Origin of the sequence: Escherichia sp. MOD1-EC4550 (genome assembly GCF_963876935.1) — a bacterium.
GTDB classification, from domain to species: Bacteria; Pseudomonadota; Gammaproteobacteria; order Enterobacterales; family Enterobacteriaceae; genus Escherichia; species Escherichia coli_F.
Window position 1 is genome coordinate 1 of record NZ_CAWNSE010000053.1, and the last position, 57,671, is coordinate 57,671.

At 50.5% G+C, this 57,671-nt stretch carries 54 protein-coding genes and 1 pseudogene (1 of these 55 running past the window's edge); 24 read left to right on the plus strand and 31 right to left on the minus strand.

What is annotated here, in order from left to right:
* The 3 genes from AACU19_RS22045 to AACU19_RS22055 form a co-directional block, all read right to left on the minus strand.
* Window positions 1-1,717 (minus strand): ESPR-type extended signal peptide-containing protein (locus AACU19_RS22045; RefSeq protein ID WP_274540811.1); only part of this gene is annotated, 1,717 nt, incomplete at its 3' end.
* Window positions 1,718-1,760: 43 nt separating this feature from the next.
* Window positions 1,761-2,444: a DUF3251 domain-containing protein gene (locus AACU19_RS22050; RefSeq protein WP_105278540.1), complete on the minus strand. Its 684-nt coding sequence runs from the start codon at window positions 2,442-2,444 to the stop codon at window positions 1,761-1,763.
* A gap of 563 nt (window positions 2,445-3,007) precedes the next feature.
* Entirely contained in the window at window positions 3,008-3,370 is a 363-nt protein-coding gene (locus AACU19_RS22055) for a YibL family ribosome-associated protein (RefSeq protein ID WP_000665680.1), read from the minus strand.
* A 283-nt stretch (window positions 3,371-3,653) separates the two neighbouring features.
* Between AACU19_RS22055 and yibT the strand changes: the two genes are divergently transcribed.
* Window positions 3,654-3,863, plus strand: coding sequence for a protein YibT (gene yibT / locus AACU19_RS22060; RefSeq protein ID WP_000517099.1), 210 nt, complete (start codon window positions 3,654-3,656; stop codon window positions 3,861-3,863).
* Between the two features lie 10 nt (window positions 3,864-3,873).
* Here the strand turns inward: yibT and mtlR are convergent, their stop codons facing one another.
* The 3 genes from mtlR to mtlA all read right to left on the minus strand — a co-directional run bounded on the left by mtlR (window position 3,874) and on the right by mtlA (window position 7,752).
* Entirely contained in the window at window positions 3,874-4,461 is a 588-nt protein-coding gene (mtlR, locus tag AACU19_RS22065) for a mannitol operon repressor MtlR (protein ID WP_105278541.1), read from the minus strand.
* Entirely contained in the window at window positions 4,461-5,609 is a 1,149-nt protein-coding gene (mtlD, locus tag AACU19_RS22070) for a mannitol-1-phosphate 5-dehydrogenase (protein WP_105278542.1), read from the minus strand. Before mtlD ends, mtlR begins: the two co-directional genes overlap by 1 nt.
* Before the next feature lie 229 nt (window positions 5,610-5,838).
* Window positions 5,839-7,752, minus strand: coding sequence for a PTS mannitol transporter subunit IICBA (mtlA, locus tag AACU19_RS22075; RefSeq protein ID WP_039020884.1), 1,914 nt, complete (start codon window positions 7,750-7,752; stop codon window positions 5,839-5,841).
* A gap of 536 nt (window positions 7,753-8,288) precedes the next feature.
* Between mtlA and AACU19_RS22080 the strand changes: the two genes are divergently transcribed.
* The 7 genes from AACU19_RS22080 to aldB all read left to right on the plus strand — a co-directional run bounded on the left by AACU19_RS22080 (window position 8,289) and on the right by aldB (window position 16,879).
* Window positions 8,289-8,651 (plus strand): DUF3302 domain-containing protein, encoded by a 363-nt coding sequence (locus AACU19_RS22080; RefSeq protein WP_000479624.1) that lies wholly within the window; start codon window positions 8,289-8,291, stop codon window positions 8,649-8,651.
* Between the two features lie 2 nt (window positions 8,652-8,653).
* The gene (locus tag AACU19_RS22085) at window positions 8,654-9,790 is read left to right on the plus strand and encodes an HlyD family secretion protein (protein ID WP_000364934.1); all 1,137 of its coding nucleotides are present in this window, start codon (window positions 8,654-8,656) and stop codon (window positions 9,788-9,790) included.
* Between the two features lie 70 nt (window positions 9,791-9,860).
* The gene (locus tag AACU19_RS22090; protein ID WP_000779790.1) at window positions 9,861-10,469 is read left to right on the plus strand and encodes a glutathione S-transferase; all 609 of its coding nucleotides are present in this window, start codon (window positions 9,861-9,863) and stop codon (window positions 10,467-10,469) included.
* 97 nt (window positions 10,470-10,566) lie between these two features.
* Entirely contained in the window at window positions 10,567-11,958 is a 1,392-nt protein-coding gene (selA, locus tag AACU19_RS22095) for an L-seryl-tRNA(Sec) selenium transferase (protein WP_000206247.1), read from the plus strand.
* Complete coding sequence (gene selB / locus AACU19_RS22100) at window positions 11,955-13,799, plus strand: selenocysteine-specific translation elongation factor (RefSeq protein ID WP_105278543.1); 1,845 nt, start codon at window positions 11,955-11,957, stop codon at window positions 13,797-13,799. Before selA ends, selB begins: the two co-directional genes overlap by 4 nt.
* Before the next feature lie 189 nt (window positions 13,800-13,988).
* The gene (gene yiaY, locus AACU19_RS22105) at window positions 13,989-15,140 is read left to right on the plus strand and encodes an L-threonine dehydrogenase (RefSeq protein WP_105278544.1); all 1,152 of its coding nucleotides are present in this window, start codon (window positions 13,989-13,991) and stop codon (window positions 15,138-15,140) included.
* A gap of 200 nt (window positions 15,141-15,340) precedes the next feature.
* Window positions 15,341-16,879, plus strand: coding sequence for an aldehyde dehydrogenase AldB (gene aldB, locus AACU19_RS22110; protein ID WP_000183978.1), 1,539 nt, complete (start codon window positions 15,341-15,343; stop codon window positions 16,877-16,879).
* 249 nt (window positions 16,880-17,128) lie between these two features.
* On the opposite strand, the gene AACU19_RS22115 is transcribed toward aldB, so the two are convergent.
* Window positions 17,129-17,443 carry a hypothetical protein gene (locus AACU19_RS22115; RefSeq protein WP_123057642.1) on the minus strand — a complete coding sequence of 105 codons (315 nt, stop codon included), beginning with the start codon at window positions 17,441-17,443 and terminating at the stop codon, window positions 17,129-17,131.
* A 182-nt stretch (window positions 17,444-17,625) separates the two neighbouring features.
* Between AACU19_RS22115 and AACU19_RS22120 the strand changes: the two genes are divergently transcribed.
* Both AACU19_RS22120 and AACU19_RS22125 read left to right on the plus strand, forming a co-directional pair.
* Window positions 17,626-17,949 (plus strand): DUF3302 domain-containing protein, encoded by a 324-nt coding sequence (locus AACU19_RS22120; RefSeq protein WP_000478193.1) that lies wholly within the window; start codon window positions 17,626-17,628, stop codon window positions 17,947-17,949.
* Between the two features lie 5 nt (window positions 17,950-17,954).
* The gene (locus AACU19_RS22125; protein WP_000364885.1) at window positions 17,955-19,091 is read left to right on the plus strand and encodes an HlyD family secretion protein; all 1,137 of its coding nucleotides are present in this window, start codon (window positions 17,955-17,957) and stop codon (window positions 19,089-19,091) included.
* Here AACU19_RS22125 and AACU19_RS22130 read toward each other — a convergent pair.
* Window positions 19,088-20,062 carry a LysR family transcriptional regulator gene (locus AACU19_RS22130; protein ID WP_000164020.1) on the minus strand — a complete coding sequence of 325 codons (975 nt, stop codon included), beginning with the start codon at window positions 20,060-20,062 and terminating at the stop codon, window positions 19,088-19,090. The two genes, AACU19_RS22125 and AACU19_RS22130, sit on opposite strands and share 4 nt — an antisense overlap.
* 123 nt (window positions 20,063-20,185) lie before the next feature.
* Here AACU19_RS22130 and AACU19_RS22135 point away from each other — a divergent pair, with 123 nt between their 5' ends.
* Complete coding sequence (locus AACU19_RS22135; RefSeq protein WP_105278546.1) at window positions 20,186-20,926, plus strand: MipA/OmpV family protein; 741 nt, start codon at window positions 20,186-20,188, stop codon at window positions 20,924-20,926.
* Window positions 20,927-21,055: 129 nt separating this feature from the next.
* Here the strand turns inward: AACU19_RS22135 and AACU19_RS22140 are convergent, their stop codons facing one another.
* Together AACU19_RS22140 and AACU19_RS22145 are read right to left on the minus strand one after the other, a co-directional pair.
* Entirely contained in the window at window positions 21,056-23,026 is a 1,971-nt protein-coding gene (locus AACU19_RS22140; protein ID WP_105278547.1) for a glycoside hydrolase family 127 protein, read from the minus strand.
* 10 nt (window positions 23,027-23,036) lie between these two features.
* Entirely contained in the window at window positions 23,037-24,437 is a 1,401-nt protein-coding gene (locus AACU19_RS22145) for an MFS transporter (protein ID WP_088542256.1), read from the minus strand.
* 225 nt (window positions 24,438-24,662) lie between these two features.
* Between AACU19_RS22145 and AACU19_RS22150 the strand changes: the two genes are divergently transcribed.
* On the plus strand, window positions 24,663-25,478 hold the full coding sequence (locus tag AACU19_RS22150; protein WP_000891822.1) for a helix-turn-helix domain-containing protein: 816 nt from the start codon (window positions 24,663-24,665) through the stop codon (window positions 25,476-25,478).
* 31 nt (window positions 25,479-25,509) lie between these two features.
* Here AACU19_RS22150 and araD read toward each other — a convergent pair whose 3' ends face one another.
* From araD to yiaK, 9 genes and pseudogenes are all read right to left on the minus strand, one after another.
* Window positions 25,510-26,205 carry an L-ribulose-5-phosphate 4-epimerase gene (araD, locus tag AACU19_RS22155; RefSeq protein WP_000893136.1) on the minus strand — a complete coding sequence of 232 codons (696 nt, stop codon included), beginning with the start codon at window positions 26,203-26,205 and terminating at the stop codon, window positions 25,510-25,512.
* On the minus strand, window positions 26,199-27,059 hold the full coding sequence (locus AACU19_RS22160; protein ID WP_032185418.1) for an L-ribulose-5-phosphate 3-epimerase: 861 nt from the start codon (window positions 27,057-27,059) through the stop codon (window positions 26,199-26,201). Before AACU19_RS22160 ends, araD begins: the two co-directional genes overlap by 7 nt.
* Window positions 27,052-27,714, minus strand: coding sequence for a 3-keto-L-gulonate-6-phosphate decarboxylase UlaD (gene ulaD, locus AACU19_RS22165; RefSeq protein WP_105278548.1), 663 nt, complete (start codon window positions 27,712-27,714; stop codon window positions 27,052-27,054). Before ulaD ends, AACU19_RS22160 begins: the two co-directional genes overlap by 8 nt.
* Complete coding sequence (lyxK, locus tag AACU19_RS22170; protein ID WP_105278549.1) at window positions 27,711-29,207, minus strand: L-xylulokinase; 1,497 nt, start codon at window positions 29,205-29,207, stop codon at window positions 27,711-27,713. The genes ulaD and lyxK overlap by 4 nt, the downstream gene beginning before the upstream one ends.
* Before the next feature lie 3 nt (window positions 29,208-29,210).
* Window positions 29,211-30,196 (minus strand): annotated as a pseudogene (yiaO, locus tag AACU19_RS22175) (2,3-diketo-L-gulonate TRAP transporter substrate-binding protein YiaO).
* A 12-nt stretch (window positions 30,197-30,208) separates the two neighbouring features.
* Window positions 30,209-31,486, minus strand: a complete 1,278-nt coding sequence (yiaN, locus tag AACU19_RS22180; RefSeq protein ID WP_000279616.1) for a 2,3-diketo-L-gulonate TRAP transporter large permease YiaN — start codon at window positions 31,484-31,486, stop codon at window positions 30,209-30,211.
* A gap of 2 nt (window positions 31,487-31,488) precedes the next feature.
* Window positions 31,489-31,962: a 2,3-diketo-L-gulonate TRAP transporter small permease YiaM gene (gene yiaM / locus AACU19_RS22185; protein ID WP_000721660.1), complete on the minus strand. Its 474-nt coding sequence runs from the start codon at window positions 31,960-31,962 to the stop codon at window positions 31,489-31,491.
* 117 nt (window positions 31,963-32,079) lie between these two features.
* Window positions 32,080-32,547 (minus strand): YhcH/YjgK/YiaL family protein, encoded by a 468-nt coding sequence (locus tag AACU19_RS22190; RefSeq protein WP_000576064.1) that lies wholly within the window; start codon window positions 32,545-32,547, stop codon window positions 32,080-32,082.
* An 11-nt stretch (window positions 32,548-32,558) separates the two neighbouring features.
* The gene (gene yiaK, locus AACU19_RS22195; protein ID WP_105278550.1) at window positions 32,559-33,557 is read right to left on the minus strand and encodes a 3-dehydro-L-gulonate 2-dehydrogenase; all 999 of its coding nucleotides are present in this window, start codon (window positions 33,555-33,557) and stop codon (window positions 32,559-32,561) included.
* Window positions 33,558-33,757: 200 nt separating this feature from the next.
* On the opposite strand from yiaK, the gene yiaJ reads away from it, so the two are divergent.
* Entirely contained in the window at window positions 33,758-34,606 is an 849-nt protein-coding gene (gene yiaJ, locus AACU19_RS22200; RefSeq protein ID WP_105278551.1) for an IclR family transcriptional regulator YiaJ, read from the plus strand.
* A gap of 101 nt (window positions 34,607-34,707) precedes the next feature.
* Entirely contained in the window at window positions 34,708-35,181 is a 474-nt protein-coding gene (locus tag AACU19_RS22205; protein WP_001353579.1) for a 4Fe-4S binding protein, read from the plus strand.
* Window positions 35,182-35,332: 151 nt separating this feature from the next.
* Here the strand turns inward: AACU19_RS22205 and avtA are convergent, their stop codons facing one another.
* Together avtA and malS are read right to left on the minus strand one after the other, a co-directional pair.
* Window positions 35,333-36,586 (minus strand): valine--pyruvate transaminase, encoded by a 1,254-nt coding sequence (gene avtA / locus AACU19_RS22210; protein ID WP_000144350.1) that lies wholly within the window; start codon window positions 36,584-36,586, stop codon window positions 35,333-35,335.
* A gap of 177 nt (window positions 36,587-36,763) precedes the next feature.
* Window positions 36,764-38,794: an alpha-amylase gene (malS, locus tag AACU19_RS22215; RefSeq protein WP_105278552.1), complete on the minus strand. Its 2,031-nt coding sequence runs from the start codon at window positions 38,792-38,794 to the stop codon at window positions 36,764-36,766.
* A gap of 319 nt (window positions 38,795-39,113) precedes the next feature.
* Between malS and AACU19_RS22220 the strand changes: the two genes are divergently transcribed.
* A complete protein-coding gene (locus AACU19_RS22220; RefSeq protein ID WP_001364291.1) occupies window positions 39,114-39,938 on the plus strand; it encodes a protein bax in 825 nt (274 codons plus the stop codon).
* A gap of 107 nt (window positions 39,939-40,045) precedes the next feature.
* Here AACU19_RS22220 and xylR read toward each other — a convergent pair whose 3' ends face one another.
* The 4 genes from xylR to xylF form a co-directional block, all read right to left on the minus strand.
* Window positions 40,046-41,224: a D-xylose utilization transcriptional activator XylR gene (gene xylR, locus AACU19_RS22225; protein WP_000494495.1), complete on the minus strand. Its 1,179-nt coding sequence runs from the start codon at window positions 41,222-41,224 to the stop codon at window positions 40,046-40,048.
* A 77-nt stretch (window positions 41,225-41,301) separates the two neighbouring features.
* Window positions 41,302-42,483: a xylose ABC transporter permease XylH gene (xylH, locus tag AACU19_RS22230; protein ID WP_000045978.1), complete on the minus strand. Its 1,182-nt coding sequence runs from the start codon at window positions 42,481-42,483 to the stop codon at window positions 41,302-41,304.
* Complete coding sequence (gene xylG / locus AACU19_RS22235; protein ID WP_001146488.1) at window positions 42,461-44,002, minus strand: D-xylose ABC transporter ATP-binding protein; 1,542 nt, start codon at window positions 44,000-44,002, stop codon at window positions 42,461-42,463. Before xylG ends, xylH begins: the two co-directional genes overlap by 23 nt.
* Before the next feature lie 77 nt (window positions 44,003-44,079).
* On the minus strand, window positions 44,080-45,072 hold the full coding sequence (gene xylF, locus AACU19_RS22240) for a D-xylose ABC transporter substrate-binding protein (RefSeq protein WP_001296518.1): 993 nt from the start codon (window positions 45,070-45,072) through the stop codon (window positions 44,080-44,082).
* A gap of 365 nt (window positions 45,073-45,437) precedes the next feature.
* On the opposite strand from xylF, the gene xylA reads away from it, so the two are divergent.
* The 4 genes from xylA (at window position 45,438) to yiaA (ending at window position 49,278) form a co-directional block, all read left to right on the plus strand.
* The gene (gene xylA / locus AACU19_RS22245) at window positions 45,438-46,760 is read left to right on the plus strand and encodes a xylose isomerase (RefSeq protein WP_001149573.1); all 1,323 of its coding nucleotides are present in this window, start codon (window positions 45,438-45,440) and stop codon (window positions 46,758-46,760) included.
* Between the two features lie 71 nt (window positions 46,761-46,831).
* The gene (gene xylB / locus AACU19_RS22250; protein ID WP_032304020.1) at window positions 46,832-48,286 is read left to right on the plus strand and encodes a xylulokinase; all 1,455 of its coding nucleotides are present in this window, start codon (window positions 46,832-46,834) and stop codon (window positions 48,284-48,286) included.
* 167 nt (window positions 48,287-48,453) lie between these two features.
* Window positions 48,454-48,795, plus strand: a complete 342-nt coding sequence (yiaB, locus tag AACU19_RS22255; RefSeq protein WP_105278553.1) for an inner membrane protein YiaB — start codon at window positions 48,454-48,456, stop codon at window positions 48,793-48,795.
* Between the two features lie 45 nt (window positions 48,796-48,840).
* On the plus strand, window positions 48,841-49,278 hold the full coding sequence (yiaA, locus tag AACU19_RS22260; RefSeq protein WP_001296808.1) for an inner membrane protein YiaA: 438 nt from the start codon (window positions 48,841-48,843) through the stop codon (window positions 49,276-49,278).
* Between the two features lie 41 nt (window positions 49,279-49,319).
* Here the strand turns inward: yiaA and wecH are convergent, their stop codons facing one another.
* Complete coding sequence (gene wecH / locus AACU19_RS22265; protein ID WP_105278554.1) at window positions 49,320-50,315, minus strand: O-acetyltransferase WecH; 996 nt, start codon at window positions 50,313-50,315, stop codon at window positions 49,320-49,322.
* Window positions 50,316-50,489: 174 nt separating this feature from the next.
* Between wecH and AACU19_RS22270 the strand changes: the two genes are divergently transcribed.
* From AACU19_RS22270 to hokA, 4 genes are all read left to right on the plus strand, one after another.
* Window positions 50,490-50,798, plus strand: coding sequence for a YsaB family lipoprotein (locus tag AACU19_RS22270; RefSeq protein WP_000980157.1), 309 nt, complete (start codon window positions 50,490-50,492; stop codon window positions 50,796-50,798).
* Window positions 50,799-50,892: 94 nt separating this feature from the next.
* Window positions 50,893-51,804 (plus strand): glycine--tRNA ligase subunit alpha, encoded by a 912-nt coding sequence (glyQ, locus tag AACU19_RS22275; protein WP_001168544.1) that lies wholly within the window; start codon window positions 50,893-50,895, stop codon window positions 51,802-51,804.
* A 9-nt stretch (window positions 51,805-51,813) separates the two neighbouring features.
* Window positions 51,814-53,883 (plus strand): glycine--tRNA ligase subunit beta, encoded by a 2,070-nt coding sequence (gene glyS / locus AACU19_RS22280; protein WP_001291786.1) that lies wholly within the window; start codon window positions 51,814-51,816, stop codon window positions 53,881-53,883.
* Between the two features lie 321 nt (window positions 53,884-54,204).
* Window positions 54,205-54,357, plus strand: a complete 153-nt coding sequence (gene hokA, locus AACU19_RS22285; RefSeq protein ID WP_001135731.1) for a type I toxin-antitoxin system toxin HokA — start codon at window positions 54,205-54,207, stop codon at window positions 54,355-54,357.
* On the opposite strand, the gene AACU19_RS22290 is transcribed toward hokA, so the two are convergent.
* The 3 genes from AACU19_RS22290 to AACU19_RS22300 all read right to left on the minus strand — a co-directional run bounded on the left by AACU19_RS22290 (window position 54,334) and on the right by AACU19_RS22300 (window position 55,329).
* Window positions 54,334-54,405 carry a hypothetical protein gene (locus AACU19_RS22290; RefSeq protein ID WP_213045172.1) on the minus strand — a complete coding sequence of 24 codons (72 nt, stop codon included), beginning with the start codon at window positions 54,403-54,405 and terminating at the stop codon, window positions 54,334-54,336. The genes hokA and AACU19_RS22290 overlap by 24 nt on opposite strands.
* Before the next feature lie 140 nt (window positions 54,406-54,545).
* The gene (gene cspE / locus AACU19_RS22295; RefSeq protein ID WP_000014594.1) at window positions 54,546-54,758 is read right to left on the minus strand and encodes a transcription antiterminator/RNA stability regulator CspE; all 213 of its coding nucleotides are present in this window, start codon (window positions 54,756-54,758) and stop codon (window positions 54,546-54,548) included.
* A gap of 280 nt (window positions 54,759-55,038) precedes the next feature.
* Window positions 55,039-55,329: an HTH-type transcriptional regulator gene (locus tag AACU19_RS22300; RefSeq protein WP_000455798.1), complete on the minus strand. Its 291-nt coding sequence runs from the start codon at window positions 55,327-55,329 to the stop codon at window positions 55,039-55,041.
* A 433-nt stretch (window positions 55,330-55,762) separates the two neighbouring features.
* On the opposite strand from AACU19_RS22300, the gene AACU19_RS22305 reads away from it, so the two are divergent.
* The gene (locus tag AACU19_RS22305) at window positions 55,763-56,473 is read left to right on the plus strand and encodes a DUF3053 domain-containing protein (protein WP_000190516.1); all 711 of its coding nucleotides are present in this window, start codon (window positions 55,763-55,765) and stop codon (window positions 56,471-56,473) included.
* A 48-nt stretch (window positions 56,474-56,521) separates the two neighbouring features.
* On the opposite strand, the gene ghrB is transcribed toward AACU19_RS22305, so the two are convergent.
* Both ghrB and AACU19_RS22315 read right to left on the minus strand, forming a co-directional pair.
* On the minus strand, window positions 56,522-57,496 hold the full coding sequence (ghrB, locus tag AACU19_RS22310; protein WP_105278555.1) for a glyoxylate/hydroxypyruvate reductase GhrB: 975 nt from the start codon (window positions 57,494-57,496) through the stop codon (window positions 56,522-56,524).
* Between the two features lie 103 nt (window positions 57,497-57,599).
* Window positions 57,600-57,671, minus strand: partial view of an OmpA family lipoprotein gene (locus AACU19_RS22315; protein ID WP_000747625.1) — the final stretch only. The gene runs 588 nt beyond the window's last position; the window shows 72 of its 660 coding nt (coding positions 589-660); the start codon falls outside the window, past its right edge; its stop codon occupies window positions 57,600-57,602.

Consider the following 57,671-nt stretch of genomic DNA (forward strand, 5'->3'; position numbering starts at 1 on the left):
CGTGAGTGCCGTGTGCAGCGGTGAATGCGCCTGCGGCGTCGTCCCATTTCAGGGCGTCTTCACCGAGGTTAGTCACCGTATCAGTCAGGTTAGTGATATTGGTGGTGTTAGTCGCCACGTTATCGTTAGTGGTTTTCAGCTGAGAACCGTTAACGGCGTCGGTGCTGGTGTCAGAGAGTTCGCCAGCGGTGACATTGGTGATTTTGTTGGTGGCGTTAGTGCCGTGTGCAGCGGTGAATGCGCCTGCGGCATCGTCCCATTTCAGGGCGTCTTCACTAAGGTCAGTCACCGTATCAGTCAGGTTAGTGATATTAGTGGTGTTGCCAGCCACTTCGCTCGTCAGGTTAGTGATATTGGTGGTGTTTGCCGCCACATCGTCCTTGGTCGCTTTCAGCTGAGAACCGTTAACGGCGTCGGTGCTGGTGGCTGAAAGGTCGCCAGCGGTGACGTTAGTGATTTTGCTAGTGGCATCTGTACCATGTGCCGCACTATATCCCTTTTTAAGGGAGTCCCATTGTATCGTATTCGTGTTTAGATCCGCTAAGGCGTCGCCAACATTGCCATAAATACCATTTTTCAGTCTGTAATTTGGGGAAGTCACTACGCCCTGTGAATTGACGGTCGCTCCTCCACCAAGATTATCTGCTACTGACTTACTGATAGCATAAAGCTGTGATCCATTGATGGCATCAGTACTGTTATTGTCGATATCACCTTTTGCCATATTGACAATTTTTCGCTGGGCTGTTGTGTTACCCACGGAGACAGTATCCGCTTCAGTCGCGACAGAACCAGCCCCCAGAGCAATTGAATTTTTACCTTGAGCAGTGGCCTGAGCACCAATTGCAATGCCATTTTCTAAACCGGCATAACTGCCTTGTCCAAGAGCAATGGCATTTGCCCCACCGGTAATACTCCCATTTCCCAGTGCGATTGCATTTACGCCGTCAGCTTTATTACCTTGACCGATGGCAATGGCGCCCGCAGCGATTGCCTGGCTTTGATTACCCAGAGCAATCGTGTTATCGATATTAGCAATACTCCCGTAGCCCAACGCGATACTGTTAAGCCCATTTGCCTCCGCTTTAGTACCCACTGCCGTCGCATTTTCAGCGGCTTCGGTCTCAGCGCCAATCGCAACCGCGTTAGCGGCGCTGGCGACGGATAGTCTCCCGAATGCAAGGGCATTCGCAGCACTTGCTACCGTATCCTTGCCCAACGCCATGGCGCCTTCACCGCTAGCTTGAGCAGAGTTCCCCAGGGCAACGGTAAAATCGCTGGTGGCTTTAGCTGCACTGCCGATTGCGATAGCTCGGCTACCCGTTGATACCGTTGATTGCCCTAAGCCAACCGATCTTTCTCCTGATGAGTTACTTGAGAAGCCAATTGCAGTACTGCCCACCCCGGCGGTCGAACCTATCCCTACCGCAACACTTCCTGTATTCGCTGTTCCTGAACCCTTTGGCTCTGATGATGCGACAGCACCTTTACCAATGGCAATCCAGTCATTACTGAGTGGCGTTGCCTCTGCGCTTTTGCCACCGTCAAGTGAAACCGAAGCATTGGCCCCAACTGGTGAGAGTAACCCTCCCGCAACCAGCGCAGAAATTAACAGCTTACTGCGTCCGGACTTCTTTCCGCGGCTCTTGGCCGTTTCACTGGCAACGCTATAGCTGCCCGTCGCCGGATTCCAGATAACTTTAAATATTTTGTTCATTATTGATGCTCTCTATTCCTTGATATAAGCGCAGAAGCTGCATTTATTTTTTGTTTTTTCGCTGCCGATTTTCAGCAGGTTGAACAGTATCGAACTGAATATTGGCCATATTGATGGATAATTTCAGATACTTCAGGTTATTAGGTGAAACGCCTTTCAATGTCAGATTAATGTCTTGCCATTGACCAGGCATTAATTGCAGGGTGGAGTTCATGGTGGTGTTGAACAGTAATTGCTGCCATTTTGCCAGCGCTTTGGCATCGGTGGGTCTTTCATTGCCCCATGTAGCTTGAAAGCCAATATTTGATACGGGAACGCTTAATAGGTTGACCAGCGAAATACGAATAACGCTGCCATTTTCAACCGCATCAATAGCCAGCACCCGGCCAGCCAAACCAACCGAGCCATTGTTTAAAATGAAGTATTTTGTTTGTGCTGGGTTAAATTCGGTGAAGACAAATTCGTCCTGTTTGTCTTTAACCGCCTTTACTACACCTGCCAGCACTTTAGTGGTGTTTGCAATATTAATTTGTTGATTTTCAATAAATTCTATCTTTCTTTTATATTGTTCTTGTTGTTTTTCAAGAATCTCTATTTTACTTTTTTGCAATTCTTGCTGTTTGGCGAGATCGTCGATCAGATTCGCTTTCTCAATATAGTCACACCCAGTCAATACCCAGAGTGGCAATGTTATAAACATGCTTAATAGTGCTTTTTTGATGCTCATAGGGTGAATTCCTTTTCATGATCCCGATACGTTAACTGTTACGGCGTAATCATCCTTTTTATGAATGATTCGAGTGGAAAATATACGTTATATAAATTTATAAGAGACTTTTTCTATTAATTGTTGTATTAATTGGTAGTGCGAATATGACATTAAATGTCAGACAATTTCAGATTGTAGCCAATAATATTAATCGCGCGGATTTTAATGATCGGTGTCAATCAATGTCAAATGTTTCACCGGATGAAAACACCGACCAGGAGAAATGTTAATATTCAGCATGGTGATGTTTTCTTGGGAAGTGTGTGATGCTGAGCGATTAATATAAATAATTAATGCCTGTTACAGGCATTAATATGTATTAATTCATTGTTATCGCTTATATATCACTTTTTTATTCCATACCATAATTTCAGAATTTAGCCTGTAATATGCGCTTCAAAGAGCCGGTGAGATGGAAGCAATAGTGATAAGAATGTTAAAGATATCCGATATCTGGTATCAGGCTCCTGCATGTGCCAGCAGGAGCGAGTAAATCGTGAGAGGCTAGGCGAGATAGAAGCTTAAAATGCGGTCTTAGAGAATCCGGTCATCTCTTGCAGGCCCATTTCGCGGCCCAGCGCGGTCATCGGATGCACAACTACCAGTCCGCGAACACTTTTCTTCAGCTTGCCCATATCAGCCTGCTCTTTTTTAGTAATCGCGCGCTGGAAGGGCATTTTCATCAGTTTTTGCGCTTCTTTACTGAGTTTCTGGCTGTGAACTTCACGCAGGCGAGCAATTTCGGCTTCCAGCGTGGCTTTTTCTTTTTCCAGTTCGGCATATTTATCTGCGGCTTCAACCAGTGACAGGTCAGCCTGCTGATGGCGGATAGCGTCCAGGCGATCGCTGAGACGTTTGATTTCGTTTTTTTCGACTTCTTTCATGTGATGACTTCTGATAGAGATAAATTTATAGCCTCTAGTATGCGCGACCAGGTGCTTTGTTCACAACAGATGGCATTGTAATAGTTCCAGATTGTAACCATTAATGTGTTTGAAAATCACCCAATCTATTGATTAGTTAGGAAATTTAAAGAAAAAAGATAGACAACAGAAGAGGATCATTATTGAGGATTGAGCACGTTTTCCTTAATGTCATTTATACCGGGATCTAAACTAAAATTGGCGGCCGCGCATTCCCGACGCGGGGTAATACGGAGATATCATCATGGGCAAATTAGGTGAAAACGTTCCGCTTCTTATCGATAAAGCTGTAGATTTCATGGCATCGAGCCAGGCGTTCCGGGAGTATCTGAAAAAACTTCCTCCCCGCAATGCGATTCCGTCCGGAATACCTGATGAAAGCGTGCCGTTATATCTACAACGTCTGGAGTATTATCGTCGGCTTTATCGGCCGAAACAGGTAGAGGAGAAGTAAGCGAAAGTACTTACTTTTGAAAGGCTTTTTTTAAGCTGATTTTGGAAATCAGCTCTGTCAGTGAAAGGACCATTGTTGATCGCACAGCCTGTTGGTAACGCTGAATTTGCATTGCATACAAACTGGAGTCTGCGGGTTCAAACTGTGGCGGCGGTGGTAACGCCGCCACACAGTGCAGCTCACCAAAGGGGCCAAGAATTTCGTCGTCGGTAAAGGCGTACTCATTGCCGTCGTGATTTAGTTCTTCACGCAATGCCATCAGCAGTTCCGCATCTTCGTATTCATGGCGGTTAATGACACCCAACCCGTAAATGAGTTTTAAACGCACAGAAAGATCGCCCAGCGGGCCATCGCCGTCGAGTAACGGTTCTACAGCATACTTCACCGCGTAATCGTCTTTGCGGAATACCTGAAGCACCAGAAGATTTACCGCCTCGGTCAAAAGCTCGACGGCGGTAATCAGAAAGCTTCGCACGGTTTTGCCAGCATTCAGACGCTCAAGCACACGGTTTTCAAAGGCCTGGGTTTGTTCCATTGTTGCCTGCATATCTGACAATCTGTTATTCGGGCGCAGGGATTCCTGCGCCTGGTCCACCATTATTGCATTGCTTTATAAGCGGTTACCGCCTCGGATACAACCTCGCTGTTAGCATCAAGGCCAGAAATCTGCGCCAGTGCGGCTTGCGGGCCTTTGTCAGCAATCAGTGCTGCCAGTTCCTGAGCCTGCGGATCATCTTCACTGCGGAAGTGCATTGCAGCGGCAATACCTTCAATCAGGTTTTTATGTGGCAGACCATATTCCAGCGTTCCGAGCAGTGGCTTGATCAGACGGTCGCCAGCACTCAGTTTACGCAGCGGCTGACGGCCTACGCGCTCTACATCGTCTTTCAGATACGGGTTTTCAAAACGACCAAGGATTTTCTGGATGTATGCCGCATGTTTGTCAGCATCAAAGCCGTAGCGCTTGATCAGTACTGCGCCACTTTCTTCCATCGCCCCTTTTACTACCGCGCGGATTTTCGCGTCGAGAATTGCGTCACGAATGGTCTGATGACCTGCCAGTTTTCCGAGGTACGCGGTTATAGCATGACCTGTATTCAGGGTGAAGAGTTTACGCTCAACAAATGCCATCAGGTTGTCGGTTAACTCCATGCCTGGGATGTTCGGCAGTGCACCTTTGAACTGAGTTTTATCGACAATCCATTCGCTGAAGGTTTCGACTGTCACTTCCAGCGGATCGTTCGTTGCCGAAGCGGAAGGCGGTACGATGCGGTCAACGGCAGAGTCCACAAAGCCAACATGTTCTTCGACCCACGCTTTGGCCTCTTCAGGAAGAGCGTTCATCACATGGCCTTTCAGTTGCGTGGTGCCGCGTACCATGTTTTCACAGGCGATAATGTTCAGTGGGGATTCATTACCTTGTTCTTTACGTTTCACCAGCCCTTTGGCGATTGCCGGAGCAATACGTTCCAGCACAACCGGGCCCACGGCGGTGGTGACTAAATCAACCTGAGCAATCAGATCAACGACATCATCACCAATGCTGCTGACGGCATTAACACCGGAAACGGTATCTACCTGCTCGGTTTCACCGACTACATGAACCTGATAGCTATGACGGGCATTCAGGGCATCAAGTACCACCTGATTGACATCGGCAAACGTCAGTTGGATACCTGCGTCTGCCAGCAGTTTACCGATAAAGCCACGACCGATATTACCTGCGCCAAAATGTAATGCTTTCATAGTATTAACCTTCATCAATGTTTTTACCCGAGAGGGCTGGGGTGAGGCTTTTCCCTCACCCAAACCCTCTCCATGTGGAGAGGAGCCGCGCCGGATGCGGCGCAAACGCCTTATCCGGCCTACAAGAACGTGCAAATTCAACAAATTGTGCTTTGTTTTGTAGGCCTGATAAGCGTAGCGCATCAGGCAATTAGCCCCACCGTCTCCATGTGGAGAGAGTGGGGTTGGATTACTTACGACCTGCCAGCAGTTCCAGTACTTCATCTACGCTGGTGGTGTGCGCCAGACGCTCGATGACGGACTCATCATCCAGTGCGTTGGTCAGGCTGGTGATAACCTGAATGTGCTCGTTGTTACGGGCAGCAATACCAATCACCAGACGGGCAATGTCATCTTCTTCTTCACCGAAGCGCACGCCTTCCGGGTACTGGCAGAACACCACGCCCGTTTTCAGTACGCGATCTTTCGCTTCAACCGTACCGTGCGGTACCGCGATAGACTCACCCAGATAAGTCGGGGTCAGTTTTTCACGATCCAGCATCGCCTGAACGTATTCCGGCTCAACGTAACCGCCTTTCACCAGCTGCTCGCCAGCAAAACGAATCGCTTCTTCTTTGGTGGCCGCTTTGCGACCGAGGAAGATGTTCTCCGCGCCTAGCTTGAACAGATTAGCACTGGAATCGTCAAAGCTGTCTTTCAGGCTGTCTTTTACTTTCTCTTCGTTTGCAGTGTGGCGCTGGGCAGCAACCAGACGTTCGGTCAGGCTGGTGTACAGGCCACTGTCGAGGAAGTTGGTCAGCGAAATATGCTGTGCCTGCGGAACCTGACGCATAGCGCGTTCGGTCAGGTCACGGTGAGTGATGACGAGGTCCACATCTGGCGGCAGGTTGTTGATCGCGCTGTTAGTAACAGAAATCTGCGACAGACCTGCATCCTGAATTTTCTTACGCAGCACACCTGCGCCCATCGCACTGGAACCCATACCGGCATCACAGGCAACGATGATTTTACGGACGTGGCTCAGGTCGTTAGTCACATCGCCCGCAGACAGCGGAGACGCACCTTTAGACTCAGCTTTCATGTCCTGCATACGACGCGTTGCTGCTTCAATATCATCTTCATCTTTCACTTTGCTGGTTTTCAGCAGAATGGCAGAGACAACGAAGGAGACTGCCATAGCCGCACACACACCCGCGATGTTAGCGAAGTAAGCACCTTTTGGTGTCATTGCCAGTACAGCAAGGATAGAACCCGGAGATGCCGGAGAAACCAGACCACCGCCCAGGATAGTCAGCGTGAACACGCCAGTCATACCGCCGAGGATAACGGCCAGAATCAGACGCGGATTCATCAGCACATACGGGAAGTAGATTTCGTGGATACCGCCCAGGAAGTGGATGATTGCCGCACCGCCCGCAGACTGTTTAGCGCTACCACGACCAAAGAACATGTACGCCAGCAGCACGCCCATACCCGGACCTGGGTTAGCTTCAATCAGGAAGAAGATGGATTTACCCAGTTCATGGGACTGCTGAATACCCAGCGGCGAGAAGATACCGTGGTTAATGGCGTTGTTGAGGAACAGGATTTTCGCCGGTTCAACAAAGATAGACGCCAGCGGCAGCATGTCATGGACAACCATGAAGTTAACGCCCGCAGCCAGCATTTTGGACAGGGCTTCAACAATCGGGCCAATGCCGAGGAACGCCAGAATAGCGAGGATCATCCCGATGATGCCTGCGGAGAAGTTATTCACCAGCATCTCAAAACCGGATTTGATCTTACCGTCTACCCAGCGGTCGAAGTGCTTAATGCACCAGCCGCCCAGCGGACCTGCAATCATAGAACCGAGGAACATCGGCATATCTGCGCCGACGATAACGCCCATTGTAGTGATGGCACCGACTACGCCGCCACGTTCGCCGCCTACCAGCTTACCACCGGTATAACCGATCAGCAGTGGCAGGAGATAAGTGATCATCGGCCCGACCAGCTTCGCCAGCGTTTCGTTCGGTAACCACCCTGTTGGAATAAATAACGCGGTGATGATACCCCACGCGATAAACGCGCCGATATTTGGCATCACCATGTTGCTGAGGAAACGACCAAAGCTTTGCACTTTGATCTTAATATCGGATGACATAAAAACACCCCTTCTTATGTTTGCTGTCGCGCAGGCTGGAAGCCCGAGGTTTTTTGTTAATGTGGCGGCAGAGGTAGCCGGACCTTGTTGATAGTGCGAAATCTGGCACTGAATCGGTTAACTGTCCAGTCGACGGCTTTTTGTGTGATATGAATCACATAAATATAGGGGGTAGAGAGGTAATTGACGTGATGTGCATCACAAAATACTTGTGTAAAAAAGCAACAAGACGGCGATTTTCGCTAAAAATGGCATTTAAATGTGAGTAATGTCACATTTTTGTTTTGTTAGTTTGTTGAATCTTTGTGATCTGAATCACAAGATATTTTCTTACGGCGTTCACCTGATGTGATCTGCAGCATGTTATGCCTTCGTCATAAAATCGTTATGTAACTAAGCAACTCATCACCTCTAAAAATTATTCTTTGGTGTTATGGCGAGAATCGCGAACCCGAATTATTGTCAAAATATCAGCCTGACTCCCTTCTGGCTGCCAGCCAAAAAACAACACCGATAAACGTGAATCCGAGGCAGATATGTTTCTAAACTATTTCGCGTTGGGAGTGCTGATCTTCGTCTTTCTGGTGATTTTTTATGGAATCATCGCGATACATGACATCCCTTATCTGATTGCCAAAAAGCGCAATCACCCCCATGCCGACGCTATTCATACGGCGGGCTGGGTGAGCCTGTTTACTCTGCATGTTATCTGGCCGTTCCTGTGGATCTGGGCGACGCTCTATCAACCGGAGCGTGGCTGGGGTATGCAGTCACATGTTGCGTCGCAGGAGAAAGCGACTGACCCGGAAATCGCCGCACTTTCTGACCGAATTTCCCGGCTGGAGCATCAACTCGCCGCCGAGAAAAAGACTGACTATTCCACGTTCCCGGAGATCTAAATATGGATCTATTGATTGTTTTAACTTACGTGGCGCTGGCATGGGCGGTCTTTAAAATCTTCCGTATTCCGGTGAATCAGTGGACGCTGGCGACGGCGGCGCTGGGAGGCGTTTTTCTGGTAAGCGGTTTGATTTTGTTGATGAACTACAACCACCCTTACACTTTTACCGCACAGAAAGCGGTGATTGCTATTCCCATCACGCCACAGGTGACGGGGATCGTGACTGAAGTCACTGACAAGAATAATCAGCTTATTCAGAAGGGCGAGGTGCTTTTTAAGCTCGACCCGGTACGTTATCAGGCGCGAGTCGACAGACTTCAGGCTGACCTGATGACGGCGACGCATAATATAAAGACACTGCGCGCGCAGCTCACTGAAGCGCAAGCCAATACCACCCAGGTTTCAGCGGAGCGTGACCGCTTGTTTAAAAATTATCAACGTTACCTGAAAGGCAGCCAGGCGGCGGTAAATCCGTTCTCAGAACGTGATATCGACGATGCGCGGCAGAATTTTCTCGCGCAGGATGCGCTGGTGAAAGGTTCGGTGGCGGAACAGGCGCAAATCCAGAGCCAGCTCGACAGTATGGTTAACGGCGAGCAGTCGCAGATTGTGAGCTTAAGAGCGCAACTTACTGAAGCAAAATATAACCTTGAGCAGACTGTCATTCGCGCACCAAGCAATGGCTACGTCACTCAGGTACTGATCCGCCCAGGCACATACGCAGCTGCCTTGCCGCTACGTCCGGTGATGGTTTTCATCCCTGAGCAAAAACGGCAAATTGTCGCCCAATTTCGGCAAAACTCGCTGTTACGTCTGAAACCCGGCGATGATGCGGAAGTGGTGTTTAACGCGCTACCTGGGCAGGTATTCCACGGCAAACTGACCAGCATCTTGCCGGTGGTGCCTGGTGGTTCGTATCAGGCGCAGGGGGTACTGCAATCATTAACCGTTGTACCCGGCACGGACGGTGTGCTGGGAACCATCGAACTGGACCCTAACGCTGATATTGATGCCTTACCTGACGGTATCTACGCCCAAGTGGCGGTTTACTCTGACCATTTCAGCCATGTTTCGGTGATGCGGAAGGTACTGCTAAGAATGACCAGTTGGATGCATTATCTTTATTTGGATCATTGAGACTTATATCACCTGTGTTTTGCGTGAGCCTGAGCCATACTGATATTTTTCCTCGCACAAAGGACTCGGCATGAAACTCGTCGGTAGCTACACCAGCCCGTTTGTACGCAAACTTTCTATTCTGTTGTTAGAAAAGGGCATAACTTTCGAATTTATTAATGAACTGCCCTATAACGCGGACAACGGCGTGGCGCAATTTAACCCGTTAGGGAAAGTGCCGGTGCTGGTGACTGAAGAGGGCGAATGTTGGTTTGATTCGCCGATCATCGCTGAATATATTGAATTAATGAATGTCGCTCCGGCGATGTTGCCGCGCGATCCGCTGGAGTCGTTGCGGGTGCGCAAAATTGAGGCGCTGGCGGATGGCATTATGGATGCCGGGCTGGTATCGGTGCGTGAACAGGCTCGTCCGGCGGCGCAGCAGTCTGAAGATGAATTGTTACGCCAGCGGGAGAAAATCAACCGCAGCCTGGATGTGCTGGAAGGATATCTGGTCGATGGCACGCTCAAAACCGATATGGTCAACCTGGCGACTATCGCCATTGCCTGCGCCGTTGGATATCTCAATTTCCGCCGCGTTGCGCCAGGCTGGTGTGTCGACCGCCCACACTTAGTCAAACTGGTCGAAAACCTGTTTAGCCGCGAAAGCTTTGCTCGCACCGAACCGCCAAAGGCTTGATGCGCGATATGTCCTCCTGACCCATCTCACGTTACAATCCGTGGTTATGTTAAACGCCCTTCTCCGTGTGAGAGGGCCTTGATCAACCAGGTTTCCTATGACAACCGAAACGCGTTCCCTCTATAGTCAACTTCCGGCTATTGATCGCTTATTGCGCGATAGCTCTTTCCTTTCTTTGCGTGATACCTATGGTCACACCCGCGTGGTGGAGTTGCTGCGTCAGATGCTTGACGAAGCGCGAGAAGTGATTCGTGACAGCCAGACGCTACCCGCGTGGTGTGAAAACTGGGCGCAAGAAGTTGATGCCCGGTTGACGAAAGAGGCGCAAAGCGCGCTGCGTCCGGTGATCAACCTGACGGGAACCGTGCTGCATACCAACCTTGGGCGAGCTTTACAGGCGGAAGCCGCGGTGGAGGCTGTTGCGCAGGCTATGCGTTCGCCAGTAACCCTCGAATACGATCTGGATGACGCCGGACGCGGACATCGCGATCGGGCGCTGGCGCAGCTGCTGTGCCGTATTACGGGGGCGGAAGATGCCTGTATCGTTAATAACAATGCGGCGGCGGTCTTGTTGATGTTGGCGGCCACTGCCAGTGGGAAAGAGGTGGTGGTATCTCGCGGCGAACTGGTGGAGATTGGCGGCGCGTTTCGTATTCCCGATGTTATGCGTCAGGCAGGCTGCACCCTACACGAAGTGGGGACCACCAATCGCACGCACGCTAATGATTATCGCCAGGCGGTGAATGAAAATACCGCGCTGTTGATGAAGGTACATACCAGTAACTACAGCATTCAGGGGTTCACCAAAGCGATAGATGAAGCTGAACTGGTGGCGCTCGGCAAAGAGCTGGATGTTCCCGTAGTGACTGACTTAGGCAGCGGCTCGCTGGTCGATCTTAGCCAGTACGGTTTGCCGAAAGAGCCAATGCCGCAGGAGTTGATTGCGGCGGGCGTCAGTCTGGTGAGCTTCTCCGGCGACAAGCTGTTAGGCGGGCCGCAGGCAGGAATTATTGTTGGTAAAAAAGAGATGATCGCCCGCCTGCAAAGCCATCCACTGAAGCGTGCATTACGCGCGGATAAAATGACCCTCGCGGCGCTGGAAGCCACGTTGCGTCTTTATTTACACCCTGAGGCGCTGAGTGAAAAATTACCGACCCTGCGTCTGCTTACCCGCAGCGCAGAGGTCATTCAAATCCAGGCACAACGTTTACAGGCCCCCCTTGCCGCACATTACGGCGCGGAGTTTGCGGTACAGGTTATGCCATGTCTTTCGCAGATTGGCAGTGGTTCGCTGCCGGTTGATCGCCTGCCGAGCGCGGCATTAACGTTTACACCCCATGATGGACGCGGTAGCCACCTTGAGTCATTAGCCGCCCGCTGGCGTGAATTGCCAGTGCCGGTGATTGGTCGTATTTATGACGGACGATTGTGGCTGGATTTACGCTGCCTTGAAGATGAGCAACGGTTTTTGGAGATGTTGTTGAAATGATTATTGCGACTGCCGGACACGTTGACCACGGCAAAACGACCTTATTGCAGGCGATTACTGGCGTAAATGCCGACCGTCTGCCGGAAGAAAAAAAGCGCGGTATGACCATCGATCTCGGCTATGCCTACTGGCCGCAGTCAGATGGTCGTGTTCCGGGTTTTATCGACGTTCCCGGTCATGAAAAGTTTCTTTCCAACATGCTGGCGGGCGTCGGGGGAATCGATCACGCGTTGCTGGTGGTGGCATGTGATGACGGCGTGATGGCACAGACCCGTGAGCATCTGGCGATTTTACAGCTGACCGGTAACCCGATGCTGACCGTGGCGCTGACCAAAGCCGATCGCGTGGACGAAGCGCGTGTTGATGAGGTTGAACGCCAGGTAAAGGAGGTACTGCGGGAATACGGTTTTGCTGAGGCAAAACTGTTTATCACCGCAGCAACCGAAGGTCGGGGAATTGATGCCCTGCGCGAGCATCTGCTTCAGTTACCAGAACGTGAACACGCCAGCCAACATAGTTTCCGCCTCGCGATCGACCGTGCTTTTACCGTAAAAGGTGCCGGGCTGGTCGTCACCGGTACGGCGTTAAGTGGGGAAGTGAAGGTAGGCGATTCACTCTGGCTGACTGGTGTAAATAAACCGATGCGCGTGCGTGCGCTGCATGCGCAAAATCAGCCAACAGAAACCGCCCATGCCGGGCAGCGTATTGCGCTTAACATCGCGGGTGATGCGGAAAAAGAACAGATTAACCGTGGCGATTGGTTGCTTGCCGATGTGCCGCCGGAGCCGTTTACGCGGGTGATAGTCGAGCTTCAAACTCATACACCGTTGACCCAGTGGCAGCCGCTGCATATTCACCACGCCGCCAGCCACGTTACGGGACGCGTTTCGCTGCTGGAAGATAACCTTGCCGAGTTGGTGTTCGACACGCCGCTGTGGCTGGCAGATAACGATCGCTTAGTGCTACGCGATATCTCGGCCCGCAACACGCTGGCGGGGGCGCGCGTGGTGATGCTTAACCCGCCGCGTCGCGGTAAACGTAAGCCGGAATATCTGCAATGGCTGGCGTCTCTTGCACAGGCGCAGAGCGATGCCGATGCGTTAGCTATTCATCTGGAACGCGGAGCGGTTAACCTTGCTGATTTCGCCTGGGCGCGCCAGCTCAACGGCGAAGGGATGCGCGAACTGCTGCAACAGCCTGGCTATATTCAGGCCGGTTACAGCTTGCTGAATGCACCGGTTGCCGCTCGTTGGCAGCGGAAAATTCTCGATACCCTGGCGACTTATCATGAGCAGCATCGCGATGAACCAGGTCCTGGGCGCGAGCGTCTGCGGCGCATGGCGTTGCCAATGGAAGATGAAGCGCTGGTGCTGTTGCTGATTGAAAAGATGCGCGAAAGCGGCGACATCCTCAGTCATCACGGTTGGCTGCATCTGCCGGATCATAAAGCGGGATTCAGCGAAGAGCAGCAGGCCATCTGGCAAAAAGCAGAGCCGCTGTTTGGTGACGAGCCGTGGTGGGTGCGTGACCTGGCAAAAGAGACGGGAACCGACGAGCAGGCAATGCGTTTGACGCTACGCCAGGCGGCCCAACAGGGGATAATCACTGCGATCGTCAAAGATCGTTATTACCGTAACGATCGGATTGTCGAATTTGCCAATATGATCCGCGATCTCGATCAGGAATGTGGTTCAACCTGCGCGGCGGATTTCCGCGATCGCTTAGGTGTAGGCCGAAAGCTGGCAATTCAAATCCTGGAATATTTTGACCGCATTGGCTTTACGCGGCGTCGTGGAAATGATCATTTATTGCGCGACGCATTATTATTTCCCGAAAAATAAGGGAACGATTAATTCATAATAAATATGAATTAATACAAAGTTCTTATTAATGTTAAGGAAGCACGTTATTTGATGAATGTAACGTGCTTTTTATTAAAAATATTTTAATAAACGGTAATGTTGATCATATTTTCAAATGAAAATCCTCAGTAAGCTGCCGGCCCTTTTTTACTCTTTCAGGAGTGTATTATGGCAGCTTCAACCTTTTTTATTCCTTCCGTGAATGTTATCGGCGCTGATTCATTGAATGATGCAATGAATATGATGGCAGATTATGGATTTACCCGTACCTTAATTGTCACCGACAATATGTTAACGAAATTGGGTATGGCGGGTGATGTGCAAAAAACACTGGAAGAACGCAATATTTTTAGCGTTATTTATGATGGCACCCAACCTAACCCCACCACGGAAAACGTCGCTGCAGGTTTGAAATTACTTAAAGAAAATAATTGCGATAGCGTGATTTCCTTAGGCGGTGGTTCTCCACACGACTGCGCAAAAGGTATTGCGCTGGTTGCAGCCAACGGCGGTGACATCCGCGATTATGAAGGCGTTGACCGCTCTGCAAAACCGCAGTTGCCGATGATCGCCATCAACACCACGGCGGGTACGGCATCAGAAATGACCCGTTTTTGCATCATCACCGATGAAGCACGTCACATCAAAATGGCGATTGTGGATAAGCACGTCACTCCGCTGCTTTCTGTCAATGACTCCTCGCTGATGATCGGTATGCCGAAGTCACTGACCGCTGCAACGGGTATGGATGCCTTAACGCACGCTATTGAAGCGTATGTGTCTATTGCCGCCACGCCGATCACCGACGCTTGCGCACTGAAAGCGGTGACTATGATTGCTGAAAACCTGCCCTTAGCCGTTGAAGATGGCAGCAATGAGAAAGCGCGCGAAGCAATGGCTTACGCTCAGTTCCTCGCGGGTATGGCGTTCAACAATGCGTCTCTGGGTTATGTTCATGCGATGGCGCACCAGCTGGGCGGTTTCTACAACCTGCCACACGGTGTATGTAATGCTGTTCTGCTGCCACACGTTCAGGTGTTCAACAGCAAAGTCGCTGCTGCACGTTTGCGTGACTGCGCTGCTGCGATGGGTGTTAACGTGACAGGTAAAAACGACGCGGAAGGTGCAGAAGCCTGCATCAATGCCATCCGTGAACTGGCGAAGAAAGTGAATATCCCGGCAGGCTTGCGTGACCTGAACGTGAAAGAAGAAGATTTCGCGGTACTGGCGACCAATGCCCTGAAAGATGCCTGCGGCTTTACTAACCCGATTCAGGCAACTCACGAAGAAATTGTGGCGATTTATCGCGCCGCAATGTAATCATCATTCCCACAACGGCTGGCGAGTTGTCAGCCGCTTTTTCAACTCTCTCAAAATTTGCGATTTTTGAGAGAGTTTTAGTTATCTCTGTAATCCTTGCCCGTAAATTCGTGATAGCCGTCGTAAAGCTATCACCAGCTGGCGAAGATTTCGCCAGTCACGTCTACCCTTGTTATACCTCACACCGCAAGGAGACGATCATGACCAACAATCCCCCTTCAGCACAGATTAAGCCCGGCGAGTATGGCTTCCCCCTCAAGTTAAAAGCCCGCTATGACAACTTTATTGGCGGCGAATGGGTCGCGCCCGCCGACGGCGAGTATTACCAGAACCTGACGCCGGTGACCGGGCAGCTACTGTGCGAAGTGGCGTCTTCGGGTAAACGAGATATCGATCTGGCGCTGGATGCTGCGCATAAAGTGAAAGATAAATGGGCGCATACTTCGGTGCAGGATCGCGCGGCGATTCTGTTTAAGATTGCCGATCGAATGGAACAAAACCTTGAACTGTTAGCGACGGCTGAAACCTGGGATAACGGCAAACCCATTCGCGAAACCAGTGCTGCTGATGTACCGCTGGCGATTGACCATTTCCGCTATTTCGCCTCGTGTATTCGGGCGCAGGAAGGTGGGATCAGTGAAGTTGATAGCGAAACCGTGGCCTATCATTTCCATGAACCGTTAGGCGTGGTGGGGCAGATTATCCCGTGGAACTTCCCGCTGCTGATGGCGAGCTGGAAAATGGCTCCCGCGCTGGCGGCGGGCAACTGTGTGGTGCTGAAACCCGCACGTCTTACCCCGCTTTCTGTACTGCTGCTAATGGAAATCGTCGGTGATTTACTGCCGCCGGGGGTGGTAAACGTGGTCAACGGCGCAGGTGGGGAAATTGGCGAATATCTGGCGACCTCGAAACGCATCGCCAAAGTGGCGTTTACCGGCTCAACGGAAGTGGGTCAACAAATTATGCAATACGCCACGCAAAACATTATTCCGGTGACGCTGGAGCTGGGCGGCAAATCGCCAAATATCTTCTTTGCTGACGTGATGGATGAAGAAGATGCCTTTTTTGATAAAGCGCTGGAAGGCTTTGCACTGTTTGCCTTTAACCAGGGCGAAGTTTGCACCTGTCCGAGTCGTGCCTTAGTGCAGGAGTCAATCTACGAACGCTTTATGGAACGCGCCATCCGCCGTGTCGAAAGCATTCGCAGCGGTAACCCACTCGACAGCGTGACGCAAATGGGGGCGCAGGTTTCTCACGGGCAATTGGAAACCATCCTCAACTACATTGATATTGGTAAAAAAGAGGGCGCAGACGTGCTCACCGGCGGGCGGCGCAAGCTGCTGGAAGGCGAACTGAAAGACGGTTACTACCTCGAACCGACGATTCTGTTTGGTCAGAACAATATGCGCGTGTTCCAGGAGGAGATTTTTGGCCCGGTGCTGGCGGTAACCACCTTCAAAACGATGGAAGAAGCGCTGGAGCTGGCGAATGACACGCAATATGGTCTGGGGGCTGGTGTCTGGAGCCGCAACGGTAATCTGGCCTATAAGATGGGGCGCGGCATTCAGGCCGGGCGCGTGTGGACCAACTGTTATCACGCTTACCCGGCACATGCGGCGTTTGGTGGCTACAAACAATCAGGCATTGGCCGCGAAACCCACAAAATGATGCTTGAGCATTACCAGCAAACCAAGTGCCTGCTGGTGAGCTACTCAGATAAACCGTTGGGGCTGTTCTGATGTAAGGAGCTGGTCGCATCGGGAGGTCATTGCCTGATGCGACGCTTTCGCGTCTTATCATGCCTGGGGGGGCATATATTTACGCCTGACTCCTGACCGTAGGCCGGATAAGGCATTCACGCCGCATCCGGCATAAACAAAGCGCACGTTGTTACAATTTGCGTTTTAAACCTACGTGCGCAATAACCCAGACTACGCCAACAGAAGTGCGTTTCTGGCGGAAGCTGCCCGGCGTGTATTGCCGGGCGTTTAATCTCGCGTTTCGATGGTGAGCGGGCGGACCAGGCTGTACAGCCACAGACCAAAACAAGCGATGGTGCCAATCACCACGGTGAGGAACACACTGACTGACAGGCCTGCAAGCAATCCCGCAGGCAGGGCCAGCAGGCCGTAGATCACGGTGTCGTTCCATCTCACCTGATCGTAGCCAAACATGCCTAAAACGCCGCAAACCAGACCGTAAATCACCATTGGTGTTCCGAGGCCAATCAGCAATAAACGGTAGATAATTGAAGGTTTAATACGCTTTATCTGTACTGTGGATGTTTTACTGGGGTTATTCATTAGTTTGGTCAATAGTTCCATTATTTCAATATGATAAACCTCGACCTGTTGAAAAGCCAGGTAGCACACTTCAGAAAGTATATAAAAAACAATATGTCGTTATATAAATAAGGAAATTGCACTGCATCATGGCATTTCATAATATGCGTTAATTGTTCTTTTTTATATTCTCTGAGGGAAATATGTTCCTGGACTATTTTGCACTGGGAGTGCTTATTTTTGTATTTCTGGTGATATTCTATGGGATTATTATTTTACATGATATTCCCTACCTGATTGCTAAAAAACGTAATCATCCTCATGCCGACGCCATTCATGTTGCTGGTTGGGTGAGTCTTTTTACGCTGCATGTTATCTGGCCATTTTTGTGGATTTGGGCCACGCTTTACCGCCCGGAGCGGGGATGGGGAATGCAAAACCATGACTCCTCCGTTGTGCAACTACAACAGCGTATTGCCGGGCTGGAGAAACAGCTCGCCGACATCAAATCCTCTTCTGCCGAGTAATACTTATGGATTTACTGATTATTTTGACCTATGTGGCTTTCGCATGGGCAATGTTTAAGATCTTCAAAATTCCTGTAAATAAATGGACCATTCCCACCGCGGCCCTGGGTGGCATATTTATTGTCAGCGGTCTAATTCTGTTAATGAACTATAACCATCCGTATACCTTTAAAGCGCAAAAAGCGGTTATTTCTATTCCTGTTGTCCCGCAGGTGACAGGCGTGGTGATCGAAGTGACGGACAAGAAAAATACGCTGATTAAAAAAGGTGAGGTGCTATTTCGACTGGACCCGACGCGTTATCAGGCGCGGGTGGATCGGCTGATGGCGGATATCGTTACCGCAGAACATAAACAGCGGGCGTTGGGCGCAGAGTTAGATGAGATGGCGGCGAATACTCAGCAGGCAAAGGCCACGCGGGATAAATTCGCTAAAGAGTACCAGCGTTACGCACGCGGCAGCCAGGCGAAAGTAAACCCGTTTTCAGAACGCGATATTGATGTGGCGCGGCAAAATTATCTGGCGCAGGAAGCCTCCGTAAAGTCATCGGCGGCGGAACAAAAACAGATCCAGAGCCAGCTGGATAGCCTGGTGTTGGGTGAACATTCTCAAATCGCCAGCCTGAAAGCGCAGCTCGCGGAAGCAAAATATAACCTTGAGCAGACGATAGTGCGTGCGCCGAGCGATGGTTATGTGACCCAAGTGCTGATTCGTCCGGGTACCTATGCCGCATCGCTGCCGCTACGTCCTGTGATGGTGTTTATACCCGATCAGAAACGACAAATTGTGGCGCAGTTCCGTCAGAACTCCTTGCTGCGACTGGCTCCCGGCGATGATGCGGAAGTGGTGTTTAATGCTCTGCCAGGTAAGGTATTCAGCGGTAAGCTGGCAGCCATTAGTCCAGCTGTTCCCGGCGGAGCTTATCAGTCGACCGGCACCTTACAGACGTTAAACACAGCACCGGGTTCAGATGGCGTTATCGCGACCATTGAACTGGATGAGCACACTGAGTTGAGCGCTTTACCAGACGGTATTTACGCCCAGGTGGCGGTTTATTCTGATCATTTCAGCCATGTCTCGGTGATGCGCAAAGTGCTGTTACGCATGACCAGTTGGGTGCATTACCTTTATCTCGATCATTAATCTTCGCTTTCCGCCGCTTGTTCAGGCCGCAGTTGCTGCGACTGAGCAAGCTGGTGGCGAATTTCACGCAGCATTTCATCCAGCACATACTGGACCCGCCAGGGCTGGTATTCCCGTTTACGGAAGATAGCCACCAGATCCAGCCACCATTCATACGGTTGCTGAAAGCAGGGCACCAGCGTGCCGTCTTGCAGGTCGCTCTGCACACTTTTGTCTGGCGCAAACACAATCCCCAGGTGATTTCGTGCCAGCTCCAGCGCCGATTGCGTGTTGTCGCAAACGTAATTTCCCTTCACGCGATAATCCCGCACCTCTTTACTCCCGGCGACGTTGAAGCGCCAGATATTCGCGTCGTCGATCATCATCGAGTCGATCAAAATACAGGAGTGATGTTCGAGTTCGTCAGGACGGCTAATGGGATGTTTCTCAAGATAGCGCTGACTGGCATAAGCGGTTACGGCATATTGCGTAATAAAACTGGCAACCAGCGATTCATCTTTTGGTGGAGCATAGCTGATTAAAACATCACAATCATCGGGAAATTCGACACCTTCATAAAAGGCATTACGCTCAAGATTGCAGGTTTTTAGCGATAAGGTGATATCACCGATATCTTTAATTTTATCGATAACATGTTTGGATAAATAGGTAATTATGCCGGTTGGGGCGTAGATGGTGACCCGACCACGTTTCTCATGCTTATAATCTGCAATAAAATTATTAAGTTGCTCGTTTCTGTCCAGCATGTCGTTGATGTACGGTAACAGCGCGGTACCAAAAGGTGTGAGCATCAGCTGCCGGGTGGTTCGGTCAAAGACTTTTAAACCTACTTTTGATTCAAAATCAGCAAGATATTTGCTGACGTTGGCCTGTGCGAATCCAAGTACAGTCGCGGCATGGCTGATATTTTCACTGGCAGCGATTACCGAGATAATTTTTAACTCCCGGTACTTAAGTTGTAATTTTGTCATCGCAACAGCCCAATTATATATAATTTTATATATTACTATATAAATATGAATCTTGCACCGGAGAAATTGTAAGCATTATTATGCCGACTCTTTTTTATCTTATTTTAAAATGGAATACCGGACATGTTAATTAACCGCAATATTGTGGCGTTATTTGCGTTACCTTTTATGGCAAGCGCAACTGCTTCTGAATTATCCATTGGTGCTGGTGCAGCTTATAATGAATCGCCTTATCGTGGTTATAATGAAAATACAAAGGCAATTCCGCTGATTAGTTATGAAGGTGATTCATTTTATGTTCGTCAGACCACGTTAGGTTTTATTCTGTCGCAAAGTGAAAAAAATGAACTTAGCCTGACCGCATCCTGGATGCCGCTGGAATTTGACCCTGCAGATAATGACGATCATGCCATGCAACAGCTTGATAAGCGTGATAGTACGGCTATGGCGGGGGTTGCCTGGTATCACCACGAGCGTTGGGGAACCGTGAAAGCCTCTGCGGCTGCGGACGTTCTGGATAACGGCAACGGCTGGGTGGGGGAGCTATCGGTATTTCACAAAATGCAGATAGGTCGCCTGTCGCTGACACCTGCACTGGGCGTTCTCTATTATGACGAGAATTTCAGTGACTATTACTATGGCATTTCAGAGAGTGAGTCCCGTCGTAGCGGTCTGGCAAGTTATTCCGCGCAGGATGCCTGGGTGCCCTATGTCAGCCTGACGGCAAAATACCCGATAGGAGAGCACATCGTATTGATGGCGAGTGCCGGATACAGCGAGCTGCCGGAAGAGATTACCGACAGCCCGATGATTGATCGTAATGAGAGTTTTACCTTTGTCACCGGCGTGAGCTGGCGTTTTTAATTTACCGGTGGATGTCGGTGCGGCTGGCCTACGCTCTCGCACTGACCTTCAGGCTTGATAAGACGCGTTAAGCGTCGCATCAGGCAATGTGCACCCTACGTTGGATGCGGCGCGAGCGCCTTATCCAACCTACGGATGGCACTGGTTTTTCTCATTCACCCAGATCCGCATTTCGCCTTCACCCCGGTTAGCCCAGCTAAACCACGGGATAAATGTCAGAGTTTGCGGCTGGCGTTTGGCTGGCGCGCTGTCGTAATGCCACAGCGGTTGCTGCTCTGGATAGCTCTGTTCATACCGGTAACCCGGTGCCTGGATTAAGATCTTATGGTGGAACAATCCATTACCTTCAAATGTCGTAAATGGCGCATCGGCGGGCAGCCACAGGTTATGCAGTGACTCGCCGTTGTCGGCCTGTTCCAGGCAATACACCAGCGGGCCGCGCTGAATCGCCACTTTTCCGGCGACGTGACGCACCAGCGGGTTACCGTAAACGCGACGTACCGGCATTGGCAAAGTCAGATTCAGCGTGTCGCCCTCCTGCCATTCGCGGGTAATGTGCAAATACCCTTTACGAATATCCTGCTCGACCTCTTCCCCATTCAATGTAATCTGCGGCTGTGTGCACCAGTCCGGCAGACGTAAAGCCAGCGTATGACGCACCGGCTGGGGCGATTCAACCGCAATTGTCACCTGTTCCTGCCACGGATAGTTTCCGCTAACCCGCAGACGCAGCGTGCCATTTTCTACCGGCACTTCCATGCTGTTTCCTGCGTAGATGTTGATATACAACGCATCTTCACGCGGCGTGTAGAGATAATGACCAATCGAGGTTAGCACGCGGGCGATATTTGGCGGACAACAAGCGCAACCAAACCAACGCTGGCGGATCGGCTTAACGTGATCGTAGATATGGTTGAATTTCAGCGATTTTGGATGTACTTCCAGCGGATTCACATAGAAGAAATGTTTGCCATCCAGCGCCATGCCGCCGAGCACGGTGTTGTACAGCGCGCGCTCCATGACATCGGCATACTGACTATCGCCTTCCATTTCCAGCATTCGCCGGGCAAACATCATCAGACCGATGGAAGCGCAACTTTCGGCGTATACCGTGTCATTTGGCAGATCATAGTCGCTACTAAACGCTTCGCCACTGCCTTGTGAGCCAATGCCGCCGGTAATATATAACTGACGCTGGGCCATATTGTTCCACAGCCGCAGGCAGTCCTGACGCTTGCTTTCATCGTGACTTAAACGCGCGAGATGCGCGACGCCGGTCATCAGGTAGACAAAACGTACCGCGTGACCAATGGCGGTTTGCTGCTGTGCGATGGGCAAATGTGCCTGGCTGTAGGCTTTGTCTTTCACCATCCACGCCGGGCCGTAGGTGTGCCAGTGCGAGGTCTGCCCGCGCTTTTCATATTCCTGGTCGTAATAGTGCGGTTGCGCACCACGCTGTTCGACAAAATAGTTCGTCAGCGCCAGGTAGCGCGGCTCTTCGGTCACTTCATACAGGCGCATTAGTGCCAGTTCAATTTCCGGGTGACCAGGATAACCGTGTAACTTACTTTCACCTGGACCAAATACGCTGTCGATATGATCGGCCAGACGGCAAACCACTTCCAGCAAGCGCCGCTTGCCCGTGGCCTGGAAGAAGGCGACTCCGGCTTCAATCAGATGACCGGCGCAGTAAAGTTCATGACACTCCGCCAGATTGCTCCAGCGTTCTTCGGGCGCTTTTACCGTAAAGTAAGTATTGAGATAGCCATCTTCGCACTGGGCGGAAGCGACCAGTTCGATTACCTCGTCAGCAGTTTTTTCCAGTTCGGCATCCGGCTTCTGGCACAGCGACCAGGCTACCGCTTCCAGCCATTTGGCGACGTCGCTGTCCTGAAACACCATCCCGTAAAATTCACCGTCTTGCAGTCCTGCGGCAATGCGAAAGTTTTCAATCGCATGGCTGGGTTCCGCTTCTGGGATACGATCGTTCAAGGCATCCCACTGATAAGGAATCACCACGTCGCGAACCAGTTGCTGATATTGACCGAGGAACGGATCGCTAACCGTCAGTTTGTGCAGATCGACTTCCGAAATGTTCATCTTGTGCTCCTTAAGGCTGTACATGACGCTGACGCAGGTCGCTAGCAATGCGTGACATCATAGGGTTATTGAGTTTGCAAAAGCGGATCGCCATCGCCAGCAGCAGGTGGAACAGCGCAGGCAGCAATGTTTCCATCGCCGCGATCCCGCCAAGCGAACTGGCGGTCTGGTTTTCCACGCCTGGCTGGTAGGCGACAAAAATAAACAGCAGGCTGATGATCCCGGCGCTGGAGGCCCAGGCCAGCTTGATGAAAAACAGATTGAAGGCGAAGTTCATGCCGGAAGAACGTACGCGGGTTTTCCACTCGCCGTAGTCATCGGCAAAGGCCATCAATGAGAAGTGCAATGGCAATGTGAAGCCAAGAATCACGCCATTACCAAGGATCACCGCCAGCCACAGCGTTTGATAAGCCGGGCCAGAAGGCAGGAACCACATCAACACCGCCAGCGCGGCGAGGAGCAGGTTGGTGTAGTAGTAAATTTTGACGGTATCGAAACGTCGCGTTAACGGGCTGACAATCACCGAGCCGATAATGGAGGCGAAGGTGACCATAGTGAAGAACAGCGACGTGTAGCCCGTACTGCCTTGTAAGACGTAGGTAATGAAGTACATATACCCACCGCCGCGAATATTAAAGACGTTAATCAGCAGGAAAGACATGACCAGCATCAGCAGCAGTTGGTCGTTGTTTCGCAGCCCGGCAAGATGTTCGCGCAGGGTAAATTTCCCCATTGTGGAGAGTGGCACCCGTTCACGAACCCAGAAGAAACAGCACAGGAACATCACCACAGCGATGGCGCACAGCACGCCGACGCCCAGTTGATAGCCGCGCGCGGCATTACCCTGACCGAAGAGATCTACCATCCACGGCAGGCCAACCGAAACCAGAAATCCTGCCACGCCGCAGAGAACGAATCGCCAGGACTGGCAGGAGATCACTTCATTGTGGCGGGTGGTCATGGTGTTGATCAGCGCGCAGTACGGCACGTTGATGGCGGTATAACCGACTGAAAGGAGCAGGTAAGTGCCGAACGCCCAGGCGATTTTTACTCCCATGCTGGCATCTGGCACGGTGAACGTCAGGATGCCGATAATGCCAATAGGGACGGCAATCCATAGCTGCCACGGACGAAAGCGCCCCCAGCGACTTTGCGTCCGGTCGGCAATGACGCCCATCACCGGGTCGGAGATGGCATCAAACACGCGCAGTGCAATAAACAGCGTGCCGACCAGCGCCGGAGTTAAGCCAAAAACGTCGGTGTAGAAAAAGGTGAGAAAGTTCATGATCAGGCAAGTTATTACGGTGCCGCCTGCGTCACCCAGGCCGTAGCCTATTTTTTCCCGTACAGATAACGCATCGTCAATTTTACCTTTAGCGATATCAGCGGTAGTAATCGGTGTAGAGGTCATAGATATTCCTCGTGCATAGGGAGCAATTTTTAGTTTTATTGAAATGACATGATTAATTCTGCCGTGAACGGGAATATCAACAAGGCGAGAAAAGAGTAAAAAAAGGTGACGATTCCGACCTGAATTTAAAAGTGTGAATTGGATCAGGTGAAATTAATGTTTTTGATTAATAATCAAAAGGTAATGTGTTTAATCATTAATGAATAAGCGGGAAATTACATATCAATGCTCGAATTATCCATGACGTTACCGATTAAAGTGCAAAATGGTGGATTATTTATTTCCCGTGGCGTAGGGAGGCATCCTGCAAGGCGGCTGGAGTCATGGGAAATTATCTTTGTCGAAAAAGGTCGATTAGCGATTCAGGAAGAAGAGCGGATATTTCTGGTCGATGCGGGAGAGAGTTTATTACTCTGGCCGAACCGACAGCATGTTGGGGTAGAGGATTTTCCCGCCGATCTCAAATTTTACTGGCTGCATTTTGAGGTTAAAGCGCCGGATAGCGACCCGCGCTGGCTCACTCATCTTAGCGTGCCGCAACAAACGAAGGTTGCCGATCCGCAGGCGCTGGTGGCCCTGTTTCGCCAGTTCTTAAGCGAACAGGAAAAGCATCAACGCACTCCGGCGCTGGAGTTTATTGTGCTGCTGATTTTGCAGCAACTCACCCGTGACGCGCGTCTTGATGAACAGGCCGATGCCGCAGGTACCACGCTTGCCTGGAAAGCGCAGAAACTGATCCGCACGCAATATCATCGCCCGCTTTCCACTGCGCTTTTAGCCCGCGAGCTGTACTGCAATGCCGATTATCTTGGGCGCGTCTATCGGCGGGTGTTTCATCTGACGTTAACAGAAGCAATCCACCGCCAGCGGGTGCGCGAAGCCGAAAAGCTGTTAATTAGCGACGCGCGCTCGCTCACGGAAGTGGCGGCGTTGTGCGGGTTTAATGACGTTGGCTATTTCCGGCAGATTTTTCGCAAACACACCGGATTAACGCCAGCTGCGTGGAAGCGACGTTACAGCAAGGAACATATCAATTCGTAGTGTCGGGGCAATGAAGCCCCGGCGTGAGAGATTACTGCCCGTAATAGGCATTGGCCCCATGCTTACGCAGGTAGTGCTTATCCAGCAGTTCGTTTTGCATGGCAGGGAGCTGTGGTGCAAGCTGGCGCGAGAACAGGCCCATATAGGCGCACTCTTCCAGCACTACGGCATTATGCACCGCATCGGCGGCATTTTTTCCCCAGGCGAACGGGCCGTGAGAATGCACCAGTACCGCCGGGATTTGTGCCGGACTCCTGCCACGTTCTTCGAAGGTTTCAATGATCACTTTGCCGGTCTGGTATTCATACTCGCCGTTAATCTCCGCTGCGGTCATCTGTCGCGTGCAGGGGATTGCGCCATAGAAATAATCGGCGTGAGTGGTGCCCCAGGCGGGGAGATCCAGCCCGGCCTGCGACCAGATGGTGGCGTGGCGCGAGTGGGTATGCACAATACCACCGATTTCGGCATAGCGACGGTAAAGCGCCAGATGCGTTGGCGTATCGGACGAGGGCTTTTTGCTACCTTCCACCACCTTGCCGCTGGCTATCTCAACCACCACCATATCGTCGGCGGTCATCACGTCGTACTCGACGCCGGAAGGTTTGATTACCATCCATTGCCGCGTTTCGTCTACCGCGCTGACATTGCCCCAGGTGAACGTCACCAGATGGTGAGCGGGAAGCGCCAGATTCGCCGCCAGCACGTCGGCTTTCAGTTGCTCTAACATATAAAACCTGCCTCCTGCATACGCGCTTCAATCCAGCGCCGCGCCTGAATAATCTCCAGCACCGGCTCTTTGGCTTTTTCGGTCCACATCTCAATCAGAAATGATCCGCGATAGTTCAGTTCATGCAGCGTTTTGAAGATGCCAACGAAATCGACGCAACCTTCGCCAAACGGCACGTCGCGGAACTGTCCGGGGCTTTGCTCGGTGACTGGCTGGGTGTCTTTCAGGTGGATCGCGGCGATACGGTCAATGCCCAGTTTCAGTTCGGCGGGAACATCATTGCCCCAGGCGCTAAGGTTGCCGACGTCCGGGTAGACGGTGAACCACGGCGAGGCGAGCATCTCGTCCCACTTTTTCCATTTGCTGATGGAGTTCATAAACGCGGTATCCATAATCTCCACCGCCAGCATTACTTGTGATGCCGCCGCCTGTTCGACAGCCCACGTCAGCCCTTCAGCAAAACGTTGCCGGGTACCTTCGTCATGGTCTTCGTAATAGACGTCGTAGCCCGCCAGTTGAATGGTGCGAATACCGAGATCGCGCGCCAGGCGAATCGCTTTGCTCATGATCTCCCGCGCCCGTTCGCGCACCGCCTCGTCCCGGCTGCCAAAAGGAAAACGGCGATGGGCAGACAGACACATTGACGGAATGGTAACACCCGTTTCGATCATCGCGGTGACCAGCGAGGCACGTTGCGCGGCGCTCCAGTCAAGGCGTGACAGCCGTTCATCGGTTTCATCCACCGACATTTCGACAAAATCAAAACCGCAGCTTTTTGCCAGCACCAGCCGCTCCGGCCAGGAGAGATCTTTCGCCAGCGCTTTTTCATAAATCCCTAACGGATGATTACGCACGCGCGCCTCCCCAGATAGCGTCGATTTGCGCATGGAAGTCGGCAGCTACCTGTGCCGGATTTGCTGCGCCTGCCAGCGCCCGCCCGGCAATAAACGCTTTCACGCGGATATCTTTAAACAGCGGCAGGTCAGCAGGCGTAATCCCGCCGGTAATGGAAAGCTCAAGGCCGATATCGGAAAGCGCCTTCATGCGTGCCAGATCGGCTTCGCCCCACTGTTGCCCGCTGGCCTGCGCGTCACGGCCACGATGATAAATGGCCTGCCGCACGCCAATACGATGCCAGTCGCGGGCGTCGTCCAGCGTCCAGTTACCAAAAAGCTCCATCTGGATTTCACCACCGCAGCTTTGCGCCATTGCGTGGCCTTTTTCTACCGTCGCGAGCGGCGCAGCGCAGATGATGGTCATCCAGTTAGCGCCTGCGCCAAACGCCTGTTGCGCGAGCGTTTCACCAGCATCGGCGACCTTCCAGTCGGCAACGATGATTTTGTCCGGGCACTGTTCGCGCAAGGCTTTCACCGCGCCAAGCCCTTCGTTTAAACAGAGAATGGTGCCCGCTTCGACGATATCGACGCTGTCTTTTAACAGCGCAACGTCGCGCTGTGCGGCTTCAAGTGATGAGTGGTCGAGGGCCAGTTGCAGAAGTGGTCTGCTCATAATGTGTTCTCCTTAACGCGGGCATGAAAGCCCTGTAGTGCGGCAATGAGGTGCTGATAGCGTTGGTATTTTTGTTGGTAAAGCTGATGGGCGGTCATATCCGGTAACAGGGTGCGCACCGGATGCTGTTGATCGCGCAGGGCTTCGCTGAAATCGCGATAAACTCCGGTGCCGACGCGGGCGGCAAGCGCCGCGCCAAAACAGCCCGTTTCTTGCACCTGCGGCAGTTCGATACGCAGTCCGCTAACGTCCGCCAGCATTTGCATCCAGACATCGGAGTGCGCCGGGCCGCCCGTCACGCGCAGGGTGTGCACATCAGTAAAACGTTCGCGCATCCGGTTGAGATGGGTTATATGGCTGAACACCACGCCTTCATAAATGGCCTGCAACAGGTGTGCGCGGGTGTGAATGGCCTGCATCCCGTAGAAACCGCTGGTCATCTCGAGTCCGGCGTTGCTGCCGTACAGAAACGGCAGGAAAAAGAGATCGCCCCCGGCCTTCGGCAAGCTGGCAACGGCCTGGTTAATCTCATCAAACGAGATTTCTCCCCACTGTGCGGTAAACCATTCGAGGTTGCCGGAAGAGGTGGGGCTGGCTTCGTGAACGATAAATTGACCATCGTTAACGTAGCGGCCATAGACATACGGATGCGCTTCACCGTCACCTAAACCGCGGGTTATGCCGCTGGTCACCGCCCAAGTCCCCATCACCGCATTGAGGGTAAATTCGTCTTCGATTCCGGCGCAGAGTGCGGTAGAAACCACATCAAACAGGCCGCCGACAACGGGCGTACCCGCTTGCAGACCGGTCAGTGCGGCTGTCTGAGCGGTGATTTCTCCGCAGATTTCGGCAGATCCAACAACAGGCGGCAGGGCGTGATTGATTTCACTGATCCCCAGCCAGTCGGTGAGGCACGGGTCATATTCCCCGCGACTCATGTTGTAGAGATTGGATTCGGAAATATTGCTCTCTTCGCAGCCTTTTACACCGGTTAAACACCAGCGCAGGTAGTCGTGCGTCATCATCACGCAGCCAATTTGCGCGTAGCGTTCTGGTTCGTGTTCTTTCAGCCAGCGTAACAGCGACACCGGATGCCCGGTCCACAAGGTTTGTCGGGTCAGCGGGTAGAGTTTTTCCGGGATGCTATCTTCCTGCCAGCGACGAACGATTTCCATCGCCCGGCGATCCGAGGACAAAATGGCATTACCGAGCGGCTTGTCGTTTTTATCCAGCAAAAACAAGCCCTTTCCCTGTGCGGAGATACCGATGCCGACAATTTGCTCCCCGCTAACGCTGGAATGGGTAAGCAGGGCGCGAATGACAGCCATGCAGCATTGCCACAGTTCTTCCATATCGCGCTCTGCCCAGCCTGGCTGCGGGCTCAATGCGCACAGTGGCAGGCGCTGCACGCCTGCCTCCCGGCCTTCGCGGTCATACAGTCCGGCTTTTAGCCAGCTTCCGCCACAATCTAACCCCAGCCAGTATTGCGTCATGATTTATTGCACCTCATCCACGGCTTTCAGCAGGTCAGCGCCCTGCGGAACATCTTTTACAAACATGTCGCGGACCTGAGTACCCAGTGCGTCGCTAAAGGCTTTGCGATCAAGTTCGGTGATGACTTCTACGCCCTCGTCTTTCATGCCATCGATGATTTTTTGCTGATTTTCGGCGACCAATTTGCGCTGGTAATTACCCGCTTCTTGCGCAGATGAAATTAGCGCTTGCTGGAACTCCGGGCTTAAGCCATCAAACTTCGCTTTGTTGATCACCACCAGAAGTGGGGAATAGGCATGGTGCGTCAGAGATAGGTACTTCTGCACTTCATAAAATTTGGCTGACCAGACGACGTTGATCGGGTGTTCCTGAGCGTCGATAGTGCGCGTTTCCAGCCCGGTATAGACTTCGGCAAACGGCATCGGAATCGGGTTAGCGCCAAAGACTTTGAATGCGGCGATATTCATCGGGCTATTGTTGGTGCGTATTTTCAGCCCTTTCAGGTCGGCAGGTGTTTTAACTGGCTGGCGTGAGTTGGTGACATCGCGCCAGCCGTTTTCCCAGTAGGCCAGTACTTTCAGTCCCTTACCTTCAAGCGAGGCCTTCAGTTCATCGCCGACTTTGCCGTCGAGTGTTTTATGCGCGTGGGCGGTATCGCGGAACAGGAAGGAACATCAAGCAGGTTCATCACAGGTGATAATCCGGCAAAGTTATTCAAGCCAGACATCTCCATATCAATAGTGCCGCCACGCACGCCGCTGATCATCGCTTGTGCGTTGCCGAGAGTACTGTCCGGGAACAGTTTTAATTTCAGCTCGCCTTTGGTTCTCTCCTGTAATAATTCATTAAATTTTTTCGCTGCAATATGTTGTGAGTCGGTTTGTGAGGTTTCATAACCGAAACGTAATGATTGTGCCGCCAGAGAAGATGTGCTGAACGCCGCCACTCCGGCAATTAATAAAGCGTAGGTTACAGAGCGTAATTTCATTATATTTTCCTTTTAATTAATCCATTTCAACGGGAGGATGATGAGATCGGGAATAAAAACAAATAAGGCTAATAAGGAATATAAAACCAGGACGTAAGGGAAAACGCCTCTGACTGCATCATCGAATTTGAGCTTAGCCACCCCTGAAATAACGTTAAGCACATTACCGATAGGCGGTGTAATTAAGCCGATTGAGCAGTTGATGATAAACATGACTCCGAAGTAAATCGGATCGATTCCTGCCTCTTTAACTAAAGGCATTAATACCGGGGTAAGAATTAACACCGTCGGCGTTAAATCCATTACCATACCGACTATCAAAATCGCCAGCATAATAACGATAAACAGCAGACGCGGTGATTCCACTAACGGTTGCAGTAAATCAGAAACCATCATTGGCAGTTCAGCAATGGTAATTAGCCAGGCGGAAACTTGTGCCGAAGCCACCAGAAACATTACCACTGAGGTGGTTTTCGCCGCGCCAATAAGTACATGCCAAAGTGTGGCGAAGGTCATTTCACGGTAAATAACCGTGGCGACAAATAACGCATAGAAAGCAGCAACGGCCCCGGCTTCGGTAGGGGTAAACAGACCGGAGCGAAAGCCGCCAATAATAATGACCGGAAGAAATAGCGCCCAGATACCGGAAACAAAAGAGTGCCAGATTTCTCGTTTCGTTGCTTTTTGCTGACGGGGTAAATTAAGACGACTGGCCTGCCACCACCATGTGAGCATCAGCGTTGCGCCCATCATAATGCCTGGGGCAATGCCCGCCATAAACAACTTACTGATGGATAATCCGCTGGAAACACCGAAGATAATAAACGGAATGGAAGGGGGAATAATTGGCGCGATAATGCCGCCAGAGGCAATCAGCCCCGCAGCACGGTTGACCGGGTAGTTAGCGCTGCGCATCATCGGCACTAATAGCGCGGCAACGGCGGCGGTATCAGCAACAGCAGAACCAGAAAGGCTCGCCATAATCATAGCCGCCAGCACGCCGACGTAGCCCAGCCCGCCTGGTTTATGCCCCACCAGTTTCATCGGCAGGTCAACAATGCGTTTTGATAAGCCGCCCGCATTCATGATTTCACCCGCCAGTACAAAGAACGGAATCGCCAGCAGGGAGAAGCTGTCAGCACCGTTTACCAGCGTTTGCGCCATGATCTGGACATCAAACATATCCAGCCAGAACATAAGCGCCGCCCCGCACAACAGTAGCGACCAGGCAATAGGCAAACCGATGGCAATGCCACCCAACAGGCAGCCCAGAAAAATCAGCACAGCCATGATTAAGCTCCTTGCGGTGGCGGCGTTAGAGAATTGCTACGCGTGATGAGTTGATATAAAAGGCGCAGCTCAAAGAATGCGATAACGAGGCTGGTGGGCAGACAAGCGGCATACATCAGGCCGATGGGCAAGCCGAGGATCGGTGAATAATCGCTCCAGTCCTGAATTGTTTTTAGCGTTGCGCCCCAGGCCAGTGCGCCACAAATAAATAATATTAAGGAATGGGTGATCAGAGCGACTCGCCGCTGCCACGCGGGGGAGAGTTTCTCCACCAGAAAGGTAACCTGAACGTGGGCGTTATCCATAAAAGCCACAATCGCGCCAATAAAGGTTAACCAGACAAATAAATAACGCGACAATTCATCTACAGATAAAATACTTGTCTGAAAACCATATCTTAAAATAATGTTTATAAACACAATACAGGAAAGTACGGCGAGATTAATCGCCAGTATTGCTTCAAGTATTTTTTTCATAGCTATTCCTTGAGGCTATGTTTGTCATAATTCAAGTTGCATGTGCAGCAACCTGAATTATTAATATAGTTAGAGCAATAACATTACCCAGGCGTTCTGGCGTAGACGATTATTCGATTAATTTAGCGCCGTTAATGCGACTTTAACCACAACTTTTCGTATCTCAGAGGCTGTTTGCAGAATACAGCCTGGTCGATGAACATCCTGAGGAAAGAAAATAGCGTAGCTACCCGGTATCATTTCTATAAATGATTCATGTTCACTATCGTGATAAAAAATAATATCGCGTTGCTCTAATAGAGATTCGCTGACTTTATTATTTCCTGTATCAATAGCAATGCCGATTTTCTCTTTGCCCCACGCCAGAAATTGAATATCAATATAGCGACGATGTACTTCCGGGCGATTTTCCTCCGCCGGACGTGTCGTTAAATCGATAATTTGCGCATAAATATTTTTGCCGTCGATTTCGACAACGCCCGGCTCCAGGGCGTTGAAATCGGTAGCGCGCAGAAAATCGAGCGCCTTTTCAATGGCGGCGGGAAAACGGCACGGGTTAGGCTGCGCGATATGTCCAAAAATCATGGCTTATCTCCTTATAACGCCTGGATTTTTGCCCATACGCTGTCATCAACGGTAATACCGTTACGGCGGTTTTCTGCCAGCAGGGTGGTAAATTCGTGGCCGGGTAAGCGAATGGCCTGGTTTTCATCGGCGCGTTCAGCGGTAGTAACATAATCCATGATGCGTTGTAGCTTGGCATCGCGGGTGGCGCCGTCGATAAGCTTGTCCACTTCAATGGCGATAAAGATTTGCGAAACGCCATATTCGTCGCTGTTATCCTGGGTGACTTCGGCAACGGATGCGCCGTCGGAAAGGAGAGTAGCGATCATATCCAGCACGATCGACAAACCAGAACCTTTCCAGTAACCCATCGGCAAAATGCGGCGATTTTTCTCGATAATGCCAGGTTCTTTGGTCAAATTGCCCTCATCATCAAAGCCACCATCGACCGGGAGCTGACGACCTGCAAGGCGGTTAACTTCTAACATGCCGTAGGAAAACATCGACATCGACATATCGACCATGGTGATTGGGGTAGAAGGAATGGCGACGATCAGCGGGTTAGTGCCGATGCGACACTCTTTTGCGCCCCACGGCGGCATTACGGCGATGGAGTTGGTCCAGCAAATGCCAATATAGCCTTTTTCCGCCGCCTGCCAGCCGTAGCTGCCGCCGCGCATCCAGTGGTTGGCATTACGCAACGCCACCAGACCAATACCGTGATCGGCAGCCAGTTCAATGGCGCGATCCATCATCTTTTTCGCCGTCAGATTGCCGATTGAACGCTGAGCATCCCATTGCTCGATAGCGCCAAGAGTGGTTATACGTTTGGCCTCGGCATCGGGAATGATATCGCCATTATCCAGTTGTTGGATGAAGCGTGGGAAGCGGTTAACACCGTGAGAATAAACGCCGGATTCGGTGGTGCGGGCGAACATTTCGGCACAGGCATCAGCCGTTTCGCTGTCAACGCCGCGTGAAATTAAGACTCGATTAAAGGCTGCTTTTAACTGCTCAAATGTCACTTTCATCCCTGGCTTCCTTGTTTTTTTGATCGCTTTTTTGGCTTAAAATTTCAATATGCGAAATCTGATTTCAAATATATCGATCGCTTTTTAACAAAGCAATCTGATTAATGAATTTCAAAAGACTTAAAAATCAATTGGTTATAAATTATCTGTCGAGATCGTGAACTACGGCACACTTTGCGCTACCATCAGGACGCGACAAAATGGGGAAAGAAGTGATGGGAAAAAAAGAGAACGAGATGGCGCAGGAAAAAGAGCGTCCAGCCGGAAGCCAGAGTCTGTTTCGCGGGTTGATGCTGATTGAGATTTTGAGCAACTATCCAAACGGTTGTCCGTTGGCGCATCTTTCGGAGCTGGCTGGTTTAAATAAGAGTACCGTCCATCGCTTATTGCAGGGATTACAGTCCTGCGGCTATGTGACCACCGCGCCCGCCGCAGGGAGTTACCGCCTGACTACCAAATTTATTGCCGTCGGGCAGAAGGCGCTGTCTTCGCTGAATATCATTCATATCGCCGCTCCGCATCTTGAGGCACTGAACATCGCCACTGGTGAAACCATTAACTTCTCCAGCCGCGAAGACGATCACGCTATTTTGATTTATAAGCTGGAACCCACGACCGGGATGCTGCGAACCCGAGCTTATATAGGCCAGCATATGCCGCTCTACTGTTCCGCAATGGGCAAGATCTACATGGCGTTTGGTCACCCGGACTACGTGAAGTCATACTGGGAAAGCCATCAGCATGAGATCCAGCCGTTAACCCGCAATACCATTACCGAGCTGCCCGCGATGTTCGACGAACTGGCGCACATTCGTGAAAGCGGAGCGGCGATGGACAGAGAAGAAAACGAACTCGGCGTCTCCTGTATTGCTGTTCCGGTGTTTAATATTCATGGGCGGGTGCCGTACGCCGTGTCGATTTCTCTTTCGACATCACGTCTGAAACAGGTGGGGGAGAAAAATCTCCTGAAACCACTGCGTGAAACCGCGCAGGCTATTTCTAATGAACTGGGATTTACTGTCAGGGACGACCAGGGCGCGATCACATAACGCTCTGGACAAGTGCCAAAACTTTAACATTTCCTTCGTTGGATCAAAGCAGTAGAGACGCGCTCTCTGGCACTCTGCTGTTTTAGTGCAAAGGAGTGATCATGAACCGGTTTATTATTGCGGATGCGACGAAATGTATCGGTTGCCGTACCTGTGAAGTGGCTTGCGCAGTGTCGCATCAGGAGAATCAGGATTGCGCTGCGTTGTCACCCGGTGAGTTTATTTCGCGTATTCGTGTCATTAAAGATCATACTTACACCACGGCAGTAGCCTGTCATCAGTGTGAAGATGCACCGTGCGCAAATGTGTGCCCTGTTGACGCGATAAGTCGCGAACATGGGCATATTTTCGTTGAACAATCACGTTGTATTGGCTGTAAAAGCTGTATGCTGGCTTGCCCGTTTGGTGCGATGGAGGTCGTTTCTTCACGCACAAAGGCGAGGGCGATTAAGTGCGATCTGTGCTGGCATCGGGCGACGGGACCGGCTTGTGTTGAAGCTTGCCCAACACAAGCGTTGCAATGCATGGATGTCGAGAAAGTGCAGCGGCATCGGCTACGGCAGCAGTCTGTTTGAAACGTTTTTCCGGCGTTTTTTAACGCAGGAATAGTGCGCTTTGTTTATGCCGGATGCGGCTTAAACGCCTTATCCGGCCTACAAATTATTCCAAATTCAATATATTGCAGAAATGATGTAGGCCTGATAAGCGTAGCGCATCAGGCAATTTTTAATGACTTTCAGCCCAGGCGCGTTCAATCTCTTCCGCCAGAATCTTCACCCCCGCTTCAATTTTATCCGGCTCCGGCACGTAGTTCATACGCATACATTGATGTGTATGTGGCCACGGTTTATCCAGCCCTGGGAAGAAGTTGTGCCCCGGCACCATCAGCACGCCCCGTGCTTTCAGGCGCTGGTAGAGCTGCTCGGTCGTAATTGGCAAATCCTTAAACCATAGCCAGAGGAAAATGGCTCCTTCCGGTTTATGAATCAGGCAGCGATCTTCCGGTAAATAGCGGCGAATGATAGCGATAGTTTCCTGAACACGCTGGTAGTAAAACGGTTTGATGACTGTTTCAGACAGGCGCAGCAGATCGTTACGTTTAATCATTTCACACATTATCGCCGGACCAATACCGCCAGGCGCCAGGCTGATAATGCCGTTCATGTTGGTGATGGCGGTGATGATTTTTTCATTGGCGATGATAATGCCGCAGCGCGAACCCGGTAGTCCCAGCTTGGAAAGACTCATGCACAGTACAATATTCGGATTCCACAGCGGGCGCGCTTCGCTGAAGATGATGCCTGGGAACGGGACGCCATAAGCGTTATCAATCACCAGCGGAATACCGTGCTGATTCGCCAGTGCGTCCAGTTTCAATAATTCTTCGTCAGTAATCACATTGCCTGTTGGATTCGTCGGTCGGGAGACGCAAATCATCCCGGTCTCTTCGCCAATATGCAGATGCTCAAAATCGACGTGGTATTTAAACTGGCCTTCCGGCAGCAGTTCAATATTCGGACGCGCAGAGACAAACAGATCTTCTTCCAGTCCGGCGTCAGCGTAGCCAATGTATTCCGGTGCCAGCGGAAACAGCACTTTTTTGATCCGACCATCGGCACGGCGTCCGGCGAACAGATTAAATAAGTAGAAAAACGCGCTCTGGCTGCCGTTTGTTAGTGCAATATTCTGTGGTTCGATATCCCAACCCAACTTCTCGCGTAGCATTCCGGCAAGCAGTGTGAGTAGCTCCGTTTTCCCCTGTGGACCGTCGTAATTGCACAGTGCATCAGTCGCTTTGCCACTTTCCAGCATGTCGGTCAGTAGCGTCTGGAAGTAGTCCTGCATTTCCGGGATCTGCGCTGGATTACCGCCGCCGAGCATAATCGCGCCAGGCGTGCGTAAACCGTCGTTCAGATCTTCCATCAGCAGCGTAATGCCGGAGTGGCGGGTAAATTTGTCACCAAAAAGGGAGAATGTCATAGCGGGATATCTGTCGAACTCTGTAGCAAGGAAGGTAACAATAACGCTACATTTGCTGGGGTGCAAATCGCTCTGTTGAAGTGGGAGCGGTGCTTTATCCTGCAACTCTGATTAGGGCTGACATTTTATCCTGGTTGGCGGCTTCCCGAGGTACTGACGAACGGGAAGCCGGAAACGTTACTGTTGCCCCGCCCAAACGACCAGCACTTTATCGTCGCCATGCTCACGAACAAAGCCGTAGCCCTGCTTCAGCGAAAGTGTCGTTTGTTTGCCTGCGCCAATTGCGGGATGACGGGCGCGGAACTGGCTGATTTTCTGCCAGTGCGCGACGCTAGCGGCAGATTTACCGCTAACATCCTGCCAGTTCATATCCGAACGCGTGCCTTGCAGCGGATCAGATCCGGTAGGACCGAACGGACGAGAGGATTCATCACCATAAAAGATTTGTACTGCGCCTGGCGCTAATAACATTAACTCTGCTGCTTTGTCGCCCCCTTCACGGAACAGGCGGGTATCATGCGACGAGAGGTAGCTCAACACGTTGAAATCCTGCAATTTCTCCGCCATTTGCTGCCAGGTCGTATCCATCTGCGCCAGACAATCGACTGCTTTAGCCGCCTGCTCCTGATAATCGAAATTGATCATCGCATCGAAGCCGTGGCGATAGTAGTCACTTTGCATCACGCCGTGGCCCCAGGCTTCACCGGTCATCCAGAAAGGTTTGTCATCTAATGCTTTGTCGGGATTCGCTTTTTTCCATTCGCGAAGCGCGGCGCTGGCTTCGGTTTTCAGTTGCTGCCAGGCGGGCAACTCAACATGTTTGGCGGTGTCGATCCGAAAACCATCAATCCCATAGTCACGGACCCACTGGCTTAACCAATGGGTTAAGTAATCTCGAGGGGTAAAGCCGTCAATGGCTTTAGCGTGGGTATCCGTTTTGTTGTTATAGAACACTGGCAGGCCAGAAGCGGTAGTTGATTCGGTTTTGATATCCGGTAAAAAGGCCAGCGACATGGTGAGATCGTCAAATCCAGGATTGTCGTAGTCGCCGATATCCGTTCTGATCCAGTTTTTTCCCCACCATTTATCCCAGCCTGTTTTGTCGCTGAAATTAATGTAATCGTTAAAGCTATGCCAGGTTTGCCCGGCGGCGGGCTTCCAGTCGCTCCAGCGGTCACCTAACGTTTTTTTCAGCTCATCACCAGAAAGGTATAACGCGCCAAACTGATACTCCTGCATATCCGCCAGCGTGGCATAGCCGGTGTGGTTCATCACGACATCAAAGAGAATACGAATACCGCGCTGATGCGCGCTATCAACCAGCGTCCTTAGATCGGCTTCGCTGCCCATATTGGCATCAAGATTCGTCCAGTCCTGTGTGTAATAACCGTGGTAGGCATAATGCGGGAAATCGCCTTTTGTACCGCCGCCGACCCAGCCGTGAATTTGCTCAAATGGGGCACTTATCCATAAAGCATTGACGCCCAGCTGCTGGAGGTAATCCAGTTTGTTGGTCAGGCCGCGTAAATCGCCGCCGTGAAAAGTGCCAATTTCTGCCATACCGTCTTTATGACGTCCGTAACTCTGGTCATTACTGGGATCGCCGTTTTCGAAACGATCTGTCAGCACAAAGTAAACCGTGGCGTTATGCCAGTCGAAAGGGGCGGATGTGTCAGTTTCTGCCCGTTCCAGCAGGAGTAAACCGTTGCTGGTGGCAGCGGGTTGTAACGTTATTTGACCGTTCTTCACTATCGCAATTTGCTGGCTGTAATAATCCCGGACTGCGGCTCCCTCCGGAAAAGTGGCGCTGACATCCAGTGTGAGCGGTAATCCATCCCATTTCGGGCATTCACGGCTCAGGCTTGCTACCGGTTCGACGGCGTTCTGGATGGAAATCATCAATGTTGGTGTACCGGAGCGGGTGTCTAGTTGCAGCGTATATTCGCCGTCCCTGAACAATCGCCATTGAGGTGGCGTGTTGCTACAAGGTTGCAGGGAAAGCATCTGATTGAGTTTTATCGCATCCGCAGGCTGCCAGCACTGTTGGTCAAAATTTAGCGTGAGTGGACGCGTACCTTTGGGCAACTGCGCGTGGCTGACAAATGTTCCCGTTCCCTGTTCGCTAAAGGCAGGGAACCCCGGAGAAGTCCAGCTGGCGGCAACGGCGAAGCCAGGAAGGAGTGTCAGAAAACAGGCGGCGAGTTTCATGGCGGATGAGTCCTTATTGCTGCGATTTCAGACAGTTTGCCAGCGATAAGCCAGACAAAACTCATCCCTGAGCGGTAAGTCCACAGGATGAGAAGCAAGGGTGAGCGATCGCGCGCAAAAAACGGCTGAATTTTGCGATAAACCCCACATTTTCTGCGATTTAGCGCCAATCTGAATCGTTAACACGTGACATAGTTTCAGATTTGGACTATTCCTTGGGGTGCTCTTGACGGCTATTTTTGATATGATTTGAGATTCAACTCTCAAATTTGTGAAAAATATAAGGTGTTGGAATGATTAAATCCGACCAGGAGACCTGATGATTTTGACTCCCATACGACGATATGGGGCGATGATTCTTATGTTACTCACTCTGGTGTTTTCGAGTGAGGTGTTAGCGAAGACGCACACAACAACAGCGAGTCAAAAGTCCCACTTAACTAAAGCTAGTAATAAACAGGTAAGCAGTAAACAAGAGTATTCTCGCAATAGTGCAAAGAGTAGTTCACTTCCTGATTTGCGAAAATACCCTTCCGGAACACCAAGGAAAAAAGCGTTTCTCCGGACCGTAATGCCTTACATTACCAGCCAAAATGCGGCCATTACTGCGGAACGTAACTGGCTCATTTCAAAACAGTATCAGGGCCAATGGTCACCTGCTGAGCGTGCGCGTCTGAAAGACATCGCCAAACGCTACAAGGTGAAGTGGTCCGGTAATACGCGAAAAATCCCGTGGAATACCTTGCTTGAACGCGTAGACATTATTCCTACCAGTATGGTGGCGACGATGGCTGCAGCAGAAAGCGGTTGGGGAACGTCGAAGCTGGCGCGTAGCAACAACAACCTATTCGGCATGAAGTGCATGAAAGGACGTTGTACCAATGCGCCGGGTAAAGTGAAGGGGTACTCACAGTTCAGTTCTGTCAAAGAATCGGTGAGCGCCTATGTCACTAACCTGAATACTCACCCGGCTTACTCTTCGTTCCGTAAATCGCGTGCACAACTGCGTAAAGCGGATCAGGAAGTGACTGCCACAGCGATGATTCACAAGCTGAAGGGCTACTCGACCAAAGGGAAGAGTTATAACAACTACCTGTTCGCAATGTACCAGGATAACCAACGGTTAATCGCGGCGCATATGTAATTGCATTTCCTCGAGCCTTATCCGACTTGCCAGTCGGATAAGGCTTTTGCTCGCATCAGGTGGTTGTGCTGAGTTACCTGATGCGACGCCGACAATTCTCATCATCGCTACAACATGACCTCGCTATTTACATCGCGATACTCTTTTGGCGTCGTGTCATATGCTTTTTTAAAAACAGAGTAGAAATATTGCAGCGATGGATAACCGCACATTTGCGATATCTCATTGATCGATAAGGTGGTTGAAATCAGCAGACTGCGCGCTTTCTCCAGCTTCTCGGCATGAATCATGGCATGGATGGTTTCACCCACCTCCTCTTTAAAACGCTTCTCAAGATTGGAGCGCGAGATCCCGACGGCATCGAGTACCTGATCCACTTTAATCCCTTTACAGGCGTGATTACGAATGTAATGCATGGCCTGAATAACGGCGGGATCGGTCAGCGAACGGTAATCTGTTGAGCGCCGTTCAATGACGCGAACTGGTGGGACCAAAATCCGCTGTAGCGGCATTTCTTCTTTATCTAATAATCGATGCAACAGTTTTGCCGCCTGATATCCCATTTGCCGCGCGCCCTGAGCGACCGAAGAAAGGGCGACACGCGACAGATAGCGGGTCAGTTCTTCGTTATCGATGCCAATCACGCATAATTTTTCCGGTACGGGAATATGTAGATGTTCGCATACTTGCAAAATGTGCCGCGCCCGGGCGTCGGTAACGGCAATGATCCCGGTTTGCGGCGGCAGCGTTTGTAGCCAGTCTGCCAGCCGATTTTGCGCGTGTTGCCAGTTCTCTGGCGCGGTTTCTAACCCCTGATAAACTACTCCGCGATACTTTTCTTCGGCGACAAGCTGACGGAAAGCATATTCGCGTTCAGTGGCCCAACGTTTGCCGCTGGATTCCGGAAGACCATAAAAAGCAAAGCGGTTAACGCCTTTCTCTTTTAAATGCAAAAATGCGCTTTCAACCAGTGCATAGTTATCGGTGGCAATGTAATGAACGGGTGGGTAACTTTCGGCAAGGTGATACGAGCCACCAACCCCAACAATGGGGACGTCGACGTTAGCCAGTGCTTGCTCGATTTGTTTGTCGTCGAAGTCGGCAATGACGCCATCTCCTAACCAGTCCTTGATTTTATCAATGCGGGCGCGGAAATCTTCTTCAATGAAAATATCCCATTCCGATTGTGACGCCTGTAAATATTCCCCTACGCCTTCTACTACCTGACGGTCATAGGCTTTATTAGCATTGAACAGCAATGTGATGCGGTGACGTTTAGTAAACATGGTTCTTTTCCTGCTGAATCATGCAAAAACTCAAAACCGGTAATAAGTTACCGGTTTTGAGAAAATTTTTATCAAAATCAAGAACGGCGTTTGGTTGCGGAGTCCATCCATACTGCCAGCAACAGAATCGCACCTTTAACTATATACTGCCAGAAGGTCGGTACATCCATCATACTCATGCCGTTATCCAGTGAAGCCATGATGAATGCCCCCATTACCGCTCCGGCCACGCTCCCGACGCCGCCTGCCAGACTGGTGCCGCCAATCACACATGCGGCAATTGCGTCCAGTTCGGCGATATTTCCCGCAGAAGGTGAACCTGCGCCAAGGCGTGAACTAAGGATTAACCCAGCGATAGCGACCATTAATCCGTTAATAGCGAACACGGCAAGTTTGGTGCGTTCAACGTTAATCCCGGAGAGCCGTGCTGCTTCCAGATTGCCGCCGATGGCATAAATGCGTCTTCCAAATGCCGTCCGCGTTGCCATAAACATTCCGCCGAGTAACAGCAACGTCAACAGCAGAACAGGAGTGGGAACGCCACGGTAATCGTTCAACAGCCAGATTGCGCCTAAGACGATAATCGCCGTTAATGCCTGGCGGCCGACAACTGCGGTAGAGGCCGGAGACTGCAAACCCAAAGCCTGACGGCGCATTCTTCCGCGCCATTGCCAGCCAACAAAAGCCATTAAGCCAAGCGCGCCAATGATGAAGCCGGTGCTGGCAGGTAGATAGCTTTGCCCAATTTGTGACATCGCGGCACTGGTGGGGGAAACCGTCGTGCCGTTGGTGATGCCAATGAGTATGCCGCGAAATGCCAACATGCCCGCAAGGGTGACAATAAATGAAGGGACTTTGCGGTATGCAACCCACCATCCGTTCCAGGCTCCGAGAAGCAGTCCCAGAACCAACGTCACAATGATGGTAAGTGGCAAAGGCCAGCCTAGCCAGACGTCACAAATCGCCGCGACGCCACCTAATAGCCCCATCATTGAGCCGACGGAAAGGTCGATTTCAGCAGAAATTATGACGAACACCATTCCTACCGCGAGGATGCCGGTAATCGCGGTCTGGCGTAACAGGTTGGAGACGTTACGGGCGCTTAAGTAGGCACCATCGGTGGTCCAGGTAAAGAACAGCATGATTGCGATGATCGCTGCAATCATCACGAAGACCTGCAAATTCAGTGACTTCAGCCCGGAAAAGCCACCGGATGTCGGTACTGCCAATTTCACTTCAGACGGATTGCTTTTCGACATGATGTTCGCTCCTCAATGCGGCTTCCATCACCTGCTCCTGAGTCAGGTTATGATTTATCAGGTTGGCTTTTAGTTTCCCTTCATGCATCACCAGTACACGATCGCTAAGGCCGAGCACTTCAGGTAATTCGGAAGAGATGACAATAACGGCAATACCCTGCTGGACGAGTTGGTTAATTAATTTGTAGATCTCGTATTTCGCGCCAATATCGATACCCCTGGTAGGTTCATCAAGAATGAGAATGCGCGGGTTGAGTAACAGACAGCGAGCGAGGATCGCTTTTTGCTGATTGCCGCCGCTCAAACGTCCAATAGCAAGGTCGGGGGACGACGTTTTAACTTTGAGTTGCTGGATTGATTCCAGAATACATTTTTGCTCTGCCGCGTCATCAAGCTGGCTAATACCGCCGGTAAATTTATTGAGTGCGGCGAGGGTAATATTTTTACCAACCGCCATTACCGGAACGATGCCGTCGCGCTTTCTGTCTTCGGGTACCATCGCAATCCCCTGGGCGATGGCTTGCTGACAGTTACGAATATCTACCTGTTTGCCATCAATATAAATTTTTCCTTCCCATTGTCCGGGCCACACGCCAAACAGGCACTGAATGGTCTCGGTACGTCCGGCACCAACGAGTCCGGCAATACCCAGTATTTCGCCACGTTTCAGGGAAAACGAGACATCATTAACTCGTTTAATATGACGATTAACCGGATGCCATGCCGTCAGATGTTCAATACGTAATATTTCATCTCCGGTGGTATGTGGTTCATTAGGGTAAAGTGCGGTTAACTCTCGCCCGACCATCATGGTGATAATATCGTCTTCACTCATTCCGGCAGCATCACGCGTACCAATGTGCTGACCGTCGCGAATAACGCAAATCGTATCGGAAATCGCTTTGACTTCGTTGAGTTTGTGCGAAATATAAATACAGGCGATACCGTGCTGTTGTAGATCGCGAATAATATCCAGTAAAACCGACGTTTCCTGCTCAGTTAATGAGGCTGTCGGTTCATCGAGAATTAACAAGCGCACCTGTTTATTAAGTGCCTTGGCAATTTCAACCAGTTGTTGTTGCCCTAGCCCTAAATCGCCAACGCGGGTATCTGGTGAAATAAGTAAACTGACCTGTGCGAGCAGCTTCTGACAGCGTAGCGTCATCAGATCATAGTCCATAATACCATTGTGGGTTATTTCGTTACCCAGGAAAATATTTTCCAGTACGGTCAATTCTTTCACCAGGGCCAATTCCTGGTGAATGATAGCGATACCTTTGCGTTCGGTATCGCGGATGTGACTCGCCTGAATCTCTTCTCCCGCAAAAATAATGTCGCCTTCGTAGGAGCCATGGGGATAAATACCACACAGCACTTTCATCAGCGTTGATTTACCAGACCCATTTTCCCCGCAGAGTGAGACTATTTCGCCGGCATTCAACCGCAAGCTAACGTTATCAATCGCCTTCACACTGCCGAAGGTTTTGGTAATGTTCTTCATTTCAAGTAGATAAGGCATAACGACTCCACCTAAGCCAATTAATTTACACGGCATGGAGAGAAATCACGCCCCCGCTCTGTGCCGGGGCGTAACGCTTACAGCTCGCTCTCTTTGTGGAATCCGTCTTTAACTACCGTATCTTTGATGTTGTTTTTATTCACATCGATCGGGGTCAGCAGGCGGGAGGGAACATCTTTCAGACCATTATTCAGTGTGGTATCTGCTTTTGGTTCCTGACCATTGCCCAACTCAACGGCAATTTCTGCGGCAGTATTTGCCAACAATGTAATAGGTTTATACACCGTCATAGTTTGCGTACCGGCAGCAATACGTTTAATACCTGCGAGATCCGCATCCTGGCCGGATATTGCTACTTTCCCTGATAAACCTTGCGCACTTAATGCCTGAATTGCCCCACCTGCGGTGGCATCGTTTGAGGCAACTACAGCATCAATTTTGTTATTATTGGCGGTTAGCGCGTTTTCCATAATTTTCAATGCGTTTTCCGGTAACCAGCCATCAACCCATTGGTCACCAACGACTTTAATTTTTCCGGAATCAACGTAAGGTTTTAACACTTTCATTTGTCCGGCGCGGAACAGCTTGGCGTTGTTATCTACCGGCGAGCCGCCCATCAGGAAGTAATTACCTTGCGGAACAATATCGACCAGGGCTTTTGCCTGCAGTTCACCGACTTTTTCGTTATCGAAAGAAATATAAAAATCGATATCCGCATCGTTAATCATACGGTCGTAAGCTAATACTTTAATACCTTCTTGTTTGGCTTCTTTTACAACGTTACTTAATACCTGACCGTTATACGGAATAATGACAAGAACATCGACACCACGGTTAATCATGTTTTCAATCTGCGACATTTGTGTTTCTTCATTGCCATTTGCAGACTGTACAAATACTTTCGCGCCGAGAGATTCTGCCTTTTTCACAAAAATATCTCGATCTTTTTGCCAGCGTTCAAGACGGAGATCATCAATCGCCATACCTATTTTGACTTCTTTGGCGTGCGCCGCAACGTTGGTAAGCAGAAGTGAGGTGCAAAGGGTGAGTAGAATGTTCTTTATTTTCATGGTGTAGGGCCTTCTGTAGTTAGAGGACAGCTTTAATAAGTAACAATCACCGCGATAAACGTAACCAATTTTTAGCAACTAAACAGGGGAAAACAATTACAGATTTTTATCTTTCGATTACGATTTTTGGTTTATTTCTTGATTTATGACAGAGATCTTACTTTTGTTGCGCAATTGTACTTATTGCATTTTTCTCTTCGAGGAATTACCCAGTTTCATCATTCCATTTTATTTTGCGAGCGAGCGCACACTTGTGAATTATCTCAATAGCAGTGTGAAATAACATAATTGAGCAACTGAAAGGGAGTGCCCAATATTACGACATCATCCATCACCCGCGGCATTACCTGATTATGGAGTTCAATATGCAAGCCTATTTTGACCAGCTCGATCGCGTTCGTTATGAAGGCTCAAAATCCTCTAACCCGTTAGCATTCCATCACTATAATCCCGACGAACTGGTGTTGGGCAAGCGTATGGAAGAGCACTTGCGTTTTGCCGCCTGCTACTGGCACACCTTCTGCTGGAACGGGGCGGACATGTTTGGTGTGGGGGCGTTTAATCGTCCGTGGCAGCAGCCTGGTGAGGCACTGGCGTTGGCGAAGCGTAAAGCAGATGTCGCATTTGAGTTTTTCCACAAGTTACATGTGCCATTTTATTGCTTCCACGATGTGGATGTTTCCCCTGAGGGCGCGTCGTTAAAAGAGTACATCAATAATTTTGCGCAAATGGTTGATGTCCTGGCAGGCAAGCAAGAAGAGAGCGGCGTGAAGCTGCTGTGGGGAACCGCGAACTGCTTTACAAACCCTCGCTACGGCGCGGGCGCAGCGACGAACCCAGATCCTGAAGTCTTCAGTTGGGCGGCGACGCAAGTCGTTACGGCGATGGAAGCAACCCATAAATTGGGCGGTGAAAACTATGTTCTGTGGGGCGGTCGTGAAGGTTACGAAACGCTGTTAAATACCGACTTGCGTCAGGAGCGTGAACAACTGGGCCGCTTTATGCAAATGGTGGTTGAGCATAAACATAAAATCGGTTTCCAGGGTACGTTGCTTATCGAACCGAAACCGCAAGAACCGACTAAACATCAATATGATTACGATGCCGCGACGGTGTATGGCTTCCTGAAACAGTTTGGTCTGGAAAAAGAGATTAAACTGAACATTGAAGCTAACCACGCGACGCTGGCAGGTCACTCTTTCCATCATGAAATTGCCACCGCCATTGCGCTTGGCCTGTTCGGTTCTGTCGACGCCAACCGTGGCGATGCACAACTGGGCTGGGACACCGACCAGTTCCCGAACAGTGTGGAAGAGAATGCGCTGGTGATGTATGAAATTCTCAAAGCAGGCGGTTTCACCACCGGCGGTCTGAACTTCGATGCCAAAGTCCGTCGTCAAAGTACTGATAAATATGATCTGTTTTACGGTCATATCGGCGCGATGGATACGATGGCGTTGGCGCTGAAAATTGCAGCACGCATGATTGAAGATGGCGAGCTGGATAAACGCATCGCGCAGCGTTATTCCGGCTGGAATAGCGAATTAGGCCAGCAAATCCTGAAAGGCCAAATGTCACTGGCAGATTTAGCCAAATATGCTCAGGAACATAATTTGTCTCCGGTGCATCAGAGTGGTCGCCAGGAGCAACTGGAAAATCTGGTAAACCATTATCTGTTCGACAAATAACGGCTAACTGTGCAGTCCGTTGGCCCGGTTATCGGTAGCGATACCGGGCATTTTTTTAAGGAACGATCGATATGTATATCGGGATAGATCTTGGCACCTCGGGCGTAAAAGTTATTTTGCTCAACGAGCAGGGTGAGGTGGTTGCTTCGCAAACGGAAAAGCTGACCGTTTCGCGCCCGCATCCACTCTGGTCGGAACAAGACCCGGAACAGTGGTGGCAGGCAACTGATCGCGCAATGAAAGCTCTGGGCGATCAGCATTCTCTGCAGGACGTTAAAGCATTGGGTATTGCCGGCCAGATGCACGGTGCAACCTTACTGGATGCCCAGCAACGGGTATTACGCCCTGCCATTTTGTGGAACGACGGGCGCTGTGCGCAAGAGTGCACTTTGCTGGAAGCGCGAGTTCCGCAATCACGGGTGATTACCGGTAACCTGATGATGCCCGGATTTACTGCGCCTAAATTGCTATGGGTTCAGCGGCATGAGCCGGAGATATTCCGTCAAATCGACAAAGTATTATTACCGAAAGATTACTTGCGTCTGCGTATGACGGGGGAGTTTGCCAGCGATATGTCTGACGCAGCTGGCACCATGTGGCTGGATGTCGCAAAGCGTGACTGGAGTGACGTCATGCTGCAGGCTTGCCACTTATCTCGTGACCAGATGCCCGCATTATACGAAGGCAGCGAAATTACTGGTGCTTTGCTACCTGAAGTTGCGAAAGCGTGGGGTATGGCGGCAGTGCCAGTTGTCGCAGGCGGTGGTGATAATGCAGCTGGTGCGGTTGGTGTAGGAATGGTTGATGCTAATCAGGCAATGTTATCGCTGGGGACGTCGGGGGTCTATTTTGCTGTCAGCGAAGGGTTCTTAAGCAAGCCAGAAAGCGCCGTACACAGCTTTTGCCATGCGCTCCCGCAGCGTTGGCATTTAATGTCTGTGATGCTGAGTGCAGCGTCGTGTCTGGATTGGGCCGCGAAATTAACGGGCCTGAACAATGTCCCAGCTTTAATCGCGGCTGCTCAACAGGCTGATGAAAGTGCCGAGCCAGTTTGGTTTCTGCCTTATCTTTCCGGCGAGCGTACACCACACAATAATCCCCAGGCGAAGGGGGTTTTCTTTGGTTTGACTCATCAACATGGCCCCAATGAACTGGCGCGAGCAGTGCTGGAAGGCGTGGGTTATGCGCTGGCAGATGGCATGGATGTCGTGCATGCCTGCGGCATTAAACCGCAAAGTGTTACGTTGATTGGTGGCGGGGCGCGTAGTGAGTACTGGCGTCAGATGCTGGCGGATATCAGCGGTCAGCAACTCGATTACCGCACGGGGGGGGATGTGGGGCCAGCACTGGGCGCAGCAAGGCTGGCGCAGATTGCGGCGAATCCAGAGAAATCGCTCATTGAGTTGTTGCCACAACTACCGTTAGAACAGTCGCATTTACCAGATGCGCAGCGTTATGCCACTTATCAGCCACGACGTGAAACGTTCCGTCGCCTCTATCAGCAACTTCTGCCATTAATGGCGTAAACGTTATCCCCTGCCTGACCGGGTGGGGGATAATTCACATCTATATATATCAGTAATTAATTAATATTTAGTATGAATTTATTCTGAAATCATTTGTTAATGGCATTTTTCAGTTTTGTCTTTCGTTGGTTACTCGTAATGTATCGCTGGTAGATATGGAGATCGTTATGAAAACCTCAAAGACTGTGGCAAAACTATTATTTGTTGTCGGGGCGCTGGTTTATCTGCTTGGGCTATGGATCTCATGCCCATTGTTAAGTGGAAAAGGCTATTTTCTTGGCGTGTTAATGACGGCAACTTTTAGCAACTATGCATATCTTCGCGCAGAAAAACTCGGGCAACTGGATGATTTTTTTATTCACATCTGCCAGTTAGTTGCGTTAATCACTATCGGTCTCTTGTTTATCGGTGTTTTAAACGCACCTATCAATGCTTATGAAATGGTGATCTACCCTATCGCCTTTTTTGTCTGCTTGTTTGGTCAAATGCGTTTGTTTCGCCCGGCATGAGCAACATAAAGCTCTTACACATTCAGGAATGAAAGGAATACTGTGATGGACAACAAAATATCAACCTATTCTCCGGCATTTAGTATTGTGTCATGGATAGCTCTTGTTGGTGGTATCGTTACCTATCTGTTAGGGCTATGGAATGCAGAGATGCAGTTAAATGAAAAAGGATATTATTTTGCCGTGCTGGTGCTAGGACTGTTTTCTGCGGCATCTTATCAAAAGACCGTTCGGGACAAGTATGAAGGCATACCGACCACCTCCATTTATTATATGACCTGCCTGACTGTCTTTATTATCTCTGTTGCGTTACTGATGGTAGGTCTGTGGAATGCGACGTTATTACTCAGCGAGAAAGGTTTTTATGGACTGGCTTTCTTCTTAAGCTTGTTTGGTGCAGTAGCGGTGCAGAAGAATATTCGTGATGCCGGAATAAACCCACCAAAAGAAACACAGGTTACCCAGGAAGAATACAGCGAATAATTCACGTAAGCCCGGTCAGTCCAATGTGACCGGGCTTTTATTTAACTCACTAGTCTGTTTCTGTCGATTCGTTGTACCAGCACAGAAAGTAACAAACTCGCTGCCAACGTCGCGCAAAAGATCCAAATAATATCCAGTATTGGCCAGTTTTTAAGCTCAATCCCCCGGGTGCGCAGCGCATGGATAATCAATGCATGGAACCCGTATATACCTAAAGAATGGCGTGATATCAGCCCAAGCCCGGGAACAGTGTGTGTATCCAGCGTGTTTTTAACCAGAGTCAATAGTGCGATTGCGCAGATAAAAACCATCGGCCCACAGTAAAGATACCAGGTATCGGCAAAATTTCCGCGCCACTGCAATTCATATAATGTCCCGCGAGAGATAATAAAAACCCCCGTCGCAAACAGTGCGGCGCACACCCACGACAGTGCTTTATGCTGTGTGTCCATCATCCCTATAGCGCGGCCCAACATGCCATACAGGATGTAGTAAAAAGTGTCGCCATTGATATATAAGTTAATTGGCAGCCATTCAAAACCGTCAATTTTCTGCGGCACTGTGTTTGGGTTAGCGATAATACCAATCACCACCATTAGTACCAGCAACATTTTTCCGCCGACGTTCTTCACCTGAATCAGCGGTGAAACCAGATAAATCACCGCAATCGCGAAGAAAAACCATAAGTGGTAAAACACTGGCTTTTGCAGCAGGTTTTTCAGCGCTAACTCCACATTGATGGAGGTAAACAGCGCAATGTAGAGCAGTGCGATTGCGCTATAAAAAAGCAGACATAAGCCGATACGTAAGAAATGGCGCGGCTGGGCGCTGCGTTCGCCAAAAAAGAGATAGCCGGAAATCATGAAAAATAGCGGCACGCTGACACGAGAGGCAGAATTCAGAACATTGGCGATATCCCAGGTGACGGGGCTAACACTATGAGCATTGGTCACATACCAGGTAGTGGTGTGAATCATCACCACCATTAAACACGCTATCCCTCGCAGGTTATCAATCCAGTAAATTTTGGGCTGCATCTGTGTCTCTGTATCTGGTTAAAAAAAGTCTGACCGATAAATCATTCGGTTGGCACACTGGAATAATCTGAGTTTTATCACTACAGCTTATAGAGGCTTGAGGAAATTCGTAAGATATCAGCCACTATACCGATATAAATAATAAGACTCACCTGCAAACCAGACGGTAATTTAATGATGATGAACTCTTTCTTTCCGGCAATGGCGCTTATGGTGCTTATGGCGCTAGTGGGTTGTTCTACACCGCCACCCGTGCAGAAAGCACAACGGGTAAAGGTTGATCCGCTGCGTTCGTTGAATATGGAAGCGTTATGCAAGGATCAGGCGGCAAAACGTTATAACACCGGCGAGCAAAAAATCGACGTCACTGCTTTTGAACAATTTCAGGGAAGCTACGAAATGCGCGGTTATACCTTCCGTAAAGAGCAGTTTGTCTGTTCTTTTGACGCAGATGGCCATTTTTTGCATCTTTCCATGCGTTAAGCCCTGCTTTTTCCCGTTTCGTACTGTATATCTTCCATCCAGCGGGTATACTGATCCCTTCCTTTAAATCCACACGTATCCAGCACGAAATAATATGCAAAAGTTTGATACCAGGACCTTCCAGGGCTTGATCCTGACCTTACAGGATTACTGGGCTCGCCAGGGCTGCACCATTGTTCAACCATTGGACATGGAAGTCGGCGCGGGAACCTCTCACCCAATGACCTGTCTGCGCGCGCTGGGGCCAGAACCGATGGCGGCTGCTTATGTTCAGCCTTCTCGTCGCCCGACCGATGGTCGCTACGGCGAAAACCCCAACCGTTTACAGCACTACTATCAGTTCCAGGTGGTCATTAAGCCATCGCCGGACAATATTCAGGAGCTGTACCTTGGTTCTCTGAAAGAGCTGGGCATGGACCCGACTATCCACGATATCCGTTTCGTGGAAGATAACTGGGAAAACCCGACTTTGGGTGCCTGGGGGCTGGGCTGGGAAGTGTGGCTGAACGGCATGGAAGTGACGCAGTTCACTTACTTCCAGCAGGTTGGTGGTCTGGAGTGTAAACCGGTTACCGGCGAGATCACCTACGGTCTGGAACGTCTGGCCATGTACATTCAGGGCGTAGACAGCGTTTACGACCTGGTCTGGAGCGACGGTCCGCTGGGTAAAACCACCTACGGCGACGTGTTCCATCAGAACGAAGTGGAGCAGTCCACTTACAACTTCGAATACGCGGATGTGGACTTCCTGTTCACCTGCTTCGAGCAATACGAGAAAGAAGCGCAGCAGCTGCTGGCGCTGGAAAATCCGCTGCCGTTGCCAGCCTACGAGCGTATTCTGAAAGCCGCCCACAGCTTCAACCTGCTGGATGCGCGTAAAGCCATCTCTGTCACTGAGCGTCAGCGCTATATTCTGCGCATTCGCACCCTGACCAAAGCAGTGGCAGAAGCATACTACGCTTCCCGTGAAGCCCTCGGCTTCCCGATGTGCAACAAAGATAAGTAAGAGGCGGCTATGTCTGAGAAAACTTTTCTGGTGGAAATCGGCACTGAAGAGCTGCCACCAAAAGCACTGCGCAGCCTGGCTGAGTCCTTTGCTGCGAACTTTACTGCGGAGCTGGATAACGCAGGCCTCGCACACGGCACCGTTCAATGGTTTGCTGCTCCGCGTCGTCTGGCGCTGAAAGTAGCTAACCTGGCGGAAGCGCAACCGGATCGTGAAATCGAAAAACGCGGCCCGGCGATTGCCCAGGCGTTCGACGCTGAAGGCAAACCGAGCAAAGCGGCAGAAGGCTGGGCGCGTGGTTGCGGTATTACCGTTGACCAGGCTGAGCGTCTGACTACCGATAAAGGCGAATGGCTGCTGTATCGCGCCCACGTGAAGGGCGAAAGCACTGAAGCACTGTTGCCGAATATGGTCGCCACTTCGCTGGCGAAACTGCCGATCCCGAAACTGATGCGTTGGGGTGCAAGCGACGTGCACTTCGTGCGTCCGGTGCACACCGTGACCCTGCTGCTGGGCGACAAAGTCATTCCGGCAACCATTCTGGGCATTCAGTCCGATCGCGTGATTCGCGGCCACCGCTTTATGGGCGAGCCGGAATTCACTATCGACAATGCTGATCAGTATCCGGAAATTCTGCGTGAGCGCGGGAAAGTCATCGCCGATTACGAAGAACGTAAGGCGAAGATTAAAGCCGATGCCGAAGAAGCGGCGCGTAAGATTGGCGGTAACGCTGACTTAAGCGAAAGCCTGTTGGAAGAAGTCGCTTCGCTGGTGGAATGGCCGGTTGTGCTGACCGCAAAATTCGAAGAGAAATTCCTCGCGGTGCCGTCTGAAGCGCTGGTTTACACCATGAAAGGTGACCAGAAATACTTCCCGGTGTATGCGAACGACGGCAAACTGCTGCCGAACTTTATCTTCGTTGCCAATATCGAATCGAAAGATCCGCAGCAAATTATCTCTGGTAACGAGAAAGTCGTTCGTCCACGTCTGGCGGATGCCGAGTTCTTCTTCAACACCGACCGTAAAAAACGTCTGGAAGATAACCTGCCGCGCCTGCAAACCGTGTTGTTCCAGCAACAGCTGGGTACACTGCGCGACAAAACTGACCGCATCCAGGCGCTGGCTGGCTGGATTGCTGAACAGATTGGCGCTGACGTTAACCACGCAACCCGTGCGGGCCTGCTGTCCAAGTGCGACCTGATGACCAACATGGTCTTCGAGTTCACCGACACCCAGGGCGTTATGGGGATGCACTACGCGCGTCACGATGGCGAAGCGGAAGATGTTGCCGTGGCGCTGAACGAGCAGTATCAGCCGCGCTTTGCCGGTGATGACCTGCCGTCTAACCCGGTAGCCTGTGCGCTGGCGATTGCTGACAAGATGGATACTCTGGCGGGTATCTTCGGTATCGGCCAGCATCCGAAAGGCGACAAAGACCCGTTTGCGTTGCGTCGTGCCGCACTTGGCGTGCTGCGTATTATCGTTGAGAAGAACCTCAATCTTGACCTGCAAACCCTGACCGAAGAAGCAGTGCGTCTGTATGGCGATAAGCTGACTAATGCCAACGTGGTTGATGATGTTATCGACTTTATGCTCGGTCGCTTCCGCGCCTGGTATCAAGACGAAGGTTACACCGTTGACACCATCCAGGCGGTACTGGCGCGTCGTCCGACTCGTCCGGCTGATTTCGATGCCCGAATGAAAGCGGTATCGCACTTCCGTACCCTGGATGCAGCTGCAGCACTGGCGGCGGCGAACAAGCGTGTATCTAACATTCTGGCGAAATCTGACGAAGTGCTGAGCGACCGCGTGAATGCCTCTACTCTGAAAGAGCCGGAAGAAATTAAACTGGCGATGCAGGTTGTGGTGCTACGTGACAAGCTAGAGCCGTACTTTGCTGAAGGTCGTTACCAGGATGCGCTGGTCGAACTGGCTGAGCTGCGTGAACCGGTTGATGCCTTCTTCGATAAAGTGATGGTCATGGTTGATGACAAAGAATTGCGAATCAACCGTCTTACCATGCTGGAGAAACTGCGCGAATTATTCCTGCGAGTTGCGGATATTTCGCTGTTGCAGTAATAACGTCGTTATTAAAAAGCCTGCCATCTGGCAGGCTTTTTTATCGCTAAATAATAGAGCAACCTTTAATAATCTTCTGCTGAATAAAGATTGCCTCATATATTAATTTTATGAGATTTTTTTAGGATTATATCAAGGAGAAGAAAAGAACTTATTAAGCTAGAATAGTCACGGGTGCTTGAGACTGTTTGTCTCAGGTATTCACCGAAAGGCAGACAGAGAAAAGCCCCACCTGACTATAAATCAAAGTGAGGCCCCTCTATGCATAGACACCATAAGGTTAGCCTCTTACTCGTTGGAAATCAACACAGGAGGCTGGGAATGCCGCAGAAATATAGATTACTTTCTTTAATAGTGATTTGTTTCACGCTTTTATTTTTCACCTGGATGATAAGAGATTCACTGTGTGAATTGCATATTAAACAGGAGAATTATGAGCTGGCGGCGTTTTTAGCCTGCAAATTGAAAGAGTAAGAGTCTTCGGCGGGAAGTTATTCCCGCCTTTCTTACGGCGTTGCGCATTCTCATTGCACCCAAATTTATTCTTCACAAAAATAATAATAGATTTTATTACGCGAACGATTATTTATTTCCTGAATAAACAAATAAAAAAATCCCCGCCATTTGGCAGGGATCTTAGATTCTGTGCTTTTAAGCAGAGATTACAGGCTGGTTACGTTACCAGCTGCCGGGCCTTTAGCGCCGCTTTCGATGGTGAAGGACACTTTCTGACCTTCGTCCAGAGATTTGTAACCATCGTTCTGGATAGCAGAGAAGTGTACGAACACGTCTTTAGAGCCATCGTCAGGAGTGATGAAGCCGAAGCCTTTGTCAGCGTTGAACCATTTTACGATACCAGTCATTTTACCGGACATAGTGTATTACCTTTAATAATTTAAATGTGCCTTTCGGCGATATGGCGTGCTTTACAGATTTTGAAGCGTTAAAGGAAATGCACTACGAGGGGTATCAACGATAACTCTTGAAGGGACTTGCCTTACTACACTGCTTTAATGGTCTGTACGTCAAACCGTTGATGTGCATTAAGCCACGCATTGGCGGGTGATGCAACAATTATTTTTCATATTTATGATTAATCGGTTGGAAAACGGTCCTGTCATCAGGACCGTAAACAGCAATAAAGTGGATAAAAGTCTATTCCATCAACTGCTTACTTAACGCTGGGTTAGCTTGAATCAGACGCATCAATTTTAGTTCGGCACTTGAAGGCTTAACGCGTCTGGATTCCCATTCCTTTACCATGGCGACTGATACGCCCAAAACCCGGGCGAAATCATCGATTTTTAACCCCGTACCTTTACGTAACTGCTCAATCTCGGTACAGGACGTTGTTCTATGCGTCAGAGTAATCTTCTGCGTTTCATCTTTAAAAACAATCTGTTCCAGGCTGCTCAACAGCTCATGCATGGGATCTTTATATTCCATTGAAAACTCCTCAAATCACACTGCGGGATCGTGAATTGCATCGAAGCTCATTAAGAATAGTCGGGAAAAGCAGACACAGCGGGAGTAAGGCAGGGCATGCTCTGCCTGTGATTCGATTCAGCCTGACACTTAGCGTGACTTATAGCGACCTAACGATCTGATAAATGCCGATATATCTTTTACCACTCCGGGATTGTAAAGATTTCGAAAATATGGCGTTCTGTAAAGACGTAAATCTCTGGCTAGAAAAAAGGCAACTGCAATGTCATTTTTTAACAATGAAACAACAAATTAACCTTGTTTCGTTTTCTCCATTATTTTACCAGGAAGATTACGTAGAAAGGGTATCCTGCAAGCCTGTCCTGGACTATCCTTGTCACGTCAGACACGCGTGTGTCGTTGTGCGCTTTTTTTGGGTGAAAGGAGTAAGAAAATGGCGACAGGAAAGTCCTGCTCTCGCTGGTTTGCGCCTCTTGCGGCGTTATTAATGGTAGTTAGCCTGAGTGGGTGTTTTGATAAAGAAGGCGATCAGCGTAAAGCGTTTATCGACTTCCTGCAGAATACAGTGATGCGTAGCGGTGAACGTCTACCAACCCTGACTGCCGATCAGAAAAAACAGTTTGGTCCTTTTGTCTCTGATTACGCGATTCTGTATGGTTATTCTCAGCAGGTGAATCAGGCAATGGATTCCGGTCTGCGTCCGGTTGTAGACAGCGTTAACGCAATTCGCGTACCGCAGGATTACGTTACGCAAAGCGGCCCACTGCGTGAAATGAACGGTTCTCTGGGCGTACTGGCGCAACAGTTGCAAAATGCGAAGTTGCAGGCCGATGCTGCGCACTCTGCGCTAAAACAGAGCGATGACCTGAAACCGGTCTTTGATCAGGCATTCACCAAAGTGGTAACGACGCCAGCTGATGCTTTGCAACCGTTGATTCCGGCGGCACAAACTTTCACGCAACAACTGGTGATGGTTGGAGACTACATTGCTCAGCAAGGTACTCAGGTGAGTTTTGTAGCAAATGGCATCCAGTTCCCGACTTCGCAGCAGGCAAGTGAATATAACAAACTGATTGCGCCATTACCGGCACAGCATCAGGCGTTTAATCAGGCCTGGACTACAGCAGTCACTGCAACCCAATAAAGAGTAAAAGCCCGAGCGATTATCGGGCTTTACTTCCCGCAGTCGCGGTTAGTCCGCGACGTGCGGATTCACACAGTTCTTCTCAACTTTTCCCTGTAACGCATTAATCAAATTATCCACGGCGCAGGCGGCCATGCCATAACGCGTCTCATGGGTGGCAGAACCAATATGCGGTACGGCGACGACGTTGGCCATTGAGAGCAACGGAGAATCTACGGCCAGTGGCTCTTGTTCGAATACATCCAGCCCGGCAGCGTGAATTTCCCCTTTCTGCAATGCTGCAATCAGTGCATTTTCGTCAACCACTGGACCACGTCCGGCATTAATGAAAATGGCGGAGGATTTCATTTTGGCGAATTGTTCTGCGCCAAACAGATGATGCGTTTCATCAGTTAACGGCAGGATCAGGCAAACGAAATCTGACTCTTGTAACAGTGTATCCAAATCGCAGTAGCGGGCGTTGAAGCGTTCTTCTGCTTCTTTATGGTGGCGGCGCGCGTTATAGAGGATGGGCATATTGAAGCCAAAGTGCGCACGTTGTGCCAGCGCCATGCCGATCCGTCCCATCCCGACAATGCCCAGTGTTTTATGGTGAACGTCAGTGCCGTACCAGTCCGGGCCTATGCTCGCGGTCCATTCGCCTGCTTTTACCCGTTCTGCTACCTCCACAACCCGACGAGCGGTAGACAACACCAGCGCCATCAGCGTATCGGCGACGGTTTCCGTTAATACGGTTGGCGTGTGCATCAGCAGAATTTTTCGGGCGGTAAGCGCATCGACATCAAAATTGTCATAGCCGACGGAGATCGTTGATGTGGCCCGCAATTTTGGCATTTTTTCCAGTAATGCGGCGTCAACGTTTTCATTTGAACCCAGCAAGCCTTCGGCGTCGGCAAAAATTGCTGCATTTTGTTCGATGGTTTGTGGGCTGAGGTTTGCCACCTGATGAACGGTGAAATGCTCTTGCAGGCGTTGCAGTAAATCATCAGGTAAGGCTTTGTAGAGGATAACGGACGGCTTCATTCTTCTCTCCATTCACTGATAAGGCGATCACCTTAGCCTGAAATATGATGAAGGAAAACTGAAGAATGCCAGGTGATTTTTGCATCACCTGGCATGAAAGGGATTACAGCGGGCTTAAGGTAATTTCTACACGGCGGTTTTGCGCCTTACCTTCTGCGGTGCTGTTGCTGGCGAT

Coding starts and splice junctions, on each gene's coding strand:
- lyxK (WP_105278549.1), bottom strand. CDS start 29,207: ATGACGCAATACTGGCTGGGGTTAGATTGTGGCGGAAGCTGGCTAAAA.
- yiaA (WP_001296808.1), top strand. CDS start 48,841: ATGGACAACAAAATATCAACCTATTCTCCGGCATTTAGTATTGTGTCA.
- ghrB (WP_105278555.1), bottom strand. CDS start 57,496: ATGAAGCCGTCCGTTATCCTCTACAAAGCCTTACCTGATGATTTACTG.
- yibT (WP_000517099.1), top strand. CDS start 3,654: ATGGGCAAATTAGGTGAAAACGTTCCGCTTCTTATCGATAAAGCTGTA.
- AACU19_RS22220 (WP_001364291.1), top strand. CDS start 39,114: ATGATTTTGACTCCCATACGACGATATGGGGCGATGATTCTTATGTTA.
- xylF (WP_001296518.1), bottom strand. CDS start 45,072: ATGAAAATAAAGAACATTCTACTCACCCTTTGCACCTCACTTCTGCTT.
- AACU19_RS22125 (WP_000364885.1), top strand. CDS start 17,955: ATGGATTTACTGATTATTTTGACCTATGTGGCTTTCGCATGGGCAATG.
- avtA (WP_000144350.1), bottom strand. CDS start 36,586: ATGACATTCTCCCTTTTTGGTGACAAATTTACCCGCCACTCCGGCATT.
- AACU19_RS22305 (WP_000190516.1), top strand. CDS start 55,763: ATGGCGACAGGAAAGTCCTGCTCTCGCTGGTTTGCGCCTCTTGCGGCG.
- AACU19_RS22050 (WP_105278540.1), bottom strand. CDS start 2,444: ATGAGCATCAAAAAAGCACTATTAAGCATGTTTATAACATTGCCACTC.
- xylH (WP_000045978.1), bottom strand. CDS start 42,483: ATGTCGAAAAGCAATCCGTCTGAAGTGAAATTGGCAGTACCGACATCC.
- yiaK (WP_105278550.1), bottom strand. CDS start 33,557: ATGAAAGTGACATTTGAGCAGTTAAAAGCAGCCTTTAATCGAGTCTTA.
- yiaM (WP_000721660.1), bottom strand. CDS start 31,962: ATGAAAAAAATACTTGAAGCAATACTGGCGATTAATCTCGCCGTACTT.
- yiaY (WP_105278544.1), top strand. CDS start 13,989: ATGGCAGCTTCAACCTTTTTTATTCCTTCCGTGAATGTTATCGGCGCT.
- yiaB (WP_105278553.1), top strand. CDS start 48,454: ATGAAAACCTCAAAGACTGTGGCAAAACTATTATTTGTTGTCGGGGCG.
- xylR (WP_000494495.1), bottom strand. CDS start 41,224: ATGTTTACTAAACGTCACCGCATCACATTGCTGTTCAATGCTAATAAA.
- AACU19_RS22080 (WP_000479624.1), top strand. CDS start 8,289: ATGTTTCTAAACTATTTCGCGTTGGGAGTGCTGATCTTCGTCTTTCTG.
- xylB (WP_032304020.1), top strand. CDS start 46,832: ATGTATATCGGGATAGATCTTGGCACCTCGGGCGTAAAAGTTATTTTG.
- yiaJ (WP_105278551.1), top strand. CDS start 33,758: ATGGGGAAAGAAGTGATGGGAAAAAAAGAGAACGAGATGGCGCAGGAA.
- AACU19_RS22270 (WP_000980157.1), top strand. CDS start 50,490: ATGATGATGAACTCTTTCTTTCCGGCAATGGCGCTTATGGTGCTTATG.
- AACU19_RS22300 (WP_000455798.1), bottom strand. CDS start 55,329: ATGGAATATAAAGATCCCATGCATGAGCTGTTGAGCAGCCTGGAACAG.
- hokA (WP_001135731.1), top strand. CDS start 54,205: ATGCCGCAGAAATATAGATTACTTTCTTTAATAGTGATTTGTTTCACG.
- mtlR (WP_105278541.1), bottom strand. CDS start 4,461: ATGGTGGACCAGGCGCAGGAATCCCTGCGCCCGAATAACAGATTGTCA.
- AACU19_RS22145 (WP_088542256.1), bottom strand. CDS start 24,437: ATGACCTCTACACCGATTACTACCGCTGATATCGCTAAAGGTAAAATT.
- araD (WP_000893136.1), bottom strand. CDS start 26,205: ATGTTAGAGCAACTGAAAGCCGACGTGCTGGCGGCGAATCTGGCGCTT.
- mtlD (WP_105278542.1), bottom strand. CDS start 5,609: ATGAAAGCATTACATTTTGGCGCAGGTAATATCGGTCGTGGCTTTATC.
- ulaD (WP_105278548.1), bottom strand. CDS start 27,714: ATGAGCAGACCACTTCTGCAACTGGCCCTCGACCACTCATCACTTGAA.
- AACU19_RS22120 (WP_000478193.1), top strand. CDS start 17,626: ATGTTCCTGGACTATTTTGCACTGGGAGTGCTTATTTTTGTATTTCTG.
- AACU19_RS22130 (WP_000164020.1), bottom strand. CDS start 20,062: ATGACAAAATTACAACTTAAGTACCGGGAGTTAAAAATTATCTCGGTA.
- AACU19_RS22205 (WP_001353579.1), top strand. CDS start 34,708: ATGAACCGGTTTATTATTGCGGATGCGACGAAATGTATCGGTTGCCGT.
- mtlA (WP_039020884.1), bottom strand. CDS start 7,752: ATGTCATCCGATATTAAGATCAAAGTGCAAAGCTTTGGTCGTTTCCTC.
- xylG (WP_001146488.1), bottom strand. CDS start 44,002: ATGCCTTATCTACTTGAAATGAAGAACATTACCAAAACCTTCGGCAGT.
- xylA (WP_001149573.1), top strand. CDS start 45,438: ATGCAAGCCTATTTTGACCAGCTCGATCGCGTTCGTTATGAAGGCTCA.
- selA (WP_000206247.1), top strand. CDS start 10,567: ATGACAACCGAAACGCGTTCCCTCTATAGTCAACTTCCGGCTATTGAT.
- AACU19_RS22190 (WP_000576064.1), bottom strand. CDS start 32,547: ATGATTTTTGGACATATCGCGCAGCCTAACCCGTGCCGTTTTCCCGCC.
- AACU19_RS22090 (WP_000779790.1), top strand. CDS start 9,861: ATGAAACTCGTCGGTAGCTACACCAGCCCGTTTGTACGCAAACTTTCT.
- AACU19_RS22115 (WP_123057642.1), bottom strand. CDS start 17,443: ATGAATAACCCCAGTAAAACATCCACAGTACAGATAAAGCGTATTAAA.
- wecH (WP_105278554.1), bottom strand. CDS start 50,315: ATGCAGCCCAAAATTTACTGGATTGATAACCTGCGAGGGATAGCGTGT.
- AACU19_RS22085 (WP_000364934.1), top strand. CDS start 8,654: ATGGATCTATTGATTGTTTTAACTTACGTGGCGCTGGCATGGGCGGTC.
- AACU19_RS22150 (WP_000891822.1), top strand. CDS start 24,663: ATGCTCGAATTATCCATGACGTTACCGATTAAAGTGCAAAATGGTGGA.
- aldB (WP_000183978.1), top strand. CDS start 15,341: ATGACCAACAATCCCCCTTCAGCACAGATTAAGCCCGGCGAGTATGGC.
- cspE (WP_000014594.1), bottom strand. CDS start 54,758: ATGTCCGGTAAAATGACTGGTATCGTAAAATGGTTCAACGCTGACAAA.
- AACU19_RS22055 (WP_000665680.1), bottom strand. CDS start 3,370: ATGAAAGAAGTCGAAAAAAACGAAATCAAACGTCTCAGCGATCGCCTG.
- glyS (WP_001291786.1), top strand. CDS start 51,814: ATGTCTGAGAAAACTTTTCTGGTGGAAATCGGCACTGAAGAGCTGCCA.
- AACU19_RS22140 (WP_105278547.1), bottom strand. CDS start 23,026: ATGAACATTTCGGAAGTCGATCTGCACAAACTGACGGTTAGCGATCCG.
- AACU19_RS22135 (WP_105278546.1), top strand. CDS start 20,186: ATGTTAATTAACCGCAATATTGTGGCGTTATTTGCGTTACCTTTTATG.
- selB (WP_105278543.1), top strand. CDS start 11,955: ATGATTATTGCGACTGCCGGACACGTTGACCACGGCAAAACGACCTTA.
- glyQ (WP_001168544.1), top strand. CDS start 50,893: ATGCAAAAGTTTGATACCAGGACCTTCCAGGGCTTGATCCTGACCTTA.
- malS (WP_105278552.1), bottom strand. CDS start 38,794: ATGAAACTCGCCGCCTGTTTTCTGACACTCCTTCCTGGCTTCGCCGTT.
- yiaN (WP_000279616.1), bottom strand. CDS start 31,486: ATGGCTGTGCTGATTTTTCTGGGCTGCCTGTTGGGTGGCATTGCCATC.